This is a genomic window from Anaerovibrio sp. JC8, from assembly GCF_002100115.1.
Taxonomy (GTDB): Bacteria; Bacillota; Negativicutes; order Selenomonadales; family Selenomonadaceae; genus Anaerovibrio.
This window is the reverse complement of the sequence record NZ_ANBM01000017.1, coordinates 1-46,873: the sequence shown is the minus strand read 5'-3', so window position 1 is coordinate 46,873 and position 46,873 is coordinate 1. Positions and strand designations below refer to the sequence as shown.

The following is a 46,873-nucleotide window of genomic DNA, read 5'->3' as shown; positions in this document are numbered from 1 at the left end:
CCCTGGCCGGGGATCTGGCCCTGCAAAAGGGCAGCCATGACAAGGATATCATGGCGGCCATTACATTAAGACGGATGTGGTAAGGGGGGAGCGTTGATGAAAAAGATTCGGGCGCAGATATTGTCAGGAAGGAAGCTGGCTATATTAACAACGGCGGTATCCGTTGGTTTATTACTTAGTCCCTCCTACGGTTGGGCCATGACTACGGAAGTGGTCAATTGGGGCGACAAGGAAATGGTGGAGCTGGATATACTGGCTGAGAAAGAAGGCTTTGTATACAATAAGAATACTAAGGAATATTTGGCGGGTCCGGCGGAGTACAACTTGTCTGAGACTTTGAAACAGGCCCTTAAGGATGGTACCTCCTATTGGGCGGATGTCCTGGGACCAGGCTCCAAGAACAAGAACCCATGGCAGATTATTGTCATTACAAAGCTAAAATACGGCAATGCCTTGGCAAGTGCCAAAAATTTTATAGCTGATGACAAGCATATAGTACATGATTCAGAGTCGGTTTTTGTTATGGATCAGCTGCAGGATGGGAAACAGCTTAATGACGTCAGGTTGCTGAATCAGGCTTTGCCGCCGGCAGGTGAATATGGCTTCAGTGTTGTCACTATCGGTGATAATTTGGGGGCCGCCAGGGAAGGGGCCGAGCGGGGATGGTGGATGGATAAGGATACAGTACTGCCTACCAATGAACAGGCCAATGACTATATTGCGACTGTCCGCCATGAGTTGGGGCATGCTCTGGGAATAATTGCCAATATAAATATATTGGATAAAAACGGGAAGATACTGGAAAAAGGTGAGGAGGTACAGAAAGCATATAAGGATGGGGAAGAAGTGTTTATGGCGTTTGAAAAAACGGTAACGGACCCGGACTCCTGGAATCTTCATCTGGTGGACCAAAACGGGAATAAAGCAGCTCCGGGCAAAATAATTATTACTACCCCCCGTTTTAACGAGCTGAAGGCATTAAAACCTTCCATCAAGAAGTCGGATTACTTTATAGTGGATAATGCCATGCTTGACAAATCCCTTACTGGTACTCAGGGCAACGCCTATTTTGTTGGGGAAAATGTAACAGATGCACTGGCCGGTGCCACCTTCCAGGGAATTTCTGGATTGCCGGTGAAGGGCTGGGAAGGACTGCCTATCGGTGCTAACACATATTACTGGCTGGAGGGCTCCCATCTCCAGACTACAGGAATGATGAGCCATCGCGTATATAGCAACTATACTTCTTTTATGGAGGCAGAGTTGGCGGTGATGCAGGATTTGGGATATAAGCTGGACCGCAAGGCCTATTTTGGCCACTCCATATATGGTGATGGGGGAATAATTACCAATACTCAGGGCTTTTTTGCCCGTAATGCCGATGGAACCGCTTATACCACTGACTACAGTCAGGTGCCGCTGGGGATTGGTCTCCATATATATGGCTCAAGAAATACTGTTACCCAGGCGGCGGATATTTTGACCGAGGGGATTGGTGCCACTGGTGTCCGGGTAGACGGTATAGAGAATACCCTGATTATTCCGTCTGAAACCCAAATTCACGCCGATGGCTATCGGGGCAATGGTATATTGGTGGCCTATGGTCGGGGACAAAATGTTACTCAGCAGGGTACAGTAACAGCCGATGGTGAGGGTGGCACCGGAGCCAGATTTGATTTTGGCTCCAGCTCCAACGGAGCCGTGGACGAGTATCGGGGTTCCTATATTCGGTATAAACGCTGGGTGGATGATCGAAATGGCGATATTTATGTTGCCGAAAATTCAGGGCTTACCGAAATGGATAAGTTCACTTACAATGTGTGCAATGATGAACTGAAGGGCGTTCTGGTTGATAACTATAATCTGTCCGGCCGACTCTCCGGTGGGGAGAATGCTATCTATATCGGGAAAAATGCTCTGGTAAAAAACATAAACATTAACGACGGGGCCTCCATCAACGGTGATATAACCTCGGAGTGGAAGCATTTTACTGATGCCTCATATACCACAGAGGGGACTGATAGGGAACCATTAAAGCTTCAATATGATGGTTACGTTATAGAGCTTTCCCGTTATGTTCCTGATTTAGTTACAAATTTGAACTTTAATACCACTCTCAGCTATAGTGGAAATATTTATGGCATTGACAATATGAAAATAAATGTCAACAAGGGAACTCTGTCCTATGGCGGTACTGCTGATGTGGTGAATGTAAATGTGGCTAAGAATGCTTCTCTGTTTGGCGGCACTTTTACTGTAAATGATATGTCTGATAAAATGGCGGATGGCTATTCAGATGATACCACTGGTACCTTTTATAACCATGGTTCCATCGGGGCAAAGGATGTCGACAGTAATATGACTGTTAATGGGGACTTGACGTCTGATGGAGTACTACGTGGCTATGCTGGCGGTTCAAGGGGACAGATAATAGTTAATAACGGAGTAGCCAATGTAGACGGTTCCGTGATATCTGCCACCAATGCATTGCCAAATGAAGAAATGACAGTGCTCCGGGCCAATCTAATTAATGGTACTGTTGGTAATTCGGCGGGCAATCCTTTTGCAGCCACCGGCATGCTGAATACCATTGGAATTATAGATGGCAATGATATCAAGGTACAGACTACAGCTGCCAATAATTTGGGGTCAATGGACGGCAATCAGCAGGAGACCTATGGGGCTATGACTGATATGTATCAGCATCTTTCCAGTACGGGAGATAGTAGGGTCAACGAAATGCGTCCATTGTACAGTCTTGATTCTAACAGTGCAAAAGAGGCCCTTTCATCCCTTTCCTCCAATGCGTCAGCCCAAAGCATGAGTATGGCTCAAACCAATAGTATGAACAGCCATCTCGTATCCTCCCGCCTTACTGAGGCCTTTGCCCGCAAGGATGTGGAGGTGGCCCTGCCGAAAGCCAGTCTGGATACTTTGGAGTCTAAAGAAGCGGACAATAACCTTTCCATGACCATGAAGCTGGCTCAGCCCGTGGACAATGATTTCTGGTTTAAGACCACCCGCAACTGGGGTGACGGAACCGGCAGCAGCTATTATCAGGGGACTACGGTGGCCGGAGGCTGGGACCGGGCTTATGGCAAGCATTGGCGGGCTGGAGCCTTTATCAGTTATGGTCAAATGTCCTTTGCAGATAATTACTCCCATAATGGGGTAAAGGATACCCGTCTGGGCTTATATGGCGGCTTCAGCAAGGGACCACATTCAGGATACGTATATCTTGACTACGGCTGGCTGAAAAATGATTTGACCAGACGTATTACGGGGCTTAATCTGCAGGCTCAGGCTGATTACAACAGCCGAATTTTGGAGCTGGGTGGAGAATATAAGTATGACCTTAATGCAAAGAACATGAATACTTGGCATATAAGCCCTTATGTAAATGTGCAGCTGTCCCAGCTGTGGCAGGATGGTTACAGTGAGAATGGAGCCGGCATTTTTGGCCAGCGGGTGGATAGCATGTCCAATACATATTTTGCCGGTGGCATTGGTCTGGAATTTAGGCGGTATCTTGGTAATGGCAGCTATGCCATGCGTCTTGGCGTCAAGCACGCCTTTGCCGGGGCTGACCCTAAGCTGAGCTACGGCTATATTGGCAATAATACAGCTACCTACCAGATGTATGGTCAGCAGGATAAGACCCATTTCATCATGTCCCTTGGTGGCGAGGCAGAATTCGCCCCAGGCTGGACTCTGGCTGGGGATTTTGCCCTACAAAAAGGCAGCCATGACAAGGATATTATGGCTGCTATCACACTAAGACGGATGTGGTAAATTTTTGTAACTAACCTCTTTACTGTTATTTTTCATCTTATTATGGTATATTATTGGTATAAATGTTAGACAAATACTGGAGGTGCAAGTATGGTCAGTGAAGAAACTATGATGTTCCGTTTTGGTGCAGATGAGAATAAGGCAGAGAATATTATTAAGAGCACCTGCTCATCAATGGAAAAGAAGGGCTATAACCCTATTAATCAGTTAGTGGGTTATCTTTTATCCGGCGACCCTACCTATGTTACCAGCTTTGAGGATGCCCGCAAAAAGATTCGTACCCTGGAGCGGGATGAGATTTTGGAAGAATTAATCAGGTCATATTTGGAGAAGAAATAATGGAAAGAGCTTTAGCCCTTGATGTAGGTGACAGAACTATAGGAATTGCAGTCAGCGACCTTCTGGGCATGACAGCCCAGGGTGTGGAAACCATCCGCAGGACTACCATGGAGAACGATATAAAGCGGTTGCAGGAGCTGGTGGCTGAGTACGAGACCAAAAAAATGGTGGTAGGCTATCCCCGCAATATGAATGGTACCGAGGGTCCACGCTGTGAATTCGTCAAGGAATTCTGTGAGGAAATCAAGAAGGCTATTCCTGATGCCAATATTATTCTCTGGGATGAGCGGCTGTCCACCGTGGCGGCAACCCGTTCTCTCATTGAGGCAGATGTGAGCCGCAAGAAGCGGAAAAAGGTCATTGACAAGATGGCGGCGGTGTTTATTCTGCAGGGCTGGCTGGATAGTAAAATGAGACTTATTTAGTGGGAACTTTAGGTCCCACTGAATTTAGTCGAATAAATCCAGAGCTTTACAGTTACTAAGCTCCCATTTAAGAAAAAGAGCTGTAGTAACTGTTAGCGTGGGGCAACGGTTGACAATGACATGGCTATGGGGTAAAATCCCATTGTTAGTCAGACGAGTTTGTGGCCTTCGGGCCCGATGATTATAAAGGAGATAATTATGGCAGATAACAAGAATGTACCAGAAGAGGATTTCATGGATGATGATATTATTGTAACCTTCCAGGATGATCAGGGAAATGAGCGTTATTTTGCAGAGGAAATGCGTATTCCTCTCAATGGCGCCGAGTATGCCCTGCTGGTGGGCCTCAACGTGGAAGAGGATGAGGACTTCGACGAGGAAGAGAATGTAACCATCGCAAAAATCGTCAAGGATGAAAATGGCGAGGATGAGTACATCGTTGATTTTCCTGAGGAAGAATTCGATGCAGTAGTGGTTGAGTACAATAAGATCATGGATGAGGCAGAGGCTGAATAATAGTCCGGAAATTGGGGACGGTTGCTTTTCAAGCGGCCGTCTTTTTTGTTGGCAAAACTGTCCCTTTCCTTTTGTGCTTTGCCCCTGACTATGTTATTATAGTACTATCTGTAACTATGAATATGAATATGGGGTGAATACATTGGATTTTAAGAATCTGCAGGATTCCTTAAAAGATATTGTAACTGAGTTTATATCGTATGATTCCAAGGCAAGTGCGGAAGAAATAAGCAGGAAAAAAAGAAATATCATCATAGCGGCTTCCAGTGTTATGGTGGTATTTGTTTTGGTATTTTCAGTGGTGTTCTTTTCCTTCATGGCCGGCAGTCCGATGGACGTGGAGGGCAAAAAGGACGTGGTTTACGTTCATGTGGCCAAGGGAATGAGCAGCGGTGATATTGGGAAGGAACTGGAAAAGAAGGGCGTTATCAGCTCCACCACCAGCTTTTGGCTGGCCACCAAGCTCAACGGTGCTGACTCCAAGTTTAAGGTGGGAACCTTTGCCTTGACCAAGAATATGAGTGCGGCAGATGCCCTGTCCATTCTTATAAATGGCAAAACCGTGGCTGTAAGGGTTACAATTCCTGAGGGCTACGGGGTGAAGGAAATTGCCAAGCGTCTTGATGAATACGGTGTCTGTAACGAAAAGGATTTTCTGAAGGCTGCCAAGGATTATGCACCCTATGATTATATGGAAAAGCACAACAACACGGTTTATCGGGTGGAGGGCTTTTTGTTCCCTGATACCTATGATTTCGCCAATGATGCTACCGCTGAGGACGTCATGAAGCGGATGATTGATGAATTTGATAACAAGCTGACTCCTGATATGAGAAAGCAGGCTGCGGCCAGAAATATATCCATTTATGAATTGGTTAATATGGCTTCGCTTATAGAAAAAGAGGCCCGCTATGAGGAGGATATGCCGGTTATTTCCCAGGTGCTGTGGAAGCGGCTGAATATCAGCATGCCACTTCAGAGTGACGCTACTCTTCAGTATGTTATGGCAGAAATCAAGGAGGATGTGTCCATTGCGGATACCAAGATAGATTCTCCTTATAATTCCTATCAGAATTATGGCCTGCCTCCGGGACCTATTGCCAGTCCTGGGCTGAAGGCCCTTCAGGCGGCCCTGGAGCCATCGGCTACTGATTATCTCTATTTTGTGGCAGACCGTGAAGGCAGGAATTACTACAGCAATACTTATGATGAACACCTGGCAAAGGTGGCTGAGGTTCGCTGATGGATAATTTTGCTGCTTTAATAGCAGAAATGGAAGAATATGGCCGGGCCAATCATGTGCCCATCATTAACGAAAAGGGTATGCCGGTGCTGCTGGAGGTAGTGCGTGACAGGAGGCCCCATCGGGTGCTGGAAATCGGTACTGCCATTGGCTATTCCGGGCTGCTTATAGCCAACAATGCTGCTGATGATGTGGAAATTGATACTCTGGAGCTGTCGGAGGAGCGGGCTGCCGTGGCCAGAGCCTATATTGACCGTTCCATGTACAAGGACCGTATTAAAATACACGTGGGGGATGCGGGAGAGAATATCCTTAAGCTCACGGGGAAATACGATTTTGTGTTTATTGATGCGGCCAAGGGGCAATACCCGGATTATTTCCGCAAGATTTATCCGCTGCTGACTGAGGATGCCATGGTGCTGGCGGATAATGTCCTGTTCAGGGGCTATGTCCGGGGGGATGTGGAGTGTCCGCGCCGTTTTAGGACAATAGTAAAAAGACTGCGGGAGTATATAGCTCTCGTCAGTGAAAATAATGAATTTGAAACTGTGATTCGTGAGGACGGTGACGGTCTGGCGGTGAGCCGGCGGTTGCCAAGGGAGAACAATAGATGATAAAAAAACCAGAACTGCTGGCTCCTGCCGGCAATATGGAAAAGCTGAAAATGGCCCTTATATATGGTGCCGATGCGGTGTACCTTGGAGGCAAGGCCTTTGGCCTCAGAGCCTTCGGGGGCAATTTTGATTATGATGAGCTGAAGGAAGCGGTGGAGTTTGCCCATGGCATGGGCCGTAAGGTTTATGTAACGGTGAATATTTTTCCACATAACAGTGATATGGAGAAGCTGCCGGAGTATCTGGCCTATCTCAATGAGATAAGGGTGGATGCCATGCTGGTGGCGGATCTGGGGATTTTCACCCTGGCGAAGAAATACGCTCCGGATACGGATATTCACATCAGTACCCAGGCCAATAATACCAACTGGGTAACGGTAAATGCCTGGGCGGACATGGGGGCAACCCGTGTTGTTCTGGCCCGGGAAATGTCCCTTGGTGAGATTCGTACCATTCGGGAGAAGTGTGACGTGGAGCTGGAAATGTTCGTTCATGGTGCCATGTGCATTTCCTATTCCGGACGCTGTCTGATGAGCAACTATATGACGGGCCGTGATGCCAACCGTGGCAGCTGTGCCCAGGCCTGCCGCTGGAAATATGCACTGGTGGAGGAAAAACGTCCGGGCCAGTATTTCCCTATTGAGGAGGATGACAGAGGTACTTATTTCTTCAATTCCAAGGATATGTGCCTGCTGCCTCATATTGGTGATGTTATTGACAGCGGGGTGGACAGCCTGAAAATCGAGGGCCGCATGAAGAGCGTTCATTATGCCGCCAGCATTGTGAAGGCTTATCGGGCAGCTATTGACAGCTATTGCGAGGACCCGGAGCACTTTCAGCTGCAGCAGGAGTGGATTGATGAGCTGGGGAAGGTGTCCCACCGTCAGTACACCACGGGCTTTTACTATAACAAGCCGACAGAGGATGACCAGATTTATGGCTCCACCTCCTATGAGCAGACCTCGGATTTTGTGGGGCTGGTGCTGTCCTACGATGAGGCCACGGGCTATGCCATGGTGGAGCAGCGGAACAACATGAAAAAGGGTCAGGAAATTGAGGTGTTCCAGCCTAATTTGCCGGGATATCGCATGATTCTTGATGAAATGTATAATGATGAGGGTGAGCTTATTGATGTGGCTCCCCATCCGCAGCAGCTGGTAAAAATGAAGATGGACCAGCCTGTGGAGCCTTATACCATTTTACGACGGGATGTTTAAATTTAATCCATAAGGAGCATGATAATATGGGTAAAGTACTTGTCATTCACGGACCAAATCTTAATCTTTTGGGCACAAGGGAGCCGGAGATTTACGGCTATGAAACTCTGGCGGACATAAATGATATGCTGCAGAAGCAGGCGGCTTCCGACGGTGTGGTGGCGGATTTTTTCCAGTCCAACCATGAGGGGGATATTGTTGATACCATTCAGCAGGCGCCGGCCAAGGGGTATCAGTTTATTATTCTCAATGCCGGGGCATTTACCCATTACAGCATTGCCATTCGTGATGCCATTGCGGCCATCAGCGTTCCTGTAATCGAGGTGCATCTTTCCAATGTCCATACCCGGGAGGAGTTCCGCCACAAGTCAGTAATTGCACCGGTGGTTATGGGACAGATTCTGGGCTTTGGGGTGGACAGCTACTTTGCCGCCATGGCTGTGGTTCTGAGAAAGATAAAGCAAAGATTAAATTAATATAGAAGTATTGAGAATTACGGAAGTGGATTTTGTGATTGCGGACAGAATTAAGGCTTTAAGAGATTATATAAAGGACCGGGGGCTGGATGGTGTTTTGGTCAGCAAGCTGGAAAGCCTTCATTATTTCAGCGGGTTTACCGGTGATGACACCATGCTGGTGGTTTCCGGTGATGATGCGGTTATTGTCACTGATTTTCGCTATGTGGAGCAGGCTCAGCTGGAGTCTCCAGAGTATCGGATTGCCAAGCAGGAAACGGGACTTCTTTTGAGGGTTTCCGAGGTCATCAAGGAGCTGGGAATAAACAATGTTGGCTTTGAAGGAGCTTCACTGGTATTTGACTGGTATGGCAAGCTCAGTGAACTGCTGGGGGATAATATCAGCATGAAATCCATAGAGCTGAACAGCCTTCGCCAGATCAAGGACGAGGAGGAGCTTCAGTGTATAAGAAAGGCTGTGGCCATAAGTGACAGGGCCTTTGAGGATATTATTACCTTCATTAAGCCTGGTATCAGCGAAAATGAGGTGGCGGCCCGTCTGGAGAGTGTGATGCGCACCCTGGGTTCCCAGCGTCCTGCGTTTACCACCATAGTTGCCTCCGGCAAGCGGGGAAGCCTGCCCCATGGAACTGCAACAGAAAAGTTGATTAATGCAGGGGAATTTGTTACAATGGACTATGGTGCTGTGTATAAGGGGTATCACTCTGATATTACACGGACCATCTGCGTTGGTCATGCAGATGACAGGCAGCGTGATGTATATGACGCTGTGCTTCAGGCCCAGCTGTTGGGCTTGTCCAGGGTAGGACCCGGAGCGTCTGGGAAATCCGTGGACGGTGAAGTAAGAAAATATCTTCACGAAAGAGGCTATGGGAAATACTTCGGCCACGGGCTGGGACATAGTCTGGGGCTGGAGATACATGAGGCACCAACCCTTTCCCCACGGAGTACGTGTGAGGCCTTGCAGCCCAATATGCTGATTACCGTGGAGCCGGGAGTGTACATTCCTGACTGGGGTGGAGTCCGCATTGAAGATACAGTGCTGGTTACAGACACATCAAGAGAAGCTCTGACTTCAGTATCGAAGGATTTAATTGAGTTGGACGTTTGATGGGTCTTCCATATATTAAATTTAAAAATTAATTTTGCAATTAAAAATTGGAGGGTTTTTCTAATGATTACAAGTACAGATTTTCGTACAGGTTTGACTATCGAAATCGATGGTGGCGTATGGCAGGTTGTTGAGTTCCAGCATGTAAAGCCAGGCAAGGGTGCAGCATTCGTTCGTACCAAGATCAAGAATATTGAGACTGGTGCTGTTGTTGAGCGTACCTTCAACCCAAATGAGAAGATGCCACAGGCTCGTCTTGATACTGCCCGTATGAACTACCTCTATGAGGCTGACGGTATGTACACCTTCATGGACAACGAGACCTATGAGCAGACTGAGCTCAACAAGGAGCAGCTTGGTGACGCTCTGAACTATCTCCAGGAGAACATGGAGGTTGCTATCCAGTCCTTCAAGGGCCGTGTAATCGGTGTAACTCTCCCTAACTCTGTAGAGCTGAAGGTTACTGAGTGCGAGCCATCCGTAAAGGGCAACACTGCAACTGGTGCTACCAAGATGGCTACTGTAGAGACCGGCTATTCCGTTCGTGTACCTCTCTTCATCAACGAGGGTGACGTACTCCGCATCGATACCCGTACCGGTGCTTACATCGAGCGTGCATAATTTATTGGTTTATACAATGAAACCCGTTGGATTTTCCAACGGGTTTTTATTTTATGCATAATTAATATACAGAATATTCATGATTTCTTGAATATAAACTACATGTTTGGTATAATGATAACCAAGTAAAATTATGTCTAAATTTAGATAGGGGGTATATTTAAATGGCAGAAGAAATGATTACTATTGATGACGGAATGGGCGCTGTACGGATTGCTGATGAGGTCGTAAGCATGATGGCTGGCATAGCTGCCTTGGAAATTCCCGGGATTGCAGGCATGAGCGGTGGCCTGGCAGGCGGTATTGCTGAGCTTCTGGGCAGAAAGAACCTTTCCAAGGGAGTTAAGGTAGAGGTTGGCGAAAAGGAAGCCCGTGTTGATTTATATATCATCGTTAAATACGGTGAGCGTATTCCGGATGTGGCTATTGCCGTTCAGGAGAACGTAAAGAAGCAGATCGAGAGCATGACCGGATTGAGCGTTGTAGAGGTTAATGTTCATGTTCAGGGCGTTGACTTCGGTGAGGAAGAAACCAAGGATGAGACCAGAAAAATCCGCTAGGGGGCTGTTTAATGGGAGTGTTTAATAGATTCCTGCTGTTTTTGTATGCCTTGTTTTTTGGTGTAGTCAGCCTGGGGATTATTCTGTTGGTATTTAATGTGGTGCCTGAAAGGGTGCTGCTTAATGAGTATCAGTTTGCTGTTAATCAGTGGCAGACTGGGGTTATTGCCGGAGTTGTTTTCATTATCAGCATTCATCTGCTGTTTTGTTCCTTTGCCGGCAAGGGAAGCAAGGAGCTGACCTCCGGGGATATTATGCTGGTGCATGGCACTGAGGGTGATGTTAACGTATCCATCAATGCCATAAAGGAAATGATTGAGCGGATATCCAGCGGGGTGCGTGGCGTCCGTGAGGCCAAGGTGAAGGCCTTGGTAAAGCAGGACAAGGAAAAAGGCGATTGTCTGAACCTGGATGTTAAGCTTGAGGTCGGACAGGAGCGGAGTATTGCTAATATTTCTGATGACATAAGGACGCAGTCAAGCAAATACCTGACTGACATAGCATGTATTTCCAACTTTGATGTTGTGGTTTCCGTTCAGAGTATTTCCAGTGGTGTCGTTGTCAAGAAGAGACGACTGAAGTGATGGAGGTGTCTGAATGGATAACGAGATCAGTTTAAAGCAGGCCCTGGTCAATGCAATTCGCCGCCAGTGCGAGAAACGTCCGGGGACACTTTTGGGTATTGCAGGCGGCATTTTAATCGCCCTTGGCATATTGCTCTTTGGCTTTTGGAGTGTCATGTTTGTGGTTATTTGTGGCTTTATTGGCTGCTTTATCGGCAAGAATATTGATAAGGGTGGAAGCCTTATTGATAACATCCGGGACTCAGTTCCCCGTGATATTCACCGGTGGCGCTGATAGCCGATAATATATTATTTATTTTTTGTTAAGAATCGAGGAATTTAAGTATGAGTCGTAGACAAGCTCGTGAGGTAGCGCTTCAGGCTTTGTTTCAGTTGGATATGAATCCGTTAGATGAAGGTGCAGATGCAGCCCAGGCCAGACAGAATGCCATTGATGCAGCAGTTTTTGCCAAGGATGATGATGTTAAGCTGGGCAGCAAGGATATGGATTTTTTGAAGAATCTGGTAAATGGAACCCTTGACAATCAGGAGGCCATAGATGAATTGATTACCAGAAATTCCAAGGACAGATTGCTGCAGCGTATGGCCGGCGTAGACAGAAACATTACCCGTTTGGCTGTTTATGAGCTGAAATTCTGCGATGAAGAGCTGACCACGAATATCATTATTAACGAGGCCGTAGAGCTGGCCAAGAAGTTTGGCACCGATGATTCCGGCCGTTTCGTAAATGGTATTTTGGGCGCGATTGCCCGTGCATAAGATCTAGGGCCGCATTTTCTGGTGCGGCCCGTTTTCTGTGTTTTAGTGTTGTGCATTTTATGGTGAAATATGGCTGTTGTCAGAAGCGTATCAGAGATAACTAAATATATTGCCGGACTTATCAAGAATGATTTGGCCCTGCACAATGTCACGGTGAGAGGGCAGATTTCCAATTTTAAGCAGTATTCCTCCGGACATTGCTATTTTGATCTGAAGGACAAGGATTCCATTCTGAAATGTGTTATCTGGCGCAGCTATGCTGAACGACTGAAATTCAGACCGGAAAACGATATGCAGGTTCTGGCCACTGGCAGTGTGGAGGTCTACGAGCGGGACGGCAAGTATCAGTTTTATGTCAGCCGTATGGCGCCGGACGGTGTTGGTGAGCTGGCCCTGGCCTTTGAACAGCTGAAGGAGCGGCTTTCCAAGGAAGGCCTGTTTGATGCTGAGCATAAAAAGGCTTTGCCTGCTTTTCCCAGGACTATTGGTGTTGTAACCTCTCCTACGGGAGCTGTTCTAAGGGATATTTATACAGTTTCCGGACGGCGTATGCCATCCATCAGACTGGCCCTTTATCCTGTAATGGTGCAGGGGGCAGGCTCAGCGGAGCAGATTGCCCGGGGGATTGAGTTTTTCAACAAAAAATATCCGGTGGATGTGCTTATTGTAGGCCGTGGTGGCGGCTCCATGGAGGACTTGTGTTCCTTTAACGAGGAAGTTGTGGTGCGGGCCATCTTTAATTCTAAAATTCCCGTGATTTCAGCGGTGGGACATGAAACTGACTTTACTCTGGCTGATTTTGTGGCAGACCAGAGAGCAGCCACTCCATCCCAGGCGGCGGAGCTGGCTGTCCCGGACGTGTCAGAGGTAATACAACGGATAAGGGCAGCACAGGAAAGAATACAGCTGGCTGCCATGTCCAGTATTAAGGACCGGCGTCGCAGTCTGGAATCACTGATGAACAGCTATGTTTTTACTCAGCCCTTACGGATGCTGGAGACAGGCAGTATGAGGCTGGAAAATCTTCGGACAAGATTGAACAAGATAACAGGCCAGCTGATTAAGGAAAAGAAAAATCGGCTGCTTCATGATATGGACAAGCTGGAGCTGATTAATCCCATGGGGGTTATCAGACGGGGCTATGGCATGGTGCAGGATGCAAAGGGAAATGTTATCAGCCATGTCAATAATGTAAAAATTAACGATTTAGTGAAAATAAAGCTCAACGGGGGCCAGCTTGAGGCCCAGGTCAGGGCAATAAAGGAGGAATAGTTCTATGCCACGGAAAAAGGAAGCGTCCTTTGAGGAAAATCTGGCCAATCTGGAAATGATTGTAGATAAATTGGAGAGCGGTGAGGCCAGCTTAAAGGATGTAATTGATAATTATACCTTGGGCATGGAGCTGTCCAAAAAGTGTCTGGCTGAATTGCAGGCTGTGGAGGATAAGATGAATGTTATCCTCAGAGAAGAGAATGGTCAAGTGGTAGAAATGCCTTTGGAGCTTGAGGGAGGACAATAAAAGTGGATAAGACGCAATGGAACGAAAGGATAAAACTTATAGAGGGTGCTCTTGTGGAGGAACTGCAGGAGGATAAGGCATTATCCCCAATTCTTTGTGAGGCCATGAAGTACAGCCTTACTGCAGGAGGAAAGCGACTGCGTCCAATTTTGCTGATGGCGGCGGCTGATGCCATTGGTGCCAAGGGTACGGATTATATTCATATAGCCTGTGCCATTGAGATGATACATACATATTCATTGATTCACGATGACTTGCCGGCAATGGACAACGATGATTATCGTCGGGGCAAGCTGACCAACCATAAGGTTTATGGTGACGGCATGGCCATTTTGGCCGGTGATGCATTGCTTACCCAGGCCTTTGAGGTGATGCTCCGCCAGGATAATCTGCCGGCAGATGTATTGCTGAAGGTGGTTCGGGAAATGGCCATAGGTGCCGGTCCTAACGGTATGGGCGGTGGCCAGGCCATTGATCTGGAGGCTGAAGGCAAGCAGAAATCTTTGAGCCTTGATGAATTGAAGAAAATGCATGACGGCAAGACTGGTGCGCTGTTCAGAGCTGCTATCAGAAGTGGTGCCATTGTAGCCGGGGCTTCCGAGGAGGAGCTGGCTGCTCTGACCAAGTATGCTAACTGCTTTGGCCTTGCCTTCCAGATTACCGATGATATTCTTGATGTTATTGGTGACGAGGCGGTTATTGGCAAGCCTGTGGGCAGTGATGAACGCAATGACAAGTCAACCTACGTTTCACTGACGTCTTTGGAGGAGGCCCAGAAGCTGGCGGCTGATACTGTGGCCGAGGCAGTAGCTGCCTTGGAGATGTTTGGTGATAAGGCCACTTTCCTTCGTGAACTGGTGGAATATTTATTGAAAAGAAATAAGTAATTAAGGAGCCACACCATGCCTGAGAATATATTAGACAATATAAATTGCGCTTCAGATGTGGCGAAGTGCAGCCTGACAGAGCTGAAAGGCCTGGCGGGGGAAATCAGAAGGAAGATAATTGATACTTGTGCCGCCAATGGCGGTCATTTGGCCCCAAGCCTTGGTACTGTTGACCTTACCCTGGCACTATATAGCGTATTTGACCCTGAAAAGGATAAGATTATCTGGGATGTTGGCCATCAGGCATATTCCCACAAGATTATTACGGGTCGAAGGGACAGATTTAGTACCCTGCGGACCAAAGGAGGCATTACGGGCTTTCCAAAACGGTCTGAATCCAGCAGTGATGCCTTTGGTGTGGGCCATGCCAGTACCTCCATTTCTGCGGCGGTGGGAATGGCCATTGAGCGGGATATCCGCAAGCAGAATTACAGCGTGGTTGCTGTAATCGGTGATGGTGCCTTTACCGGCGGTGAGGCCTATGAGGGGCTTAACTATGCCGGCACTACCGGCAAGAACATGATAGTTATCCTCAATGACAATGAAATGTCCATTGATAAAAATGTGGGAGCCATGTCCGAGTATCTGAGCCATATTCGTATTACTCCCCAATATCATAAGGCCAAGAAGGAATTGCAGGAGTTTTTGAAGGGATTCCCGACCATAGGCGAAACTGTATGGAATGCTGCGGGTTCCGTAAAGGATGGTATTTATGCACTGCTGACACCAGGCAGTCTTTTTGAGTCTCTGGGCTATACATATATTGGACCTATTGATGGCCACAATATTGAGTATATGCAGGAGGTCTTTGAAAAGGTTAAGGGAATTGAGGGTCCGGTGCTTATTCATGTACGGACCACCAAGGGCAAGGGCTATTCCTTTGCGGAAAATCAGCCTCACAAGTTCCACGGTGTAGGCCGTTTTAACTGCGATACAGGTGAAATGATTAAAAAGGAGGGGGCACCCCCTTCCTATACTGATATTTTCAGCAAGGCCCTTATAGAGCTGGCGGGCCAGTATGACAATATAACGGCTATTACGGCGGCAATGCCATCTGGTACTGGCTTAAAGCAGTTTTCTGCAGTATATCCGGAGCGGTTCTTTGACGTGGGTATTGCCGAGGAGCATGCCATGACCATGGCGGCGGGTATGGCGGCAACAGGTGGCAAGCCATTTGTTGCTCTTTATTCCACCTTTGCCCAGCGGGCTTATGACCAGATTGTTCACGATGTTTGCCTGCAGAACTTGCCGGTAACTATTTGTCTGGACAGAGGCGGTCTTGTGGGGGCTGACGGCCCAACCCATCACGGGGTTTTTGATTATTCCTATTTGCGTCATGTGCCTAATATGGTGGTTATGGCACCAAAGGATGAAAATGAGCTTCGTAATATGCTCTATACGGCGGCCAACTATAATGGCCCGATCAGTGTCCGTTATCCCCGTGGTTCTGCTACCGGGGTTCCAGTAAAGCCGGGCTTTGAGCAGCTGGCTATCGGCAAGGGCGAGGTGCTGTCACGGGACAGCAAGGCCATTGTGCTGTTTGCTGTGGGCAGTATGGTCAAGCAGGCAATTAAGGCCGCGGAGCTGCTGAAGGAGCAGGATATTTATACAACCGTTGTAAACATGCGCTTTATAAAGCCATTGGATACTGGACTTATAGATGAACTGGCCAAGGAGGCCCGCTTAGTGGTTACGCTGGAAGAAAATGCCCTGGCCGGCGGCTTTGGCTCCGGGGTATTGGAGTATCTGGCTGATGCTGGTATTAACACGGCCAAGGTATTGCGCTTTGGTATTGAGGATAAATTTATTGAACAGGGCTCCTGCCCTGAGCTTTTGGAGCTGTGCGGACTTCTGCCACATCAGATAGCGGAACGCATTGCGAAAAAGTACGGTGAATTGTAATTATGGCTGATAGTGTTGAAAAAGTAAAAAAAGAACGTCTGGATGTGCTGCTGGTCAAGAAAAATCTGGTGCAGAGCCGTGAACGGGCCAAGACCACCATTATGGCGGGTCTGGTTATAGTTGATGGCAATAAAATCGACAAGGCCGGCACCATGGTGAAGGAAACAGCGGATATCCGGGTTTTGGGAAATCAGATTCCGTATGTAAGCCGTGGCGGACTGAAGCTGGAAAAGGCCATCAAGGAATTTGGCGTGGAGCTTAAGGGGAAGGTTACGGCTGATATTGGTGCCTCCACCGGCGGCTTTACTGACTGCATGCTGCAGAATGGTGCAGTGAAGGTTTTCGCCATTGATGTGGGCTATGGCCAGCTGGCCTGGAGCCTTCGCACTGATGAACGGGTAGTGAACATGGAGCGGACCAATGTCCGCAATGTAACTCCCGAGGATATTGGGCAGCTGATAGATTTGGCCTCCATTGATGTGGCCTTTATCTCCCTTGAGAAGGTTTTGCCGGCTGTTAAAGGCATGCTGAAGGCCAATGGCGAGGTGGTGGCCCTTATTAAACCACAGTTTGAGGCCGGCAAGGAAAAGGTCGGCAAGAAGGGCGTTGTCCGTGATCCAAAGGTACATTTGGAGGTAATCCATAATGTAATTGATACGGCCAGAGCCATGGAATTTGTCACCAAGGAGCTGACCTTCTCCCCAGTAAAGGGTCCTGAGGGCAATATAGAGTATCTTGTATGGCTTACCAGGGACAAGGAGGCCGAGGACCATGTAACCGACGAGGTAATGGCCGAGACTGTTGAATTGGCCCACAGCAATCTGGACAAGTGATGCAGATAAATTAAGAGGACGTCTTTATGAAGACAATTGCTATTTATCCAAATATAAATAAGGGTGAAGCCGGGCAGGTTATGGAACGTATCCGGGGATATTTCGCAGACAAGCAGGACAGGGTTCGTATTGTAATGTCCCGCAGTGTGGCGGAAATGTTTAACTGTCCGGAGTATGGCGTTGATGATTTGGACAAGGAGTCCATTGACTTAGGCCTGACCATCGGCGGTGATGGCACCCTTCTTGGGGTTTGCCGTAAGCTGTATACCCGAAAGATTCCCGCCTGCGGCATCAATATAGGAAGGATAGGCTTTTTGACTGATATTGAGCTGACGGAGCTGGAAAACCGGCTGGATAATTTACTGAATGGTGAGTATCAGGTGGTGGAGCGCACAGTTATTTCCGGCTCAGTCCTCAGTCAGGGGAATCGGCGGATGCTGGGCCACGCCATCAACGATGTGGTTATCGGCAAGGGGGGACTTTCCCGTATGCTGAGCCTTAGTATGCGCATTGATGATACTCTGATTAATGATTACAAGGCCGACGGGGTCATTGTTTCTACGGCCACCGGTTCTACGGCTTATTCTTTATCGGCCGGGGGACCAATAGTAAATCCACGGGTTCCGGCATTGCTTATAACCCCGATTTGTCCCCATACCCTGGATGCCCGTCCTATGATTATTCCCGATGATGAGGAAGTGCAGATTTATATTGCGGCAGTCCATCAGGATATTCAGATGACCTTTGATGGTCAGGAAAGTTTTCAGTTATTGCCCGGGGACGTGGTTTATATCCGCAAGGGTAAGAATCCGGCCCGTATAATAAAGTTTGGCGACAAGAATTATTATGATACTTTAAAAAGTAAGTTATGGGGGAATTCTAAATGAAGGCTCATAGACAATCAAAGATAAAGCAGATCATTGAAAATCAGATAATTGAGACTCAGGAGGATTTGGCTGCGGCTCTCAGAGCAAGGGATATTGAGGTTACCCAGGCCACTGTTTCCCGTGATATAAAGGATATGCAGCTGGTAAAGATTCCATGTGGCAACGGCAAGTATCGTTATGCCTATCCGATGGATACCCAGTCAATGCACTCCGAGGACCGCATGCAACGGCTTTTTAAGGAGCTGGTTAAGAAAATCGACTACAGTGAGAATATTATTGTGGTAAAGACCATGCCGGGGGCTGCAAATTCCATTTGTGCTGCCCTGGATAATGCCCGCTGGCCGGAGATTATCGGCACCGTTGCCGGTGATGATACCATTCTGGCGGTGGTCAAGGCATCCAGTATGGCAGAGGAAATAGCCCTAAAGCTGGAAGCCATGAGCATGGGAATTAAGTGAGTTATTGTTTGTTTGGGTACGTAGGAGATTTTCGCAATGCTCAATACGCTTACAATCTGGAATTTCGCTCTTTTGGAGCAGGTTCAGATAGATTTTGACAAGGGATTAAATATTCTTACTGGTGAAACCGGTGCCGGAAAATCAATTCTTATTGATGCTTTGGGTGCAATGCTGGGAAACCGCCTGTCTACGGATTTTATCCGCACGGGGACTGACTGGCTGCGGGTGGAAGCAATTTTTTCTCTTGAGAATCAGCAAAATGTTATAGATTATCTGGCTGAAAATGCCATTGATGCCTCGGAAGGTGAGCTGATTATTACCCGTCAGATTACCAGCAACGGCCGTGGCACTATTTTGATTAATGGCTGCCATACAACGGTAGCGGTGCTGAAGAAGCTGGGAACATTACTGGTAGACATTCATGGCCAGAATGAAAATCTGGCCCTTCTTAATGCCACAAATCAGTACAAGCTGGTGGACGGTTCCGATGACCGCATCAAGGTGGCCCTGAGGGATTATCAGGTGGCCTATAAGACCCTGAAGGAAAAGGAACAGCAGCTGGCAGACAAGGAAAAGAATTCTGCGGATAATGCCCAAAAGCTGGATATGCTGAAATGGCAGGTGCAGGAAATCGAGGCGGCCCAGCTTCAGGACAATGAGGATGAGGAGCTGGAGCGGGAGATTAAGAAGTTGTCCAATGCGGAAAAAATCTCCAATTATATCGGGGAGGCCTGCCAGAATCTCTATGGCGGTGGCAACAGCGGTATTGGCATTGTCAGCGGTCTGGAGGAAGTGGTGGAGAACTTAAAGGATCTGTCCCGCTACGATGAGTCCTTGGAGGAGGTAACCAACACCATCAAGGAGGCCTATATCCAGATAAAGGAGGCTGCCTATGAGGTGCGGGATTACGGCGATGAACTGGAATTCAATCCACAGCTTTTGGACAAGCTCCAGAGCCGGATGGATGTAATAGATAAGCTGCAGAAAAAATATGGTGCTACCATTGAGGACATTTTGGCCTTTAAGGACAAGGCACAGAAGCAGCTGGAGGATATTGAAAATTTCGACGGGGATATTGCTGCCATAAAGCAGGAAATTGAAAAGGCAAAGAAGGATGCCTTGGCACTGGCCCAGCGTCTTACGGAGCTTAGAAAGCAGGCCGGGGACCGGCTGTCCATGGCCATTGAGGAGCATCTCCACGAATTGGGGATGCCGGATGCCCGGCTGGAAATTGCCGTCAATGAGGCAGAGCAGCTTTCCAATTTGGGGGCTGATGAGCTGGAAATCCTCTTTTCTGCCAATCCGGGCCAGGAGCCACGGCCTATCCAGAAGGTGGCCTCCGGCGGTGAGCTGTCCCGTATTGCTCTCTCCATCAAGGCAGTAACTGCTTTTAGGGATGATTCCCCGGCCAGCATGATTTTCGATGAAATTGACACCGGTATCGGTGGCAGAACCGCCCAGATGGTGGCGGAGCGTATTGCCATGGTGGCGGCGGACAAGCAGGTGCTGTGCATAACCCATTTGCCGCAGATTGCCTGCATGGCGGATGTGCATCTGTATATCAACAAGCAGGTTAACAACGGCATGACCTATACCTCTGTCAAGGCTCTGACCGAGGGGGAGAGGGTCAACGAAATTGCCCGCATGGCCTCTGGTGTGGATGTGTCTGCAGCTTCTTTGGATAATGCCAGAGAAATGCTGACCAATGCCGGGTTAAAGAAGCAGCAGTATTCCCGAAAATTAGGCTAATAATGAATATAACGAGGTAAAGATAAAGATGTCTCCCACCTCGTTGAAACGCTAATTGGAAGATTTTTCCTAACGGAAAAATTTGAACAATGGCGTTATAGACTAATGCAGAGATTTATTATAAAATTATTTTTTGGAGGCTCCTAATGTACGAAGATTTGATTGAGATAAAGGAATCCAGTGAAGATATATTTGATGGAAAGCTGCTCCATGTAAAGAAGGACAAGGTTAAGCTGCCCAATGGGGGCACTGCTTATCGGGAATGGATAAAGCACCCGGGAGCGGCAGCAGTTATTCCTGTTACTGATGATGGCCAGGTGATTCTGGTTCGTCAGTATCGTTATCCTATTGATGAGGTAACCCTGGAAATTCCGGCGGGAAAGCTGGATATGGTGGGTGAGGATCCACTGGAATGTGCCAAGCGGGAGCTCAGCGAGGAAACCGGCTATACTGCCAAGGAGTATAAGTTCCTTACCAAGCTGGCCACCTGTGTGGGCTTCTGCAATGAGGTTATTTACACCTATGCGGCCAGGGGTCTGGAGTCCGGCAAGCAGCATACGGATGAGGATGAATTCATCAATGTGGTAAAAATGCCTCTCAGTAAAGCGGTGGGCATGGTGCAGGACGGACGTATCAATGATGCCAAGTCCGTTACGGCAATTCTCATGCTGGACCGTTTGATGAACGAGTAATATTGGAGGATTTATGTTTGATTTTAATTTAATGAGTTTTATAGCCGGATTGCCGGGTCTGCTGTTGGCATTGGTTCTCCATGAATATGCCCATGCCCGGGTGGCTGTGGCCATGGGGGATTTTACTCCAAGGCTTACGGGCCGTCTGACCTTGAATCCATTGGCACATATTGATATTATCGGTTTTATTATGCTGATGATAGCCCACTTTGGTTGGGCCAAGCCGGTTATGGTCAATCCCCGGAATTTTAAGGATATGAAAAAGGGAAATATACTGGTGGCCTTGGCAGGTCCGGCGGCAAACTTTATTGTTGCCTTTGTGGCCCTTGCAATAATGATGGTTCTGTTTAAGCTTGGCATGCTTACATCTGTAGGTGCCAAGACAGTACTTTCCATGATTGTGCTTTTTAATATCAATTTTGGTATTTTTAATCTCATTCCTTTGCCACCGCTGGATGGCTCCAAGATTGTGATGGAGTTCCTGCCAGGGGAGCTGGCCTATAAATACATGGGTCTGGAAAGATATGGCTTTATTATTCTTATTGTAATAATGATGACGCCTGTGCTTCACTATATTCTGATTCCATTGTCCAGTTTGATTTTGGGCACTTATGAAGCGATACTGACGGCACTTATTCTGTAATTATTCAATTTTGAGAGGGGTTTATATAAAAATGGAAAAGATTATTTTAACTGGTGACAGACCAACCGGGAGACTGCACATTGGCCACTATGTGGGCTCTTTGAAGCGTCGTGTGGAGCTGCAGAATTCCGGGGAGTTTGACAAGATTTATATCATGATTGCCGATGTACAGGCATTGACTGATAATTTTGAGAATCCGGAGAAGGTTCGCCAGAATATTCTGGAGGTAGCCCTGGACTATCTGTCTGTAGGTCTTGACCCGGCTAAATCCACTCTGTTCATTCAGTCCCAGGTGCCTCAGCTTACTGAGCTGACCACCTACTACATGAATCTGGTTTCTGTCAGCCGTGTGGAGAGAAATCCTACGGTTAAGGCTGAGATTCAGCAGAAGAACTTTGAAAAGAGCATTCCGGTGGGCTTCTTTACCTATCCTATCAGCCAGGCTTCTGATATTACAGCCTTTAAGGCTACCTTGGTACCGGTTGGTGAGGACCAGCTGCCAATGCTGGAGCAGACCAAGGAAATCGTTCGCCGCTTTAACATGATTTATGGCGGTGAGGCTTTGGTTGAGCCTGAGATTATGCTGCCTGAGAATGAGACCTGCCGCCGCCTGCCTGGTACTGATGGCAAGGCCAAGATGTCCAAGTCCATTGGCAACTGCATTTATCTGTCCGATGATGCGGAAACCGTTCGCAAGAAGGTTATGGATATGTACACTGACCCTACCCATATCAAGGTATCTGACCCTGGCCATGTGGAGGGCAATGCAGTATTTACTTATCTTGATGCCTTCAGCAAGCCGGAGCATTTTGAGAAGTATCTCCCAGAGTACAAGAGCCTTGACGAGCTGAAGGATCACTATACCCGTGGCGGTCTTGGTGACGTAAAGATCAAGAAGTTCCTGAACAGCATTCTTCAGGAGGAGCTGGAGCCAATTCGTGCCCGCCGCAAGGAGTACGAAAAGGACATTGCCGGTGTATATGAGATTCTGAAGGCCGGCAGCGCCGAGGCAAGACGTGTGGCAGAAAACACCCTGCAGGATGTGAAGAATGCCATGAAGATAAACTACTTCGCTGATGAAGAGCTTATCAAGGCCCAGACAGAAAAGTACAAGGGATAATATTAAATTATGAAGGCACCCGTTATGGGTGCCTTTTTTGTTTACAGGGATACATTGTAAACAAATGGGGTTTAATGAACATATCATTGTAGCAGGATAAAGCCCCATGAATGAAGAATAATTTTAAAGTAGTCTATTGTTTGGTGTTTAACGTGAGGTGTGATATATATGAAGAAAGCAGGAAGATTATCTCATAAACGTTTATGTGCTTTAACAGCATCAGTTTTACTGGGGATTTTATCAATGTCCGTAGCCAGTGCAGGTGATGAAATTAACAGTGGCAATAAAGAGGTTTTTGTCGTAAATATTATTGATGATACGGATGTTACCCGGGAACAGATAAAAAACTATATTTTTTTCGATGGCATAATAGGCAAGAACCCTATGACCATAAGTGATGATAATAAGAACGGCATTATAAAGGGAATACAGTATTGGGCTGATATTTTGGCTCCAAATACTACAATAACTCACCCGGCCCAGTTTTTTGTGGCTGGTATAGCCAAGGAAAAAAATGCCTATGCTGGTTTTTATGCCTTCGATAAGGGCAGCTTTACCATTCAGCCATATTTTGAAGAGTATCTTCAGGGGCTACGGGATTTAAATGATGTAAATATATTAAAATTTGAAACTGGTGCGGATAAAAAAATCTATGAAAATGGTCAGCTGGTGGATAATGGGGCCTATGGCACTATCATGCTTGGACAGTATATGGGAGCAAAGCGGGAGGGCTCCACAGATGGCTGGTGGATGAAGGGAAATGCCATATTGCCGGATAATGAGCAGGCTGCTGATGGTGTAGCCATGATACGTCATGAAGTAGGCCATTCCTTGGGAATTATTTCCCAAGTAAATGTAGAGACGGATAAGGATGGCAATCCGGTGGTAGATAAGGATGGTACTACTGTATATTATTTTCCGGTAAGATTAGGCAAGAATAATACGTATGCGGATCATGTCTATGATCAGAATCTTAACCGGTCCCAACCAAATCAGCTGATAATAACGTCAAAGGAGTTTGAACGTCGTCAGGCTGCTGACCCTACTCTTAAGCCATCAGATTTTTTCATTTTGGATAATAAATTGGACGATAAGTTTAAATCGGATAATCCACGGTCAGGCAACGCGTATTTTATAGGTGATAATGTATCCAAGGTATTAAATGGACGGACCTTTGATGGGGTTGACGGTCTGCCATTGAGAACCTGGGAAACAAATACAGATGAAAAGGTAGTATTGGATTTGGGGCATTTTGGGCTAAACAGCCTTATGAGCCATAATGAGTACCGCAATATGACAATATTTAATGAGGTGGAGCTGGCCGCGTTGCAGGATATAGGCTATAACTTTGATCGGCGGGCTCATTTTGGTTATTCCATCTATAATGACAATCTGACCTTTACCAATACCAATGGTTATTCAGCTCGTAATAGTGCTGGTTCAGACTATATCAACGAATACAGCACCATTCCTTTTGGGGTAGGTCTTCATATTTATGGCACCAATAATGATATTACCCAGGCGGCTAATGTTTTTACCATGGGCAATGGGGCAGTTGGTATTTGGGTAAGTGGAACGGATAATAAACTGACTCTGGCCCAGGGGTATGAAATTCATGCCGATGGTGAGGATGGCGTAGGCGTATTGGTATCCTATGGTGGCAATCAGGTCTTTAACCAACAGGGAACCGTTACTGCCAATGGCCAGAAGGGCAGTGGTGTACGCTTTGATTTTGGCTCCAATATGCTGGGGGCTGACGAAATCTATTGTGGCTCCTATATTTACTATGACAGGGATGTAGAAGACCAAGGCACCATAACCACTGCTAAGAATGTAAAATACAATGATAAAAAGGATATGGATAATTATGCACCGGAGCTGGGAGCCCCATTGATAAGTGAATATAATTTATCAGGGAGCTTGTCCGGTGGCGCTAATGCCATTTATATTGGCAAAAATGCTTTTGTACATAATATCAATGTAAATTCCGGTGCCCATATAACTGGCAATATAACCTCTGATTGGAAGCATTTTGGAGCTTCTGTCTATGAAGGAGCCTATTACCGTAGTGGTGCTAAACGTGATTTGCTGCGTATTCAGTATAATGGCAAAATGGAAAAAAATGGCTATGAATACTATAAGTATATACCTGATTTGGTGACGAACCTGAATGTCAATACAGATCTGAAATATGATGAAGATATAAATGGTGCTGACAACATGAAGCTGAATGTTAATGCCGGTACCATGATTTATGGGGGAACTGCCAATGTGGTAAATGTCAATGTAGCTAAGGAGGCTGCATTACTTGGGGGCAGCTTCACCGTAAATGATATGACCTCCAGTATGGCAGAGGGCTTTAGCGATGGCACCACTGGCCAGTTCATTAATCATGGTATCATTGGGGCCAACAGTGCAACAAGTGACATGACCATAAAAGGTACTCTGGTGTCCGATGGAGTACTGCGTGGCTATGGTGGAGGCTCCAATGGCCAACTTGTGATTGATGGTAACGCAAATGTGAATGGATCCATAGCATCTGCCACAAATGCCCTGCCAAATGAAGAATTTACCGTTTTACGGGCCAATGCAATAAACGGTACGCTTGAAAATTCCACAACACCATATACTGCCACGGGTATGCTGAATACCATCGGCAAAGTGACAGGCAATGAAATAAAAGTACAAACCACTGCAGCCAATAATCTTGGTCCTATAGATAACACTCAACAGCAGGCATACGATGCCATGACGGATATGCAGATGTATCTGTCAGCCAAGGGTGATAGCCGGGTCAATGAAATGCGCCCACTGTATAGTATGGATAGCAATGAGGCAAAGGAAGCCCTTACGGCTATTGCCTCCAGCCCGGTGCCAAATACCATGAATCTCATTCAGAGAAATACCATGAACAGCCACATTATCACTTCACGGCTTAGTGAGGCCTTTGCCAGGAAGGATGTGGAGGTTGCTGTTCCTACGGCAGGACTTGATGGGGATGACAACAGCAAGAATCCTACCATGAAGATGAAGCTGGATCAGCCGGTGGACAATGATTTTTGGTTCAAGGTAGCCCGTAATTGGGGCGATGGCACCGGCAGCAGCTACTATCAGGGAACCACTTTAGCCGGAGGCTGGGACCGGGCCTATGGCAAAAACTGGCGAGCAGGTGCCTTCATCAGCTATGGTCAATTCTCTTTTGCAGACAATTTATCCCACGACGATGTAAAGGACACCCGCCTTGGTCTATATGGAGGCTACAGCAATGGACCTCATAACGGTTATGTTTATCTGGATTATGGGTGGATAAAAAATGACCTCACCCGTCAGCTAACTGGTCTTGCCTTACAGGCCAAGGCTAATTATAACAGCCGTATTTTGGAGCTGGGTGGAGAATATAAATACGATTTGAATGCCAAAAATATGAAGGTATGGCATATCAGCCCTTATGCCAATATGCAGTTATCCCAGTTATGGCAGGATGGCTACACTGAGGGTGGAGCCGGCATTTTCGGGCAAAGGGTTGACAGCAAGTCCAATACCTATTTTGCCGGTGGCCTTGGTATTGAATTCAAGCGCTATCTGAGCAATGGCAGCTATGGCATGAGGCTGGGAGTAAAGCACGCCTTTGCGGGCAGTGACCCTAAACTCACCTACGGTTATGTTGGTGATACTACCCACAGCTACGAGCTTCGTGGCCAGAATGACAAGACCCATTTTGTTATGTCCCTGGGTGGCGAAGCTGAATTTGCCCCGGGCTGGACCCTGGCCGGAGATTTGGCTTTCCAAAAGGGCAGCCATGACAAGGATATTATGGCAGCAGTTACCTTAAGAAGAATGTGGTAATTTTGTACGAAAATGATATAGGGCCGTGCACTTTGAGAATGTACCTCAACTGGCATAGAGGTGAATATAATGAAGAAATTAAAGAAGAACAAATTATCAAAGAAAAGGGAAGCCCTTTTGACAGCCCTCATTTTCACGGGCTGTATGGTTGTATCTCCTATTTCTATGGCTGAGGAATCGCCTTATACGAATGTAATTGATGTGAAATATGACACGAACCCATTTGCTCAGTTGGCTATTATGCGGCAGGGCTGTGGTATTGGCACACCTGGTAAGACTGGTAAGGAATGGCTGGTAGAACCATCAAAATACAATTTGGCTGAACAGCTGGTTAATGCTACAGAAAAAAGCACCTCCTATTGGTCGGAAATGCTGGGCCCGGGGGCAAAAAATACCCAGCCATGGCAGATATTTGTTAATGGAGATTATGACCAAAATGCGTATGCCGCCAGCATTTCCTTTAACTCTGATGGGAAAAAACTTTATAACAAGCCTGAACAATTATATATAAAATCACTGATAGTAGATAATTATGGATTGGAGGCCCTGACCTACGAAAACGCCAAAACTGGTGTAACCCCGGCTGGAAATTACGGATATAGTAATATAAATGTGGGTGCATATACTGGGGCCAATCGTAAGGGCAGTGTAAACGGCTGGTGGGTTGATGCAGATACAGTATTGCCTACCAACGAGCAGTCCACTGATTATGTGGGAACCTTTCGCCACGAATTGGCCCACGCCTTGGGATTTTTTGCAGCCAGAGATTTTAAGGGAAAGGATGTATATTTTGTTAAGAACATTACAGATCAAACATCCTGGACAATGCATCTGTACGATCAAAACGGCAACCCGGCCAAGGGCGGTATGCAAATAGTCACAACCCAAATGTTTAACGAGTTAAAAAAGAAAAAACCGGATTTACAGCCGGAGGACTTCTTTATAGTAGATGATACAGTGGACACGGCTGGCTATGGGTATGCCTATTTTAGTGGCGAGCATGTGCTTGAAGCCCTGGATGGTGCCAAATTCTTTGGGGTAAGTGGCTTGCCGGTTAATGGCTGGGAAAGTACTGGATTCGATGGCAGCCACCTGCAAACAGCCGGTATGATGAGTCATCGGCTATACAGCAACTATACGTCCTTAATGGAGGTGGAGATAGCCGTAATGCAGGATTTGGGCTACAAAATAGACCGCAAGGCATATTTTGGACGTTCTATTTACACCAGAGGTGAAAATATTATTAATACACAGGGATATTTTGCCCGTAATAAGGATGGTACTGCTTATCTGGATAATACCTATAGTGATGTTAATTTAGGAATTGGCTTGCACATCCATGGCTCAAATAATACCGTAACCCAGGCGGCCAATATTCTTACAAAAGGTATTGGTGCAACCGGCATTCGGGTGGACGGTGCCGATACTGAGCTGACTATTCCGGCAAATACTGAAATTCATGCTGATGGTTATAGGGGAAATGGAGTTCTTATTGCCTATGGAAGTGGGCAGAATGTGGAGCAGGCCGGTACGGTAACTGCTACTGGTGATGGTGGTACAGCCATGAGGTTTGATTTTGGGTCCAGCTCCAATGGTGCTCTGGATGAATATCGTGGTTCCTATATCCGCTATAAGCGGGCAGTGGCAGGCTATAATACACTGGACCCGAGCATATCCGGCACAATAGTTAAGGCCGACAATCTGCCACTGACTAAAATGAATGCCGACCTATATAATTCAAACTCTCAGGAATTAAATGGTGCACTGGTGGAAAACTATAATCTGTCCGGCACCCTGGTGGGTAAGGAAAATGCCATTTATATTGGAAAAAATGCCTTTGTGAAGAATATTAATATAAACAGTGGGGCCAGCATTCAGGGCAATATAACCTCTAATTGGAAGCATTTTGGAGATGAAGCCTTTGAGGGGGCTTATGACGGAGATGACAAGAATCGGGATGTTCTTCGTATACAATACAATAACAAGTTTGAAAAAAATGGTTATGAGTACAGCAAGTATATTCCGGATTTAGTAACCAATCTGAATTTTAACAGCAATATAAGCTATAATGGCAATATTACCGGTAAAGACAACATGAAGCTGAATGTTAATGCCGGAACCCTGAATTATGGGGGAACAGCCAATGTGGTAAATGTGAATGTGGCAAAGGGGGCTCAGCTTTATGGCGGCACCTATACAGTTAATGATATGACCTCCAGTATGGCAGATGGCTTTAGCGATAAAACCACAGGCCAGTTTATCAATCATGGAGTCATTGGGGCGTCCAGTTCAGATAAGGATATGATAATTAACGGTAATCTGGTATCTGATGGAACATTGTCGGGATATGCCGGCGGTGAAAAGGGCAATATCGCAGTAACTGGTACGGCTAATGTGAATGGTTCCATGATATCCGTATCCAATGCCTTGCCGGATGAAGAAATGACGGTGCTGACTGCTACGGCAATAAACGGCACCATTGGCAATGCCACAACACCTTATGCGGCATCAGGTATGCTAAATACCACCGGTACAATGAAAGGCAATGAAATAAAAGTACAAACCACTGCAGCCAATAATCTTGGTCCTATAGATAACACTCAACAGCAGGCATACGATGCCATGACGGATATGCAGATGTATCTGTCAGCCAAGGGTGATAGCCGGGTCAATGAAATGCGCCCACTGTATAGTATGGATAGCAATGAGGCAAAGGAAGCCCTTACGGCTATTGCCTCCAGCCCGGTGCCAAATACCATGAATCTCATTCAGAGAAATACCATGAACAGCCACATTATCACTTCACGGCTTAGTGAGGCCTTTGCCAAGAAGGATGTGGAGGTTGCTGTTCCTACGGCAGGACTTGATGGGGATGACAACAGCAAGAATCCTACCATGAAGATGAAGCTGGATCAGCCGGTGGACAATGATTTTTGGTTCAAGGTAGCCCGTAATTGGGGCGATGGCACCGGCAGCAGCTACTATCAGGGAACCACTTTAGCCGGAGGCTGGGACCGGGCCTATGGCAAAAACTGGCGAGCAGGTGCCTTCATCAGCTATAGTCAATTCTCTTTTGCAGACAATTTATCCCACGACAATGTAAAGGACACCCGCCTTGGTCTATATGGAGGCTACAGCAATGGACCTCATAACGGTTATGTTTATCTGGATTATGGGTGGATAAAAAATGACCTCACCCGTCAGCTAACTGGTCTTGGCTTACAGGCCAAGGCTAATTATAACAGCCGTATTTTGGAGCTGGGTGGAGAATATAAATACGATTTGAATGCCAAAAATATGAAGGTATGGCATATCAGCCCTTATGCCAATATGCAGTTATCCCAGTTATGGCAGGATGGCTACACTGAGGGTGGAGCCGGCATTTTCGGGCAAAGGGTTGACAGCAAGTCCAATACCTATTTTGCCGGTGGCATCGGCGTGGAGTTCAAGCGGTATTTGAGCAATGGCAGCTACGCTCTGCGTCTGGGGGTTAAGCATGCTTTCGCCGGCAGTGACCCTAAATTCACCTATGGTTATATTGGTGATGATAATAACCGCTATGAAATGCAGGGACAGAATGATAAAACTCATTTCCTTATGTCCCTTGGTGGGGAGGCAGAATTTGCCCCGGGCTGGACCCTGGCAGGAGATTTGGCTCTCCAAAAGGGCAGCCATGACAAAGACATTATGGCGGCGATAACCTTAAGAAGAATGTGGTAATTTTTACATAACACTTTTCCTTATTTAGGGATATAAAGGACAAGAGAAAAATAAAAAAGTCTCACCGCTAATCCGATGTAACAGTGAAAGGAAGTGTTTATCATGACAATGGAATTAATGCATAAGGTAATGGACGATATGGAGCTTGATGCAGTTGTTGGTGGCGCAGGTTATGCCTACATCAGAAAACGGGCCGATGGAAAATATGACATTTTGTCATCAAGCATTAAATTAAAGAAGGAACAGGCCATGGGCCTTCTGGAAGGGAAAAATCCGGCCAGCCTTGGAATCACCAAGAGCTTCAAGTTTCATCCTCATGTAGGATTGCAGGCTGATAAGCTGCCAGCCGTAAAGAAGGCACTGAACAAATTGTATAAGGGCTGTACCTTCACGAATATTTAATCACACGAATTTTTTAATAAAATTTATTCAGATGGAGCCTTAAACTCCATCTGAATTTGATTGCTTCACTCAAATAGTTGTAATAAAATAGGCTATCAATCGTATGTATATTAAGGGATAATAGCGTCAAATCTATTTTGTGTAAGGAGTGGTTATATGAAAAAGTGGCGAAAGACAATGGGTAAAAAATATTACAGTTCCTTGGTATCAGCGGTACTTATTGGACTGATGTCCATCACTCCTTATGCTGAAGCGGAGGATACGGATTATCTGGCAACAAGAGATATTGAATATAATGGAAGATATATTGCTGAAATCAATTTTTTGAAATCGGGACAAGGCATTGGAAATTCGTCCTATTGGATAATTGATCCATCACTGTACAATATGTCAGATGAGCTCATAGAGGGCACGGTACAGAGCAGCCGTTATTGGACAGATATGCTTCAAAAAGGAGCTAAAAATACTGATCCATGGCAAATTTTTGTACATACAAACTATGCTCAAAATGCTTCGGCCGTTTCCCCAAATATTAAATCCGATGGAGTTTATAATAGTTACTACAATGCAGAATCCTTTGTTCGACACCAGCTTCAGTATGATGAGAAGCTGGAAGAGCTGACTATTGAAGATGCCGAGACTGGGGTTCTGCCAGCCGGAAACTATGGTTTTAGTGAAATAACCGTCGGGTATGCCTTTGGTGCCTTCCGTAAGGGCGCCATAGATGGTTGGTGGGTGGATGCAGAGACGGTTCTGCCTACAAATGAGCAGGCAGCTGACTATGTGGGGACCTTCCGTCACGAGCTGGGACATGCCCTGGGAATAACTGAGGTGAAGCGCATAATAAATGGAAAAACCTATTTTCATCCTGGCCTAACAGATAAAACTAGCTGGTCGCTGCAGTTAATGGACCAGAATGGCAACAAGGGCAAGGCTGGTATGCGGATTTTAACATCGGAGGAATTTGCCAAAATTCAGGCAGCAAATCCCGATATACCTGCCAATAGGTACTTCATTGTTGACAAGGAGGTTACAGCTGACGGCAAGGGATACGCTTATTTTTCCGGTCCAAATGTAGTGGATGCACTGGGAGGGGCCAAATTTTTCGGCCGCAGTGCTCTGCCGGTTAATGGTTGGGAAAGCAAGGGCTTTGATGGAGGCCATATTCAGACTGCCGGCATGATGAGCCATCGCGACTATACCAACTATACCAGCTTTTTGGAAGTAGAATTGGCTGCAATACAGGATTTGGGATATAAATTGGACCGCAAGGCGTATTTCGGCCGTTCCATCTATGGTAACGGAGGAATTATCAACAATACTCAGGGGTATTTTGCCCGTAATAATACAGGTACTGCTTATTTGGAAAATACTTATAGTGAGGTGCCGCTGGGCATTGGTTTGCATATTTATGGTTATGGTAACAAGGTTACGCAATCAGCCGATATTCTGACCCGTGGCACAGGAGGCACTGGCATTCGGGTGGATGGTATGACAAACACACTGATAATACCTAAGGATACGGAAATTCATGCTGATGGTGAGAGGGGCAATGGTGTCCTGATTGCCTATGGGCGCAACCAGACAGTGGAGCAGGCTGGCACGGTTACAGCCAAGGGCGATGGTGGTGTGGGTATACGGTTTGATTTTGGCTCTAGCAGTAATGGTGCCGCCGATGAATATCGTGGTTCATACATCAGGTATGAACGTAGCGTGAATGGCTATGATAGTGGGAAAGATGCTGGTACAATTTCGTCAGCTAAAAATATTAATTTAACTTCTATAGGTATAAGAAATTATAGTGCCAGCAACGATGAGCTGGATGGTCCGCTGGTGGACAATTATAATCTGTCTGGCCGACTGGCGGGCGACGATGCGGCCATTTATATCGGGAAAAATGCTTTTGTAAAAAATATTAACATTAATTCCGGAGCCAGCATTCATGGAGATATTATTTCTGACTGGAAGCAGTTTGATGTAGATGAATGTGAAGGTGTCTATGATAGTGATGGTGATGAACGGGATGTATTGCGCATTCAGTACAATGGAAAAACTGGCAAAAATGGCTACGATTATTTCAACTATATCCCAGACCTGGTGACCAATCTAAATTTTAATAACGACAATATGACTTACAATGGAAATATTACCGGTGAAGACAATATGAAGATGAATGTAGCTGGGGGTATTCTTAATTACAGCGGTGAGGCCAATGTTGTAAATGTAACGGTGGCCAAAGGTGCGGAGCTATATGGTGGCTCTTATCAAGTTAATGATATGTCCAAGAGAATGGCCACGGGATATACAGATGACACCACAGGAAAGTTCATCAATCATGGCACCATTGGGGCAGAAAATGGTGATACCACTATGAATATTGATGGTTATTTGGATTCTGATGGGTATCTGCAGGCCTATGACGGGGGCACAAAAGGACAGATTCTTGTAGACGGTGACGCCAATATTGAGGGCTCCACGGTTTTGGCAGAGGCTTCACTTCCAGGTGAGGAAAACGTTGTTCTTGAAACAACTGGCTCCATATCTGGCAGCATTACTAACGACAAGTATAACCCTTATGCTTTTTCCGCTATGCTAAATACGACTGGTGCAGTGGAAGGGAATAAGCTGATTGTTTATGCATATGCCAACAATAATCTGGTAGGGGCTGATCCCCAGCAGATGGAAGCCTATTATGCCATGAGTAACATGTTTGACCACCTTTATCACAATGGTGATAAACGGACGGAAGAAATGCGCACCCTATATAGTATGGACAACAAGGAGGCAAAGGAAGCCCTTACTGCCATTTCCTCCAGCCCTGTTCCAAATACCATGAATCTCATTCAGAGAAATACCATGAACAGCCATATTATTTCCTCACGGCTTAATGAAGCCTTTGCCAAGAAGGATGTGGAGGTTCCTGTTCCATCAGCTGGTCTTGATTCAAATGATACCAGCAAGAATCCTACTATGAAGATGAAGCTGGATCAGCCGGTGGACAATGATTTTTGGTTTAAAACAGCCCGTAATTGGGGTGAAGGCACTGGCAGCAGCTATTATCAGGGAACTACTATTGCCGGTGGATGGGACCGTGCTTATGGCAAGAACTGGCGTGCTGGTATCTTTGTCAGCCATGGCAGCTTCTCCTTTGCCGATAATTTATCCCATGACGATGTAAAGGATACTCGCCTTGGTGTATATGGTGGCTATAGCAATGGTCCTCATAATGCTCATGTTTATCTGGATTATGGCTGGCAGAATAATGATCTGACCCGTCGTTTAACTGGTCTTGGCTTACAGGCCCAGGCCGATTATAACAGCCGTATTTTGGAGCTGGGGGGCGAATATAAATACGATTTGAATGCCAAGAACATGAAGGTATGGCATATCAGCCCTTATGCCAATGTACAGCTTTCCCAGCTGTGGCAGGATGGCTACACGGAGAAGGGGGCCGGCATTTTCGGACATAGGGTGGACGGCCAGTCCAATACTTATTTCGCCGGGGGACTCGGCCTTGAATTTAAGCGCTATCTGAGCAATGGCAGCTATGGAATGAGGCTGGGAGTAAAGCACGCCTTTGCGGGCAGTGACCCTAAACTCACCTATGGTTATGTTGGCGATACTGCCAACAGCTACGAGCTTCGTGGCCAGAATGACAAGACCCATTTTGTTATGTCCCTTGGTGGCGAGGCTGAATTTGCCCCGGGCTGGACCCTTGCCGGGGATTTGGCCCTGCAGAAGGGCAGCCATGACAAAGACATTATGGCGGCGATAACCTTAAGAAGGATGTGGTAATTAAAACCACAACATTGTAAAAAAGTATTATTTGTGGTATAAATTTGTATGTGATTAAATACATTTAAAAGGAACAAATGCTTTATGGAAAAGTATTCAATAAGGCTGGAGAGCTTCGAAGGTCCAATGGAGCTTCTGATGCACCTTATTGATAAAAACAAAATCGATATATATGATATTCCAATAGCAGAACTCACGGAACAGTACATTGATTATCTGGATCAGTTCCGTGAGTTTAATTTGGAAATTGCCAGTGAGTTTCTCCTGATGGCGGCTACCCTGCTGCAAATCAAGTCAAGGATGATGCTGCCAAAGCCGCCAAAGACCAAGGAGACGGAGGAGGGGGAGGATATTGACCCTCGTCAGGAGCTCATTGACCGGATTTTGGAGTATCGGCGGTACAAGGAAGTCAGCACGGTGCTGCTGGACATGCAGGATATGCAGGAGAAGTATGTTACCAGAGCTCCCATGGAGCTGCCGGTTCATCATCTGCCACCGGATAATATGTCCATGCAGGATTTGGTCCGGGCCTTCAGCAATGTTCTGGCCATGCATAAGGAATTGAGAATTCCCGATGCTCTGGTGGAACCGGAGGAATTTACCATTTCCGACAAGATGGAGCTGCTGTTGTCCCTGCTGAATAAAAGTGGGGGCAGGATATCCTTTGAGGATGCCTTCCATACAGGAAACCGGTCCGAGCTGATTACCACCTTTTTGGCCCTTCTGGAGCTGATAAAGCTGAAAAGCATACGGGTTTATCAGGTGGACAGATTTTCGGAGATTGTTATTCAAGTTAGAGTTGGTGAAAATTAATGTTTATGGGTGAACTGACAGGTGCCCTGGAGGCTGTACTGTTTGCCAGTGGGGACCCGGTGTCCGCACAGCAGTTAATGGAAATATTTGGCATTGATATGGAGAATCTGGACGAGCTGGTGGAGTCCCTGTCCAAATCCCTGGAGGAGCGGGGAAGTGGCCTTATGGTTCAGCACGTGGCCGGCGGCTGGCAGCTGGTAACCCGTCGGGAGCTGTTCTCCTATGTGGAGAAGCTGACGGAAACCAAGGAAAAGAAGCTGTCTGCGGCTGCCATGGAAACCCTGTCCATCATTGCCTTTAAGCAGCCTATCACCAAGCAGGAAATTGAGCATATCCGCGGGGTTCATATTGAGAAGGTACTGGCCAAGCTAATTGAACTGGAGCTGGTGCGGGAGCTGGGCCGCAAGGAGGTTTTGGGCCGTCCGATTCTCTACGGCACAACCGAGAATTTCCTCAAATGCTTTGGCCTGAATGAGCTCACTGATTTGCCGGATTTGCCTACAGTGGAAATGGATGACCGGGAAATAGAGCAGCTTACCCTGCTTGAGGAAGCACAGTAGTATAATCATAATCAATGAAGCAATAAAAGAAGGACTGCCCTTTGGTGGCAGTCCTTTTGTGTTGCATGAAATTTTTATTTAATGGCCCAGCGCAGCTTTGTGGAGTGGGCACGGCTGTTGTTATAGCATTCTTCCTTGCTTGGTCTGATAACCTCCGTGGCAATTTCACTGTATACACCGGCCCGCTTTAAGGCCTGAAAGGCCTTCTTTACGATGCGGTCCTCACCGGAATGGAAGGTAAGAATTGCTGCCCGGCCACCGTCACGGAGAGCATCGGGGAGCTTTTCCATAAACTCATAAAGCACTTCAAATTCACGGTTTACATCAATGCGAAGGGCCTGAAAAACTCTGGCACTGGACTTTTTGATGGCCATTTCCCTATCTTCCTTGGCCAGCTTTACCTTTTGCAGGGCTTTTATGATTTCCTCGTGAAGGGCCACTGTGGTCTCGATTTTGATACCACGCTTAAGGTCATTGCAGATCTGTCGGGCTATTTCCTCAGCATAGGGCTCATCGGAGTTTTCCATCAGCATGCCGGCCAGCTCATCACGGTCAACTTCCTTCAGACGCTGGGCAGCTGAAATGCCGGATTTGGAATCAAGGCGCAGGTCAAGGGGACCATCTGCCTTGTAGGTAAAGCCCCGTTCCGGATTGTCAATCTGCATGGAGGATACACCCAAATCCGCCAGTACAAAGTCAAAGCCGCCCACCTCCTGGGCCAGCTTGTCTATTTCGCAGAAATTCATAAGCCTTGGAGTCCAAATATCCTCACCAAAGCCAGCCTTGCGGAGCCGGGCTTCTGTCTTGGCTTCTTCAATGCTGTCTATATCACCACTGTAGAGGTGACCCTGCCCCTGCAGCTGCTCCAGCATGGCCCTGGTATGTCCGCCATAGCCCAGGGTACCATCAAAGCCCTGTTCCCCCGGCTTAATTTTCAGCACATCCAGGATTTCCTTAACCATAATGGGAATATGCATGCCCGCAGGAGTATTGCCCTTGGCCATAATGTGCTTTATCTGGTCACCGTATTTTTCCGGATTCAGCTCCTTGTATTTCTCGCTGAACTTTTTGGGATATTTGCCACTGTAGCGTACCCGCCGCTTGTGCTGGGTCTGTGGTTCAGCCTGTGGAATATCATTATTATCATTAATTTTCATTTGAAGCTCCTTGAAATTGTCGCAATTATTTAAAAATTAAGTATTTTTTCCTTTATATTATAGGTACGAATAAATTATAATATAATTAATTATTTTTGTGTAGTGTAAGGAGGTTCGCTATGAATTATTCAGAGGTTATTTCCAAGGCCAAGGAGTGCATCGGGGATAAGTGCCGTGCCTGTCCTGTCTGCAATGGCCGGGCCTGTAGAAATGTTATGCCTGGGCCGGGTTCCAAGGGTGTAGGTGATACAGCTATCCGCAACTATGATAAATGGCAGGAAATCCGTGTAAATATGGATACCCTATGTGAAGGAAGGCCGGTGGATACCAGCCTTAGCCTGTTTGGCAAGACCTTCAAGGCACCGTTCTTTGCCGGTCCTGTAGGTGCTGTTACGCTTCATTACAGCGATAAATATAATGATGTAAGCTACAATGAGGTGCTGGTAAAGGCCTGTGCGGAAAATGGCATTGCTGCCTTTACCGGTGACGGCGTGGATGCCGGGGTAATGCAGGCTGCCACCAAGGCAATTGCCGCCAACAATGGTCTGGCAGTGCCAACGGTTAAGCCATGGAATATTGATACCATCAAGGAAAAAATGGCCCTGGTGAAGGAGTCCAATGCCTTTGCCGTGGCAATGGATGTGGACGCTGCGGGGCTGCCGTTCCTCAAGGGTATGAATCCGCCGGCAGGCTCCAAGAGTGTTGCTGAGTTAAAGGCCATCGTGGAGGCAGCAGGACGCCCATTTATCGTGAAGGGTATCATGACAGTTAAGGGGGCCCTGAAGGCCAAGGAGGCCGGAGCGGACGGTATTGTAGTATCCAACCATGGTGGCCGTGTACTTGACCAGTGTCCTGCCACAGCCGAGGTATTGCCGGAAATCGTGGCAGCCCTTAAGGGCTCCGGAGTGAAAATACTGGTGGATGGTGGTATCCGTACTGGTACTGATGTATTTAAGGCATTGGCCATGGGCGCTGATGCTGTTATCATTGCCCGTCCATTTGTTACTGCTGTTTATGGTGGCGGTGAGGAAGGCGTGGCAGCATACGTTAACAAGATAAAGGGCGAGCTGGAGGATACCATGAGCATGTGCGGTGCCTTCTCCCTGGCTGAAATTGATGCAGACATGGTTAGAATGCCATAATAATCGGACAAAATTATATTATTGAAAAAAGGAAACGCACTGGCGGCTGAATCAGCTGTCAGTGCGTTTAATTATTATAGGATATACATATTTAAAGGTCTTATTTCAATAATTCTTCCTTGATACGGCGATACTGTCTGGTAAAGTATACGCCGTTCTGGGCTTCACGATGGTCAAAGCCATAGGCCCGGCGGCTGACGGCCACAATTGGTGGGGCCTGAATACGCTTGGCTACTGCCATGCCGGTGAACTGCGTCCACCAGCGCTCCAAATCTTCAATGAATTCTTTGTGGGTAGGGAAGATTTTCTTTACAATACCCTTTTCACAGCCAATTTTTTCCTCCAGCATGCCATCACGATACCAGCGGAGAATATCAGCCGGAGTGGCCTTTTCCCACCGCTCAATGAAGCTGCGGAACAGATAATCATGGTAAGGATATTTAATAGGATCTCCCTTGCCCTCATCTACATTTTGGGCAGTGGACAGCTCGGCACTTGGCACAATATCAATGGTGGCCTGAGGCACAACCTCGCGGCCATATACTTCCTTATTCATGTAGCGGGCCAGCTCATAAATCTGGAATTTCCACAGGTCAGCCAGGGCACATAAGAAGCCGGACTGGTCACCGTACAAGGTGGAGTAGCCCACGGTAGTTTCTGCCTTGTTGGCATTGCAGGTGAAGCCACCGCCGAAGGCTGCAGCGATGCCGGCCAAAATTCTGGCACTTCTGTCCCGGGCCTGAATATTTTCTGCCACAAAGGAGCTAACCTGCAGGGTCTGGGTGGATTTATCCTTCATAAAGGTAACCGGAATGGTTTCAAGCTGTTTAATGGTGTGATCCACGGAATCCTGAATTGGCATTATCATATAATGACAGCCCAGATTTTCCGCCAGCTGTTGGGCCAGTCCCTTGGTGGTTTCGGAGTTATATACGCTAGGCATATTGACCAGCAGCACATTTTCCGGGCCTAAAATATTGGTATAAAGGGCAGCTGCTACTGCCGAATCGATACCGCCTGATACGCCGATAACCACCTTTTTCATATGGATATCATCCAGGAAGGACTTAACTGCATAGGAAAGGGAACCAAAAATATTGGCAATTTCCGGTTTTGGTTCTTTTTTGATTTCCGGCATGGTGTCAATATTTTCCAGCTCAACATAATGAATACCTTCGACATATTTGTCCATACGATCCACTGCATAACCTTTGCTGCTGTATATCGTACTGGAACCGTCGAAGGTATAGACTGTCTTGCCGTTATTCTGAGTGCCGGTGTTATTGACATAGATCAGTGGGGCACCATTTTCCTTGGCCTGCTGTCCAAAGATGGCATGGCGTTTTCTGTTTTTGCCAAGAGTGTAAGGTGAGGAAGAAATGTTCACAAAAAAATCTACGCCCTTTTCCTCAAGAAAATCAATAGGGGCGTAGTTGTAATTGTCACTCCAGCCGTCCTCGCAGAGGAAGCCGCCAATGGAATACATCTTACCATTTATCTCCAGGCGAACAGGAGAGATAAGATCATTTACATTAACATTCTTTTCTTCTGCCAGCTGCTTCAGACTGTAGAAATGGCGGGTGTCATCAAATTCCCGATAGTTTGGCATCAGGGTTTTGATAACAAACGGATATGGCATATTGTCCGGTGCCACCAGCTTGCCGTGATGGGCAGTAAAGAGAGCATTGAATTTTCTTGGACGGCCATCAGTGTTCTTCTTGTTCCAATCCACAGCAACATTTCCGAAAATGATGGCGATGTCCTTGGAGGCTTCGATAATATCCTGGCCACATTCCTCACAATCCTTGATGAAAGCGGTCTGCTCCCAGGTATCTCCCAGCAGATAGCCCGGGATGGACATTTCAGGGAATACAATAAGGTGGGCAGAATTTTTCTTGGCATCCCGAATCATTTCCAGCATTTTCTTGGTGTTCTCGTCAGGATGACCAGGAATCACACGAAGCTGCGCTACAGCAATTTTCATTAAAACCTCACACTCCTTTATATAAATTTATTTTATACTCCGATAATCTTATTATAGTAGATAAATTGTTATATAAAAAGCAGGAATTTTCAGATTTTGAGCAAATATTTCATATATATACCTAATTTTGTAGTTCCATTTAAGAAAATATTAAAGTGTGTTACAATATATTTAGCTAATGGTGGGAAAGCAAAGGATTTGCTTTTCATATTATCACTATTAATGGATTGGAAGAAGTGGTGGATATATGAATTATAAGGGTGCCTTAATTATTGGCATATTTTTGGAGATATTACTGGCAGGCGCTGCAGCAGCGTTTTATTTCCTGTATTATGTTCATACACCTGCATATTCAATGAATGCATTGCAGTCAGCTGTGCATAATCACAATGCTGAGGAGTTTCAGAAATACGTGGATTTGGATGCTCTTTTGAACAAGGGCGCCAACGACCTCAGCAATTTGATTGAGATGGACAGCCCGGACAAGCAGATGATTTTGGATGGCAGCCTGGTGCAGCAAACCAAGGAGGATATTCTTTATTTTGTGACCAATGAAAAGTGGCCAAAGGAAGAGGATGTTTCCCAGGCTACCGCATTCCAGGACAAGATTGGCCTGCGTACCATGTTTGTCAGAAAGGTGGAGTATGTTTCCAAGGATCCTGTTATTGAACTGGAAGAAGGGGACGAGGAAGCAGAACCGGCCGGCCCTCCAACTGCCACGGTGGCGGTCAGGGTATTTGAGCCAAATTATGGTGACAGCTTTGTATTGAAATTCAAGATGCGGCAGATGGAGGATGAAACCTGGCAGATTTATGATATTTTAAATTATGCCGAGTTTGTGGATGCCCTGATAAAGCAGAATGAGCGTGACATGAAGCGCTATGTGGACAAGGTCCGCACCAACCTTAAGAATACTGAGGATAAATTTGCCGAGCTTAAGAAGAAGATGCCGGAAATCAACAAGGACTGGATTATTGAGGCTGAGAAGATAATGAAGGAATCCTGTGAGGGCCTTGACGAGCTTAAGGTTCCGGTGGCAGGCAAGCATCTGGAAAGCCTCCTTGACCAGCGCAAGTCCATTTTCTATGATATGATGGATGACTATTATGCCAGTGTAAATCATCAGGAAAAGGTGGAAGACTACAAGAAGCTTCAGGAAGAGCTGATGAAGCGTGATGAGGAACGGAAAAAGCAGGGTATCAAGGTCAAGAAGCGCCGTGAGCCGAACTTTGAGGCCATGGCCACCAGAATAAATGAGCAGGTGTCCGAGTCCAACAAGCGTTGGGAGGAAAATAAGGCCGAGATTGCCAAGATTATTGGGCCTTCCGAGGAGGTCAGGGCCCGTGGCGTAAGAGCAATGCGGAATAATGACGATGCCGCTGTAAGGGCTGCAAATTATCCTGGTGCTGATGCTGAGGTGGGAATGGATTTCAGTCCTGTCAGGGCGGAAAATCTGCCGGAGGTATCAGTTTATAACGAGGAGAAGACGTCCCCACCTCGTTGAAACGCTAATTGGAATATTTTTCCTTGCGGAAAAATTTGAACAATGGCGTTATAAGCAGGAAGGAAAACTAATGGCAATTAGTGCATAAATCGTTAAGATTTGGCAATAAAAGTCTGTATGTACAATACAAATGTCTTGTGATATACTTATGAAGTGTTTCGAGATATTATGGGACAGGAGTATTCAGTTATGAAAATTAAAAAGACAAATGCAGCACGCATATTGGATAATCTGAAGATACCTTATGATATAAAGACTTATGAGGTGGATTTGGATGACTTGAGTGCGATTCATGTTGCAGCCTCCACAGGTATGGATGTAAAGATGGTGTTCAAGACACTGGTTTGTCGTGGTGACAAAAATGGTGTCCTGATGGCCTGCATACCTGGGGATGGTGAACTGGATTTTAAAGCCCTAGCCAAAGCCTCAGGCAACAAAAGTGTTGAAATGGTTGCCCTGAAGGAAGTGCTGGGGCTTACTGGTTATATACGGGGTGGTTGCTCTCCTCTGGGAGCCAAGAAAAATTATCCGGTTTATCTGGATGATTCCTCGGGGAACTTTGATACAATTGCCATCAGTGCCGGAATCAGGGGGCAGCAGCTGCTGCTGTCACCGGATGACTTGATAAAGGCGGTCAATGCCACTGTGGCAAAATTAATCAGATAATATTTTACAGGGGTGAAAGTGATGAAATATATCAGTACAAGAGGAAATCAGCAGAATTTGACCTCCGCAGAGGCTATTATTAAGGGCCTGGCCGATGATGGCGGCCTGTTTGTGCCGGATTCCATGCCAAAGGTGGATATGGCTTTTATTGAGGGGCTACGGAGCCTTTCCTATCAGGAAAGAGCCGTAAAGGTATTGAGTCAGTTTTTGACAGACTATACACAGGAGGAAATTGAGGGCTGCGTAAACCGGGCTTATGGCAACGGCAAATTCGATGATGAAGCCATTGCTCCTTTAAATCTCCTGAAGGATGTGTCAGTGCTGGAGCTTTGGCATGGTCCAACCAGTGCCTTTAAGGATATGGCTTTACAGCTTTTGCCTCAGCTGCTGTCCACTGCCTTGAAGAAAACCGGGGAGAAGAATGAGGTTCTTATATTGGTAGCCACCTCCGGTGACACCGGTAAAGCTGCCTTGGAGGGCTTTAAGGACGTAGATCAGACCAAGATTATGGTTTTTTATCCTGATAATGGTGTCAGCCGTATTCAGCGCCTGCAGATGGTGACCCAGGAGGGAGGCAATGTGGCTGTTACTGCTGTAAAGGGTAATTTCGATGATGCCCAGAGCGGTGTAAAGGCCATTTTCAGCGACAAGGCCTTTAATGAAGAGCTTAAGGAAAAGAATGTGTCCCTGTCCTCAGCCAACTCCATTAACTGGGGCCGCCTGGTACCACAGATAGTTTATTACTTCAGTGCCTATGCAGATATGCTGAAGGCAGGCCGCATCAAGGCTGGTGATGAGGTGAGCTTCATCGTTCCAACCGGTAATTTCGGCAATATTCTGGCGGGCTTCTATGCCAAATCCATGGGTCTGCCAGTGAAGAAGCTGATTTGTGCTTCCAATACCAATAATGTATTGACAGATTTCCTTAATACCGGCGTTTACGACCGAAACCGTGAATTCTACAAGACCATCAGCCCATCCATGGATATATTGATTTCCAGCAATTTGGAGCGTCTGCTGTACCATGTAACCGGGGATACAAGCAAGGTAGCCGGCTGGATGAAGGAGCTGGCTGAAACCGGAAGATATGATGTGGGAGCAGAGGTTCTCAATAAAATTAAGGCAATATTCAGTGCAGATTGGTCAGATGATACAGCTACAAAAGGTATGATATCTAAGGAATATAATAGTGAGAAATATATCCCGGATCCACATACTGCGGTGGCCTGGAATGCCTTCTGCAAGCAGGCTGACCAAAAGAATACAATAGTAGTATCTACCGCCAGTCCATATAAATTTAACGAGAGTGTACTGACTGCCCTTGGTAAGGATATTGAGGGCAAGGATGAGTTCCAATTACTTGATGAACTGGCAGAAATAAACAGCTTTGCCATCCCTAATGGATTGGCTAAGTTAAAAACAGCTATAGTTTCCCACAAAAATGTGGTAGAGAAGGATAAAATGCCTAAAAGTGTATCAGAATTTGCCTTAAATAAGATAAAGTAATAAGGACTATAACTGATTTTTATCATAAAATAATAATTAACAATTTTTGACAAATTGCCCTAAAACGTATAAAATACAAAAAGGATTTTCCACTAAGTGGAAAGTGGTTATTTAATCATAAATGCCATAAATGATTTGATTTGAGTCCTGGGCCTTTTGGTTCAGAGGAGTAGCAGGTCGTTGTGGCAGAATAGTAAAAGAAAGAGGTAGATAGCAAAATGGCAACTGTTGACTTGACTAAGTATGGTATCACTGGTACTACTGAAATTGTTCACAATCCATCCTATGAGGTACTGTTTGAAGAGGAGACTAAGGCTGGTCTTGAGGGTTACGATGTAGGTCAGGAAACTGAGCTCGGTGCTGTAAACGTTATGACCGGTGTTTACACTGGCCGTTCTCCTAAGGATAAGTACATCGTTATGGACGCTAATTCCAAGGATAACGTATGGTGGACTTCTGACGAGTACAAGAATGATAACCATCCTATGTCTGAGGACGTATGGGCGACTGTTAAGGACATCGCTAAGAAAGAGCTCTGCAACAAGAAGCTCTATGTTGTTGATGCTTTCTGCGGTGCAAATAAAGATACCCGTATGGCAGTTCGTTTCATCGTTGAGGTTGCATGGCAGGCTCACTTTGTAACCAACATGTTTATCCAGCCTACTGCCGAGGAGCTGGAGAACTTTGAGCCAGACTTCGTAGTATACAATGCTTCCAAGGCTAAGGTTACCAACTACAAGGAGCTCGGCCTGAACTCCGAGACCTGCGTAGCTTTCAACACCACTTCCAAGGAGCAGGTTATCATCAACACTTGGTACGGCGGCGAGATGAAGAAGGGTATGTTCTCCATGATGAACTACTTCCTCCCTCTGAAGGGTATCGCTTCCATGCATTGTTCCGCTAACTGCGACATGAACGGCGAGAACACTGCAATCTTCTTCGGTCTCTCTGGTACTGGTAAGACCACCCTGTCCACCGACCCTAAGCGTAAGCTCATCGGTGATGACGAGCATGGTTGGGACGACAACGGCGTATTCAACTTCGAGGGCGGCTGCTATGCAAAGGTTATCAACCTCGACCCAGAGTCCGAGCCTGATATCTATGGCGCTATCAAGAGAAACGCTCTCCTTGAGAACGTAACTGTTGATGCTAACGGCAAGATCGACTTCGCTGATAAGAGCGTTACCGAGAACACTCGCGTATCTTATCCTATCAACCACATTAAGAATATTAAGGAAGGTTCTACTGCTCCTGCAGCTAAGAACGTTATCTTCCTCTCCGCTGATGCATTCGGCGTTCTGCCTCCAGTTTCCATCCTGACTCCAGAGCAGACTCAGTACTACTTCCTCTCTGGCTTCACTGCTAAGCTGGCAGGTACCGAGCGTGGCATCACTGAGCCAACTCCTACCTTCTCCGCTTGCTTCGGTCAGGCATTCCTCGAGCTGCACCCTACCAAGTACGGTGAGGAACTCGTTAAGAAGATGAATGCTAACGATGCAAAGGCTTACCTCGTAAACACTGGCTGGAACGGTACTGGCAAGCGTATCACCATTAAGGATACCCGTGGTATCATCGATGCTATCCTCAATGGCGACATCAAGACTGCTCCTACCAAGAAGATTCCTATGTTCAACCTCGAGGTACCTACTGAGCTTCCTGGCGTAGATCCTAAGATCCTTGATCCTCGCGATACTTACGCTGATGCTTCCGAGTGGGAGACCAAGGCTAAGGATTTGGCTGGCCGCTTCATTAAGAACTTTGGCAAGTACACTGGCAACGCTGCTGGTAAGGCTCTTGTTGCTGCTGGTCCTCAGCTGTAATATTGGCTTATTGCCCGGTTCTACAGGTTTAAAAAATGAGAGAGTCCCATTTTGTGGGACTCTCTTTTTTGTTGTATAATATAAGGGATGGGATATATAACGAGCTTTAAGATGTCCCCCACCTCTTTAGGTGGGGGAAAACAAACTGCAACAGCTGGCGAGCATATCTCCCAGCTCGTTGAAACGCTAATTGGAAGATTTTTCTTCTGAAAGAAGAAAAATTTGAACAATGGCGTTATAAATTTTAGGGGTGGTTGGTTATGGATATTGCTATTATAGATGATGATGATTTGGATCGGGAAATAGTCCTGAATTATTGTCAGAATTTTATTCACCAGCACTATCCTCAGGAGGAGCCGCATATCAATATTGTAACCTTGTCCAGTGGTGAGGAGCTGCTGGAAAAGTATGATAAGGGTGCCTTTGATTTAGTTATTTTGGACATTTATATGACGGGAATAACCGGCCTGGAAACCGCCAAGAGGATTCGTGAGTATGACAGCGAGGTCAGCATCATATTTTTGACCTCCAGTGATGAATATATTCTTGAGGGGTATCGGGTGTTTGCTGTAGGCTATTTTATAAAGCCATTGGCAGAGCATGAGGAAGAGTTTGCCAATACCTTTGACTTTATTTTTCCTAAATTGCTGCAGAAGCAGGGCGGTATATCTTTAAAGGTCAACGGAGCTCCTGTAGATATTTCCTATAGTGATATAATTTACATTGATGTATTTGATTCCCATAACATTAATTTTCATTTGGTCAATGGTGTTCTGGTATCATCCATGTCCTATGGGGAGATATGTGATATTCTGATGAAGGATGAGCGTTTTTTGGAATGCCACCATCGGATGATTCTCAATATGGACTATGTGGAGGATATGGAATCGGAGGCATTCCGCATGACGGATGGTTCCCAGCTGCCCATAAGCCGCCGGAAACGCCAGGATGTAAAGGTGGCATATATGAACCATATAATAAGCAAGTGAAAAAAAAGACCTTATTTGTCAG

Annotated in this window: 39 protein-coding genes; 37 read left to right on the top strand and 2 right to left on the bottom strand. The window is 46.4% G+C overall.

Translation table 11 applies throughout. From position 1 onward, the window contains the following. The first annotated feature begins 96 nt into the window (after positions 1-96). From D081_RS12060 to scpB, 31 genes are all read left to right on the top strand, one after another. Positions 97-3,792: an autotransporter domain-containing protein gene (locus D081_RS12060; protein ID WP_085024410.1), complete on the top strand. Its 3,696-nt coding sequence runs from the start codon at positions 97-99 to the stop codon at positions 3,790-3,792. A gap of 90 nt (positions 3,793-3,882) precedes the next feature. After that, a complete protein-coding gene (locus tag D081_RS12055; protein ID WP_027397049.1) occupies positions 3,883-4,131 on the top strand; it encodes an IreB family regulatory phosphoprotein in 249 nt (82 codons plus the stop codon). Further along, positions 4,131-4,556 (top strand): Holliday junction resolvase RuvX, encoded by a 426-nt coding sequence (gene ruvX, locus D081_RS12050; RefSeq protein ID WP_085024409.1) that lies wholly within the window; start codon positions 4,131-4,133, stop codon positions 4,554-4,556. Before D081_RS12055 ends, ruvX begins: the two co-directional genes overlap by 1 nt. Before the next feature lie 198 nt (positions 4,557-4,754). Then, positions 4,755-5,072 (top strand): DUF1292 domain-containing protein, encoded by a 318-nt coding sequence (locus D081_RS12045; RefSeq protein WP_085024408.1) that lies wholly within the window; start codon positions 4,755-4,757, stop codon positions 5,070-5,072. Positions 5,073-5,214: 142 nt separating this feature from the next. Continuing rightward, entirely contained in the window at positions 5,215-6,315 is a 1,101-nt protein-coding gene (mltG, locus tag D081_RS12040; RefSeq protein WP_085024407.1) for an endolytic transglycosylase MltG, read from the top strand. Continuing rightward, positions 6,315-6,929 (top strand): O-methyltransferase, encoded by a 615-nt coding sequence (locus D081_RS12035; RefSeq protein WP_085024406.1) that lies wholly within the window; start codon positions 6,315-6,317, stop codon positions 6,927-6,929. The genes mltG and D081_RS12035 overlap by 1 nt, the downstream gene beginning before the upstream one ends. Beyond that, positions 6,926-8,146 (top strand): U32 family peptidase, encoded by a 1,221-nt coding sequence (locus tag D081_RS12030; RefSeq protein ID WP_085024405.1) that lies wholly within the window; start codon positions 6,926-6,928, stop codon positions 8,144-8,146. Before D081_RS12035 ends, D081_RS12030 begins: the two co-directional genes overlap by 4 nt. A 26-nt stretch (positions 8,147-8,172) precedes the next feature. Continuing rightward, complete coding sequence (gene aroQ / locus D081_RS12025) at positions 8,173-8,622, top strand: type II 3-dehydroquinate dehydratase (RefSeq protein WP_085024404.1); 450 nt, start codon at positions 8,173-8,175, stop codon at positions 8,620-8,622. 34 nt (positions 8,623-8,656) lie between these two features. Continuing rightward, positions 8,657-9,733, top strand: a complete 1,077-nt coding sequence (locus tag D081_RS12020; RefSeq protein WP_143272211.1) for a Xaa-Pro peptidase family protein — start codon at positions 8,657-8,659, stop codon at positions 9,731-9,733. Positions 9,734-9,796: 63 nt separating this feature from the next. Continuing rightward, positions 9,797-10,354, top strand: coding sequence for an elongation factor P (efp, locus tag D081_RS12015; protein ID WP_085024403.1), 558 nt, complete (start codon positions 9,797-9,799; stop codon positions 10,352-10,354). 164 nt (positions 10,355-10,518) lie between these two features. Next, positions 10,519-10,914 (top strand): Asp23/Gls24 family envelope stress response protein, encoded by a 396-nt coding sequence (locus tag D081_RS12010; protein ID WP_085024402.1) that lies wholly within the window; start codon positions 10,519-10,521, stop codon positions 10,912-10,914. A gap of 11 nt (positions 10,915-10,925) precedes the next feature. Further along, entirely contained in the window at positions 10,926-11,498 is a 573-nt protein-coding gene (amaP, locus tag D081_RS12005; protein ID WP_085024401.1) for an alkaline shock response membrane anchor protein AmaP, read from the top strand. A gap of 13 nt (positions 11,499-11,511) precedes the next feature. Next, complete coding sequence (locus D081_RS12000) at positions 11,512-11,772, top strand: DUF2273 domain-containing protein (RefSeq protein WP_085024400.1); 261 nt, start codon at positions 11,512-11,514, stop codon at positions 11,770-11,772. 50 nt (positions 11,773-11,822) lie between these two features. Then, complete coding sequence (gene nusB / locus D081_RS11995; RefSeq protein WP_085024399.1) at positions 11,823-12,257, top strand: transcription antitermination factor NusB; 435 nt, start codon at positions 11,823-11,825, stop codon at positions 12,255-12,257. 69 nt (positions 12,258-12,326) lie between these two features. Further along, positions 12,327-13,529, top strand: coding sequence for an exodeoxyribonuclease VII large subunit (gene xseA, locus D081_RS11990; RefSeq protein ID WP_085024398.1), 1,203 nt, complete (start codon positions 12,327-12,329; stop codon positions 13,527-13,529). Positions 13,530-13,533: 4 nt separating this feature from the next. Further along, positions 13,534-13,776 (top strand): exodeoxyribonuclease VII small subunit, encoded by a 243-nt coding sequence (gene xseB, locus D081_RS11985; protein ID WP_085024397.1) that lies wholly within the window; start codon positions 13,534-13,536, stop codon positions 13,774-13,776. Positions 13,777-13,778: 2 nt separating this feature from the next. Beyond that, on the top strand, positions 13,779-14,663 hold the full coding sequence (locus D081_RS11980) for a polyprenyl synthetase family protein (protein WP_369824015.1): 885 nt from the start codon (positions 13,779-13,781) through the stop codon (positions 14,661-14,663). Positions 14,664-14,678: 15 nt separating this feature from the next. Further along, on the top strand, positions 14,679-16,565 hold the full coding sequence (dxs, locus tag D081_RS11975; protein ID WP_085024396.1) for a 1-deoxy-D-xylulose-5-phosphate synthase: 1,887 nt from the start codon (positions 14,679-14,681) through the stop codon (positions 16,563-16,565). Between the two features lie 2 nt (positions 16,566-16,567). After that, positions 16,568-17,398, top strand: coding sequence for a TlyA family RNA methyltransferase (locus tag D081_RS11970; protein ID WP_085024395.1), 831 nt, complete (start codon positions 16,568-16,570; stop codon positions 17,396-17,398). 26 nt (positions 17,399-17,424) lie between these two features. Further along, entirely contained in the window at positions 17,425-18,285 is an 861-nt protein-coding gene (locus D081_RS11965; protein ID WP_085024394.1) for an NAD(+)/NADH kinase, read from the top strand. After that, positions 18,282-18,743, top strand: coding sequence for an arginine repressor (argR, locus tag D081_RS11960; RefSeq protein ID WP_085024393.1), 462 nt, complete (start codon positions 18,282-18,284; stop codon positions 18,741-18,743). Before D081_RS11965 ends, argR begins: the two co-directional genes overlap by 4 nt. A gap of 36 nt (positions 18,744-18,779) precedes the next feature. Then, positions 18,780-20,492 carry a DNA repair protein RecN gene (gene recN, locus D081_RS11955; protein WP_085024392.1) on the top strand — a complete coding sequence of 571 codons (1,713 nt, stop codon included), beginning with the start codon at positions 18,780-18,782 and terminating at the stop codon, positions 20,490-20,492. A 146-nt stretch (positions 20,493-20,638) separates the two neighbouring features. Beyond that, positions 20,639-21,184, top strand: a complete 546-nt coding sequence (locus D081_RS11950; RefSeq protein WP_085024391.1) for an NUDIX domain-containing protein — start codon at positions 20,639-20,641, stop codon at positions 21,182-21,184. A 13-nt stretch (positions 21,185-21,197) separates the two neighbouring features. Further along, entirely contained in the window at positions 21,198-21,827 is a 630-nt protein-coding gene (locus tag D081_RS11945; RefSeq protein ID WP_085024390.1) for a site-2 protease family protein, read from the top strand. 31 nt (positions 21,828-21,858) lie between these two features. Continuing rightward, positions 21,859-22,947 (top strand): tryptophan--tRNA ligase, encoded by a 1,089-nt coding sequence (gene trpS, locus D081_RS11940; protein ID WP_085024389.1) that lies wholly within the window; start codon positions 21,859-21,861, stop codon positions 22,945-22,947. 243 nt (positions 22,948-23,190) lie between these two features. Beyond that, entirely contained in the window at positions 23,191-26,793 is a 3,603-nt protein-coding gene (locus D081_RS11935; protein WP_158087671.1) for an autotransporter domain-containing protein, read from the top strand. 69 nt (positions 26,794-26,862) lie between these two features. Continuing rightward, complete coding sequence (locus tag D081_RS11930) at positions 26,863-30,513, top strand: autotransporter domain-containing protein (protein WP_085024387.1); 3,651 nt, start codon at positions 26,863-26,865, stop codon at positions 30,511-30,513. Positions 30,514-30,615: 102 nt separating this feature from the next. Further along, positions 30,616-30,915 carry a hypothetical protein gene (locus D081_RS11925; RefSeq protein WP_085024386.1) on the top strand — a complete coding sequence of 100 codons (300 nt, stop codon included), beginning with the start codon at positions 30,616-30,618 and terminating at the stop codon, positions 30,913-30,915. A gap of 156 nt (positions 30,916-31,071) precedes the next feature. Then, a complete protein-coding gene (locus D081_RS11920) occupies positions 31,072-34,710 on the top strand; it encodes an autotransporter domain-containing protein (RefSeq protein ID WP_233127493.1) in 3,639 nt (1,212 codons plus the stop codon). Positions 34,711-34,794: 84 nt separating this feature from the next. Continuing rightward, positions 34,795-35,523, top strand: coding sequence for a ScpA family protein (locus D081_RS11915; protein WP_085024385.1), 729 nt, complete (start codon positions 34,795-34,797; stop codon positions 35,521-35,523). Further along, positions 35,523-36,083, top strand: a complete 561-nt coding sequence (scpB, locus tag D081_RS11910; RefSeq protein ID WP_085024384.1) for an SMC-Scp complex subunit ScpB — start codon at positions 35,523-35,525, stop codon at positions 36,081-36,083. Before D081_RS11915 ends, scpB begins: the two co-directional genes overlap by 1 nt. A gap of 74 nt (positions 36,084-36,157) precedes the next feature. On the opposite strand, the gene rsmH is transcribed toward scpB, so the two are convergent. Next, positions 36,158-37,240 (bottom strand): 16S rRNA (cytosine(1402)-N(4))-methyltransferase RsmH, encoded by a 1,083-nt coding sequence (gene rsmH / locus D081_RS11905; RefSeq protein WP_085024383.1) that lies wholly within the window; start codon positions 37,238-37,240, stop codon positions 36,158-36,160. Positions 37,241-37,359: 119 nt separating this feature from the next. Here rsmH and D081_RS11900 point away from each other — a divergent pair, with 119 nt between their 5' ends. Continuing rightward, the gene (locus D081_RS11900) at positions 37,360-38,382 is read left to right on the top strand and encodes an alpha-hydroxy-acid oxidizing protein (protein WP_085024382.1); all 1,023 of its coding nucleotides are present in this window, start codon (positions 37,360-37,362) and stop codon (positions 38,380-38,382) included. 100 nt (positions 38,383-38,482) lie between these two features. Here D081_RS11900 and nadE read toward each other — a convergent pair whose 3' ends face one another. Then, on the bottom strand, positions 38,483-40,366 hold the full coding sequence (nadE, locus tag D081_RS11895) for an NAD(+) synthase (RefSeq protein WP_085024381.1): 1,884 nt from the start codon (positions 40,364-40,366) through the stop codon (positions 38,483-38,485). A 247-nt stretch (positions 40,367-40,613) separates the two neighbouring features. Here nadE and D081_RS11890 point away from each other — a divergent pair, with 247 nt between their 5' ends. From D081_RS11890 to D081_RS11870, 5 genes are all read left to right on the top strand, one after another. After that, a complete protein-coding gene (locus tag D081_RS11890; protein ID WP_085024380.1) occupies positions 40,614-41,870 on the top strand; it encodes a DUF2939 domain-containing protein in 1,257 nt (418 codons plus the stop codon). Positions 41,871-42,059: 189 nt separating this feature from the next. Beyond that, entirely contained in the window at positions 42,060-42,536 is a 477-nt protein-coding gene (gene ybaK / locus D081_RS11885; RefSeq protein WP_085024379.1) for a Cys-tRNA(Pro) deacylase, read from the top strand. 21 nt (positions 42,537-42,557) lie between these two features. Beyond that, positions 42,558-44,042, top strand: a complete 1,485-nt coding sequence (thrC, locus tag D081_RS11880) for a threonine synthase (protein WP_085024378.1) — start codon at positions 42,558-42,560, stop codon at positions 44,040-44,042. A gap of 218 nt (positions 44,043-44,260) precedes the next feature. Further along, positions 44,261-45,862, top strand: a complete 1,602-nt coding sequence (gene pckA / locus D081_RS11875) for a phosphoenolpyruvate carboxykinase (ATP) (protein WP_085024377.1) — start codon at positions 44,261-44,263, stop codon at positions 45,860-45,862. A 260-nt stretch (positions 45,863-46,122) separates the two neighbouring features. Continuing rightward, on the top strand, positions 46,123-46,851 hold the full coding sequence (locus D081_RS11870; RefSeq protein WP_085024376.1) for a LytTR family DNA-binding domain-containing protein: 729 nt from the start codon (positions 46,123-46,125) through the stop codon (positions 46,849-46,851). The last annotated feature ends 22 nt before the right edge of the window (positions 46,852-46,873 follow it).

Bases quoted from the DNA above. Each gene is read 5' to 3' on its own strand.
- D081_RS11920 (WP_233127493.1), top strand. From the start codon at position 31,072: ATGAAAAAGTGGCGAAAGACAATGGGTAAAAAATATTACAGTTCCTTG.
- D081_RS12010 (WP_085024402.1), top strand. From the start codon at position 10,519: ATGGCAGAAGAAATGATTACTATTGATGACGGAATGGGCGCTGTACGG.
- ybaK (WP_085024379.1), top strand. From the start codon at position 42,060: ATGAAAATTAAAAAGACAAATGCAGCACGCATATTGGATAATCTGAAG.
- D081_RS11890 (WP_085024380.1), top strand. From the start codon at position 40,614: ATGAATTATAAGGGTGCCTTAATTATTGGCATATTTTTGGAGATATTA.
- nadE (WP_085024381.1), bottom strand. From the start codon at position 40,366: ATGAAAATTGCTGTAGCGCAGCTTCGTGTGATTCCTGGTCATCCTGAC.
- D081_RS12030 (WP_085024405.1), top strand. From the start codon at position 6,926: ATGATAAAAAAACCAGAACTGCTGGCTCCTGCCGGCAATATGGAAAAG.
- D081_RS11965 (WP_085024394.1), top strand. From the start codon at position 17,425: ATGAAGACAATTGCTATTTATCCAAATATAAATAAGGGTGAAGCCGGG.
- thrC (WP_085024378.1), top strand. From the start codon at position 42,558: ATGAAATATATCAGTACAAGAGGAAATCAGCAGAATTTGACCTCCGCA.
- D081_RS11945 (WP_085024390.1), top strand. From the start codon at position 21,198: ATGTTTGATTTTAATTTAATGAGTTTTATAGCCGGATTGCCGGGTCTG.
- D081_RS11970 (WP_085024395.1), top strand. From the start codon at position 16,568: ATGGCTGATAGTGTTGAAAAAGTAAAAAAAGAACGTCTGGATGTGCTG.
- D081_RS11950 (WP_085024391.1), top strand. From the start codon at position 20,639: ATGTACGAAGATTTGATTGAGATAAAGGAATCCAGTGAAGATATATTT.
- D081_RS11870 (WP_085024376.1), top strand. From the start codon at position 46,123: ATGGATATTGCTATTATAGATGATGATGATTTGGATCGGGAAATAGTC.
- efp (WP_085024403.1), top strand. From the start codon at position 9,797: ATGATTACAAGTACAGATTTTCGTACAGGTTTGACTATCGAAATCGAT.
- nusB (WP_085024399.1), top strand. From the start codon at position 11,823: ATGAGTCGTAGACAAGCTCGTGAGGTAGCGCTTCAGGCTTTGTTTCAG.
- recN (WP_085024392.1), top strand. From the start codon at position 18,780: ATGCTCAATACGCTTACAATCTGGAATTTCGCTCTTTTGGAGCAGGTT.
- D081_RS11935 (WP_158087671.1), top strand. From the start codon at position 23,191: ATGTCCGTAGCCAGTGCAGGTGATGAAATTAACAGTGGCAATAAAGAG.
- ruvX (WP_085024409.1), top strand. From the start codon at position 4,131: ATGGAAAGAGCTTTAGCCCTTGATGTAGGTGACAGAACTATAGGAATT.
- D081_RS12045 (WP_085024408.1), top strand. From the start codon at position 4,755: ATGGCAGATAACAAGAATGTACCAGAAGAGGATTTCATGGATGATGAT.
- argR (WP_085024393.1), top strand. From the start codon at position 18,282: ATGAAGGCTCATAGACAATCAAAGATAAAGCAGATCATTGAAAATCAG.
- pckA (WP_085024377.1), top strand. From the start codon at position 44,261: ATGGCAACTGTTGACTTGACTAAGTATGGTATCACTGGTACTACTGAA.
- D081_RS11925 (WP_085024386.1), top strand. From the start codon at position 30,616: ATGACAATGGAATTAATGCATAAGGTAATGGACGATATGGAGCTTGAT.
- D081_RS12060 (WP_085024410.1), top strand. From the start codon at position 97: ATGAAAAAGATTCGGGCGCAGATATTGTCAGGAAGGAAGCTGGCTATA.
- D081_RS12000 (WP_085024400.1), top strand. From the start codon at position 11,512: ATGGATAACGAGATCAGTTTAAAGCAGGCCCTGGTCAATGCAATTCGC.
- dxs (WP_085024396.1), top strand. From the start codon at position 14,679: ATGCCTGAGAATATATTAGACAATATAAATTGCGCTTCAGATGTGGCG.
- rsmH (WP_085024383.1), bottom strand. From the start codon at position 37,240: ATGAAAATTAATGATAATAATGATATTCCACAGGCTGAACCACAGACC.
- scpB (WP_085024384.1), top strand. From the start codon at position 35,523: ATGTTTATGGGTGAACTGACAGGTGCCCTGGAGGCTGTACTGTTTGCC.
- aroQ (WP_085024404.1), top strand. From the start codon at position 8,173: ATGGGTAAAGTACTTGTCATTCACGGACCAAATCTTAATCTTTTGGGC.
- D081_RS12035 (WP_085024406.1), top strand. From the start codon at position 6,315: ATGGATAATTTTGCTGCTTTAATAGCAGAAATGGAAGAATATGGCCGG.
- trpS (WP_085024389.1), top strand. From the start codon at position 21,859: ATGGAAAAGATTATTTTAACTGGTGACAGACCAACCGGGAGACTGCAC.
- xseA (WP_085024398.1), top strand. From the start codon at position 12,327: ATGGCTGTTGTCAGAAGCGTATCAGAGATAACTAAATATATTGCCGGA.
- D081_RS11915 (WP_085024385.1), top strand. From the start codon at position 34,795: ATGGAAAAGTATTCAATAAGGCTGGAGAGCTTCGAAGGTCCAATGGAG.
- amaP (WP_085024401.1), top strand. From the start codon at position 10,926: ATGGGAGTGTTTAATAGATTCCTGCTGTTTTTGTATGCCTTGTTTTTT.
- D081_RS11900 (WP_085024382.1), top strand. From the start codon at position 37,360: ATGAATTATTCAGAGGTTATTTCCAAGGCCAAGGAGTGCATCGGGGAT.
- xseB (WP_085024397.1), top strand. From the start codon at position 13,534: ATGCCACGGAAAAAGGAAGCGTCCTTTGAGGAAAATCTGGCCAATCTG.
- D081_RS12055 (WP_027397049.1), top strand. From the start codon at position 3,883: ATGGTCAGTGAAGAAACTATGATGTTCCGTTTTGGTGCAGATGAGAAT.
- D081_RS11930 (WP_085024387.1), top strand. From the start codon at position 26,863: ATGAAGAAATTAAAGAAGAACAAATTATCAAAGAAAAGGGAAGCCCTT.